Source organism: Helicobacter pylori (assembly GCF_014496965.1).
GTDB classification, from domain to species: domain Bacteria; phylum Campylobacterota; class Campylobacteria; order Campylobacterales; family Helicobacteraceae; genus Helicobacter; species Helicobacter pylori_CZ.
The window spans coordinates 1-45,565 of sequence record NZ_JACTCR010000017.1 but is presented as its reverse complement, the minus strand read 5'-3'; the positions used below and the strand labels follow the sequence as shown (position 1 = coordinate 45,565).

The following is a 45,565-nucleotide window of genomic DNA, read 5'->3' as shown; positions in this document are numbered from 1 at the left end:
CTTTTAAGTTTGGATTTTTTCAAAAACGCCAATGAGATCGATAGCAGTTTGAGAAATTCTATTGAGTGGCTTAAGAGCGCCGGCGAGAGCTTAAAAACTAAAATGAAAGAATACGAAAACTTTTTTAACGATTTCAATACGAGCATGCATGCCAACGAGCAAGAAGTAACGAACACCTTAAACGCTAACAGCGAAAACATTAAAAGCGAGATTAAAAAGCTAGAAAATCAAATGATAGAAACCGCTACCAGGCTTTTAACGAGCTATCAACTCTTTTTAAACCAAGCCAGAGATAACGCTAACAACCAAATCACCGAAAACAAGACCCAAAGCCTTGAAGCCCTAAACCAAGCTAAAACGAACGCTAACAACCAAATCACCGAAAACAAAACCGAAAGCCTTGAAGCCCTAAACCAAGCTAAAACGAACGCTAATAACCAAATCACCGAAAACAAGACCCAAAGCCTTGAAGCCATAAACCAAGCTAAAACGAACGCTAACAACGAAATCAACACCAACCAAACCCAAGCGATAACTAACATTAACGAAGCGAAAACGAACGCCAACAACGAAATCAACACCAACAAGCAAGAAGTTTTAAACCACATCAAAGAAGAAAAACAACAAGCCACAAGCGAGATCACGGAAGCGAAAAAGACCGATCATTATCAAAACATTGATTTTTTTGAGTTTGAATAAGGCTTGTTAAAAACCACTATAATACCCCTAAAAAATGCGAGTTTAAAGATGCCTTTATTTGATTTAAAAAGCCCTTATCCACCAGCAGGCGATCAGCCCCAAGCCATAGAAGCTTTAACGAAAAGCTTAAAAAATAACAACCATTATCAAACTCTAGTGGGCGTTACAGGGAGCGGTAAGACTTACACGATGGCCAATATCATCGCTCAAACCAATAAACCCGCTTTGATCATGAGCCATAATAAGACCTTATGCGCGCAGCTTTATAGCGAGTTTAAGGCGTTTTTCCCGCATAATAGGGTGGAGTATTTTATCTCCCACTTTGATTACTACCAACCTGAAAGCTATATCCCTAGGAGGGATTTATTCATTGAAAAAGACAGCTCTATTAACGATGATTTGGAGCGTTTGAGATTGAGCGCGACCACTTCGCTTTTAGGTTATGATGATGTGATCGTGATAGCGAGCGTTTCGGCTAATTATGGTTTGGGTAACCCTGAAGAATATCTAAAAGTCATGGAAAAAATCAAAGTGGGCGAGAAGCGTGCTTACAAGAGCTTTTTATTAAAGCTAGTGGAAATGGGTTATAGCCGTAATGAAGTGGTGTTTGATAGAGGGAGCTTTAGAGCGACGGGGGAATGCGTGGATATTTTCCCCGCTTATAATGACGCTGAATTCATTAGAATTGAATTTTTTGGCGATGAGATAGAAAGGATTGCTGTTTTTGATGTTTTAGAAAAAAATGAAATCAAGCGCTTGGATTCTGTCATGCTTTATGCGGCCAGTCAGTTTGCCGTAGGGAGTGAGAGGTTGAATTTAGCCATTAAAAGCATTGAAGATGAACTCGCTTTGAGATTGAAATTTTTTAAAGAGCAGGATAAAATGCTTGAATACAACCGCCTCAAACAACGCACCGAGCATGATTTAGAAATGATTAGCGCGACGGGTGTGTGTAAGGGCATTGAAAATTACGCGCGCCATTTTACGGGTAAAGCCCCTAACGAAACGCCTTTTTGCTTGTTTGATTATTTAGGGATATTTGAGCGGGAGTTTTTAGTCATTGTAGATGAAAGCCATGTGAGTTTGCCGCAATTTGGGGGGATGTATGCAGGGGATATGAGCAGGAAAAGCGTTTTAGTAGAATACGGCTTTAGATTGCCCAGTGCTTTAGACAACCGCCCTTTAAAGTTTGATGAATTTATCCATAAAAATTGCCAGTTCCTTTTTGTGTCCGCTACGCCCAATAAGCTAGAATTAGAGCTTTCTCAAAAGAATGTCGCTGAGCAAATCATTCGCCCTACCGGGCTTTTAGACCCCAAATTTGAAGTGCGAGACAGCGATAAGCAAGTCCAGGATTTATTTGATGAGATCAAGTCAGTGGTGGCCAGAGGTGAAAGGGTGCTCATCACCACGCTCACTAAAAAAATGGCAGAAGAATTGTGTAAATATTATGCTGAATGGGGCTTGAAGGTGCGTTACATGCATAGCGAAATTGATGCGATTGAAAGGAATCACATCATCCGCTCTTTAAGGCTTAAAGAATTTGATGTTTTAATAGGGATCAATCTTTTAAGAGAGGGGTTGGATTTGCCTGAAGTTTCTTTAGTAGCGATCATGGATGCGGATAAAGAGGGGTTTTTAAGGAGTGAAACAAGCCTCATTCAAACCATGGGGCGAGCCGCTAGAAACGCTAATGGTAAGGTTTTATTATACGCTAAAAAGATCACTCAAAGCATGCAAAAAGCCTTTGAGATCACGAGTTACAGGCGCGCCAAGCAAGAAGAGTTTAACAAGCTTCATAACATCACCCCCAAAACCGTTACTCGAGCTTTAGAAGAGGAGTTGAAATTAAGAGACGATGAGATTAAAATCGCTAAAGCTTTAAAAAAGGACAAAATGCCTAAAAGCGAAAGGGAAAAAATCATTAAAGAATTGGATAAAAAAATGCGAGAGCGTGCGAAAAATTTGGATTTTGAAGAAGCGATGCGTTTGAGAGACGAAATCGCTCAATTAAGAACGCTTTAAAAACTATCGCTTAAAAACTGCACTTTAAAAACTATAAGTGTAGTTGAAATAAATTGAATAATTGCGCCTGAAATCAACTTGATACAACAAGCTGTTGATCCCATATTCTAAAAATCGTAAAACTTTTAAGACATTTTCACTATTATTGCTAATGTTATTCATGGAATAATAATGGTTAAAATAATAAGTAGGGATTTTAATCCCAAAGCCAAATTGGTTATGTTCATTCCCTAAACGAACCCCTAAATCCACCAAAAACTGGAAGCCGTTTAAATTCACTTTCCCGCCAAAAGTGTTTTGAAGAAGCGCTTGATACAATAACGCATCGCTCACTTTATCATACACTCCAGCAAAAGCGATCCCCAGATTAAACCCGGCAAAAAACTTATCCCCATTATAGGCGTTAAGCAATAAATCCATATAAGTGCCGTAAGTGGAAATGATGATAGATTGCGATTCTTGAGAGCCATAAAGAGAAGCGCTCAAATCATAAAACAGCCCCCACCTGAAGCCAAACCATTTCGTCTCTTCATGCTTACCCACCCATTTATAGCCCACTTGAACGCCAAGGCCATTAGACACATACGAATTTTTAAAAACAGGGCTTAGACTATCGCTGAAAATAATCTGACTTTTATTAAATCGTTGGGATAAATTCAAGTTGCTAGAGTTGTGCTGAATGCTCCCTAACTGATACCCAAGCCCCAGATAAAACGCCGATCTATCCGCATAGCGTTTGATAGGCGAAACCACCTTTTTATTAAAAAAAGTGTAATCCCCTTTAGTCAAAACATCTTTAAAGCTCTCTGCATTAAGCGCGTAAAAAAGCCCTAAAATTAAGTATAACGCTCGTTTCAAAAAAGCCCTTTGATTGAAATTTTAATTTTTTACAAATTGGTTTTAAACTTTATTGTATCGTTTTAAACTTTATTAAACTCGTTTTCTTAAGGGGATAGGGGGTATTTTGAAATAATTCCCCTAAAACCCCAAAAAAACCCCCTAACCTTTCAAGAGCGTTTTTTTAAGAGGTTATCGTTTGATTAAAATCAAGCTTTTTTATTATATTTATTCTAAAAACGCTTTGAGTTTTTTTAAATTCTGCAATCAATAATCCATAAGAACAAAGCCAAAAAATTTTAGGCTAAAAACGCGCCTTATCCAAACACCCTTTTAAAAATCGCCCCCACATTTTTAGTGTAATAGCTGTAATCAAAACATGCTCTGATTTCGCTCTCATTCAAATATTTTTTCAAGCGTTCATCGTTAAGTAGGGCGTTTAAAAATAAATTTTCATCAGCGTTTTTAAAAGCGCCTTGTTGCAAAACCTCCCATATTTTCATCGCATTTTCTTGCACGATTAGATAGCTTTCTTCTCGGCTCAAACCTTTTTTAGGCAATTCCAATAACACCCGTTGCGAAAAGACTAGCCCCCCACTCAAAGCTAAATTTTTAAGCATGTTTTTAGGATAAACCACCAGATTTTCAATCACGCTATTCAAGCGGCTGAGCATGAAATCGCTAGTGATAAACAGATCAGGCAGCGCAAAACGCTCCACAGAGCTATGGCTCATGTCCCTTTCATGCCATAAGGCGACATTTTCTAGCATAGGGGTAGTAAAAGAGCGAATCACCCTGCAAAGCCCGGTGATATTCTCGCTCAATATGGGGTTTCTTTTATGAGGCATTGCAGAGCTTCCTTTTTGCCCTGTTGAAAAAGCTTCTTCCACTTCATAGACTTCACTGCGTTGCAAATGGCGGATATTGACAGCGATTTTTTCACAACTGCTCGCCAAAAGAGCCAGATCGCATGCAAGCCTGGCGTAGCGGTCTCTTTGAATGACTTGATTGCTGATATTGGCGGTTTTTAAGCCTAAAAATCCGCACGCTAATTCTTCTAATTCTAAAGGGGCGTGCGCGAAATTCCCCATAGCCCCACTGATCGCTCCCACGCTGATAAATTCCATCGTTAAATCTAAGGCTTTTAAATGCCGTTTGATTTCATCAGCAAAAAGGGCTAACACTAAGCCAAAAGTAATGGGTTCGCCAAACACCCCATGGCTTCTGCCTACCATTAGCGTGTCTTGATGCTCTAAAGCCCTGTTTTTAAGGGTTTCATAGAGGTTTTTAACGCCTTTTTGAATGAGTTTTAAGCTTTTGGTCATCAATAACGCCATAGCCGTATCAATGCAATCGCTAGAAGTGATCCCGTAATGAAAAAAGCGGGATTCTTCGCCCAAGCTTTCAGCCACGCAAGTAGTGAAAGCGATTAAATCATGCTTAGTGGTTTTTTCAATTTCTTTGATGCGCTCAAGATTGAATGCCGCTTTTAAGCAGATTTTTTCACAATCGCTATCTTGGATTTGCCCAAGCTTGTTCCACGCCCTAACGACAGCTTTTTCCACTTCCAAATAAGTTTCAAATTTGGTTTGCTCATTCCATAGGGCTTTCATTTCTTCATTCGCGTAGCGTTCTAACACCGACAATCCTTAAATCAAAATGGGATCATGTTACTTTAAAGGGGTTTAAAGAATCAAGGGGCAAAATCGCACAAGGCGCAAAAAGCCCCTTGATTTCAAATTAAGGGTTATACTTTAGCTTCTTCTCTGCGTTGCAAGTATTCCCAACGCTCATTCACATCTTTTTGCAATTCTTCAATGATGTGTTCGTTTTCCTTTTTGAAAAGGTGTTTGAAACGCTTTTGAGCCGCTAAATAATCCCTTACAGGAATGATATTTCTTGGGCGGTAAGTGATTTTCAATTCCCTGCCATTAAAGACTTCAAACAAGGGGAACATCAAGCTATCCACAGCCATATCCGCTAATTCAATGGTCTTATTGGAATCAAATTTCCATTCAGTCGTGCATGGGCTAAGAGCGTTGATAAAGCAAGGCCCTTCAGTGTCTAGCGCGGTCTTAATCTTTTTATTCATGTCTTTCCATTTATTAGGCGAGAGTTGCGCCACATAAGGGACCCCATGGCTTGCCATGATATTGACGATGTCTTTTTTCTTTTCTTTTTTGCCAAAGCTAACCGATCCTGCTGGCGTGGTAGAAGTGCTAGCCCCTAATGGCGTAGATCCGCTTCTTTGACCGCCGGTATTGGCGTAGTTTTCATTATCCAAGCAGATGTAAGTCATGTCATGCCCTCTTTCCATGCAACCGCTGATGAATTGAAAACCAATATCATAACTAGCCCCATCGCCTCCAAACGCCACGAATTTTGGCTTTTGACCTTGATAGCGGCCCTTATTCACTAAAGCCTTATACATCGCTTCCACCCCCGAAATAGCGGTAGAGCCGTTTTCAAAACCGATATGAATCCAAGGCACATCCCATGAAGTGTGCGGGTACACAGCCGAGCATACTTCTAAACAACCGGTAGAATTGCCTAAAACAATAGGCCCATCTACAGCGTTTAAAACTTCGCGCACAATGATGCCATGCCCACAACCTGGACAAAGCAAGTGCGAGCCTTGAAATTTCTCAGCGCTTTGGCTAAAACCTTTGAGTGTTTTGACTTCTTTTACCATGATATTTCCTTTTTAAAAAAAGCTCATTTTGGGGCCACGCAAGCCTACGAATTGTTGGGTAGGGTGCGTGAGCGTGCCTTTAAGAGCGTCTTCATTGATTTCTTCAAAAATCTCGCATAAATGCACGATCGTCATATCCCTTTCGCCTAAACCATAAATGTAGTTAGACACCACGGGGTGTTTAGTCCCTTGGGTTTGATACACCGCACTCGTTACTTCATTAAACATCGCCCCCATAGCGCCCGCTGGAGAGCTTTTATCCAAAATCGCTAAAGCTTTAAGGTTTTTCAAATCCTGCCCCAATCTTTCATAGGGGAAGGGGCGTAAGGAATGGATAGTGGCCACGCCAGCCTTAATGCCTTTTTTACGCATTTCTTTAGCCGCTACGATAGCGGATTCATAAGTAGTGCCTAACGCAAAGATAGCGATTTCAGCGTCTTCTAGCTGGAAAGTTTTAGTCAAATGGTATTGCCTGCCTGTGAGTTTAGCGAAATCATTAAACACTTCTTCAATCACAGAAGACGCGCTCATAATAGCATGGTGGAGTTGGGCTTTATGCTCATAATGCCATTCTTCTTCAGCTTGCGCGCCATAGCTTACCGGTTTATCAAAATCTAAAAGGGAATGTTTGGTTTGGTATTCGCCTACGAATTGATAAGCCACTGCATCGCTCAAAGGGCGGACATTCTGCACGGTGTGCGAGCATAAAAAGCCATCTTGATTGACGATAGTAGGCACGCGCACCTTTTGATGCTCTGCGATTCTAAACGCCATTAAGGTGAAATCATAAGCTTCTTGAGGGTTGCATGTGCATAAACTTACCCAGCCAGAATCCCTGCTTAAATACATATCAGAGTGATCGCCATGGATATTTAAAGGGGCTGCTAGAGCGCGATTGACCAAATTCAAAACGATAGGCAAACGCATGCCAGAAGCCTGGTATAAAACCTCTACCATTAACGCCAAACCTTGAGAGCTAGTCGCAGTGCTGACCCTCCCACCAGCAGCGGCCGCTCCCACGCATGCACTCATGGCGGCATGCTCAGATTCCACTAAAACGAATTCGCCATCAACATAGCCATTATCCTTAAACGATCCATAATTTTGCACAATAGGCGTTGAAGGGGTGATAGGATAGGCTGCGATGACATCAATTTGAGCCTGTCTCAGGGCGTTAGAGCTAGCGGTATTGCCATCCCACACTTCTATCTCTTGCAATTCGATACTTTTTGCCATATTTTTTCCTTATGATTTTTTCTTTTCTTGTTTTTGCGGCCATTGAGTGAGAGCGGTGGCAGGCTCAATTTGTTCTTCAAACATCCATAGGGATTTAGGGTTAGTGGGGCAGACATCCACGCACACGCCACAGCCCTTACAATGAGAATAATCCACGCCCTTTAATTTGCCCTCTCTTGAAAGAATGGCAGCGTCTGGGCAATAAACCCAACAATTAAAGCAATTGATACAAATATTATTGTTATGCACAGGCTTAGCCACGCGCCAATGAGCCACTGAAGTGGTGAAGTAACTCTGTTCGGTATAATGGCGCTCATCATTGTGTTTTTCCATTTCGCTTTGCGCGTTCTTTTCAAAAGGGAAGAGCACCGCTCCCATTTCAAATTCATTCCAATCTTTCATCTTTAATCCTTAATGTTATTGAACTTCTTCATAAGCTCTTTGGATAGCGAGCATGTTAGCGTCAATGACTTCTTGCGTGAGTTTTTTGCCTAAAACTTTTTTAAAAGCTTCTTTAAAAGCCCCAATTTCAAGCATGCCAGACACCTTCATCAACGCCCCTAACATGGGCGTGTTAGGGATAGGGCGTTTTAAGGTTTCCATAGAGATTTTTAAACAATCCACCAAAAACACCTTACGGGTTTTTAATTCAGGTTTTTTTTCAAACAATTCTTCTTTGCTGAGATAACTAGTGATGATATAGGTCGTGTCTTCTTTTTCATTGGCGAAAATGTTTTCAATAAAAACCAAACCAGGGTCAATCACCAGCACATAATCAGGCTGCATGAAGCGTTCATGGTTTAAAATAGGCTCATCATCAACGCGGTTATAAGCCATCATAGCGGCTCCCCTTTTAGCTGAACCATAAGAAGCGAACGCTTGCACTTCTTTGCCTGTTTTTGAAATCACATCAGCTAGCCCTTTAGCGCCGGTGATAGCGCCCTGACCAGCTCGCGCATGCCATCTAATTTGAAACATGGTAATATGTCTCCTTAATATCGTATAAAATAAAATGAATTTAGCCTAAATTATACAAGAAAAACTGTTAATGTGTCTTATAACAATATCTTTTTAGGAATTTTGATAGGAAAATGGGGGCATACCCATAAGAATTATGGCTATTTTATGGCTATTTATTCTAAAAAGATAGGCGTTCTTAATAAAAACCACTAATATTTATTTTAAACTTTGTTATTATTAGGGCGTGATTTAACTTTAGTTTGTATGGGGCAAGTGTGGGGTAGGATAACATAAAGGAATTGGGTTATGAATAAAACAACAATTAAAATATTAATGGGCATGGCGTTATTATCATCGCTCCAAGCCGCAGAGGCAGAGCTTGATGAAAAATCAAAAAAACCTAAATTTGCGGATAGGAATACGTTTTATTTAGGGGTTGGGTATCAGCTTAGTGCGATCAACACGTCTTTTAGCACCAGTTCTATAGATAAATCGTATTTCATGACCGGTAATGGCTTTGGCGTGGTGTTAGGGGGGAAATTTGTGGCTAAAACGCAAGCTGTAGAGCATGTGGGTTTCCGTTACGGGTTGTTTTATGATCAGACCTTTTCTTCTCACAAATCCTATATTTCTACCTATGGTTTAGAATTTAGTGGTTTGTGGGACGCTTTCAATTCACCAAAGATGTTTTTAGGGTTAGAGTTTGGCTTAGGCATCGCTGGGGCGACTTACATGCCAGGAGGGGCTATGCATGGGATTATCGCTCAAAATTTAGGCAAAGAAAATTCGCTTTTCCAATTGCTTGTGAAAGTGGGTTTTCGTTTTGGCTTTTTCCACAATGAAATCACTTTCGGGTTGAAATTCCCTTTCATTCCTAACAAAAGAATGGAAATTATTGATGGCTTGAGTGCGACTACTTTATGGCACCGCTTACCGGTAGCTTATTTCAATTATATCTATAATTTTTAGGTATAGTTATTTAGAGGTTTTAGATTTGACAAAATCAATTAACTCTCGTGTGTCTATGGTTAGGGTTAAGAATTGCTGATAAGTAGTGATCCACTTGCCCCCTTTCCCATACAAATGATACCCATCGCCCCCACCTAAAAAGTTAAAAAACGCATCCGCTCGCACGCTCACCCATTTATTTTTATAGACATAATAAAGCCCTATCATGTCAAAATTAGGGGCTCTATACCATGGCAAGCCGGTATAAAGGGATTGGCCATAAGTAGCGTAAAAATGCATTTGGGGTTTGTTGGAAAAATAGTATCTGTTAAAAATCCCAAAGCCTTTGTATTGCGCTTGAGCGTAAAATTCTCCCCCAAAGCTGTTATAAAATCGGGCGTTTTTGCACTCGCTAGCGTAACGCACGCAATAATGGGTTTGAGACGACTGCGTGCCAAAGGTCATAAAAATATTATCCATATAAGGCATGAGATTTTTAAAATCCGCTTTTAAATAAGCATGGTAATAAACCCTGTCTAAAATGGTAGGGTTAGAGTATTTCCCTATTTCTCCGCCTTGTGGGTTATTTTTTTGACTGAAATAGGGGTAGCCATTAGGCCATTGTGGGGTTGCATCGCCTGGTTTTAAGTAAGAATTACCGCCGTAAGGGTAATTATCTCCCATGCTATGATGGCTGGCGTTATGAAAAATGACAAGCTGTCCCCCCAAACCTAAATACCCTTTAAGAAACTGAAATTCTGAAGAAACAAAATACAAGAATTGATCAAAATCGTAATTTTTCTTTTTGGGCTGGTTGTTCCAGTTACGCCCCCCATACCAATCCACAACGCCCTCAAACCACCCATTCCACCAGCGATTAGGGTCATAAGCCGGTTTGAATTGGAACGCTCCTCCCCTAAAAGTGGGGTCTATAAACCAAAAAAGTTTTTTAAAAGCGCTTAAAGGGTAATGCCCTATTTGATAGCTTCGTGGCACAATGCCTAAAAAAAATCTCAAATTTTTCCCTATGTATTGGTAATACATTGTAACCCCCCATGAATAAGGGAAATAACTATAATGCGTGTGTAAATTTTGAATGAACCACGCTCCAAACATCAAGGCCTGTCTTTTGTCTAATTGGACGCCGATTTGAGGCATGAGACGACCTTGCATTTTGGTTAGGCTATTCCAATAGGGGTTATTTGGAGGGGAAGCCAGATTGAAATTAAAGCTCATAAACTTCAAGTCATAGACAAAACTAGCCGCTTTCATTAAAGGCGCTATTAAAAAACCTGAAAACAATAATGCGCAAAGAGATTTTTTTAAGAAAATCAAACTAAAACACAGCCCCTTTCATCAACGCCTTTAAAAATGGTGGCAAAAATAAGGTAAAATTTTAAATTAATTTGCTTTAAAAACAGCATAAAAACCAAAAAACAGAACCCTTTCAAGTTCTGTTTTTTTTTTTTTTTGGATAAAATAGCTTTAAAAAGGGGTGTTTCATTTTTTATGACTTCAGCTTCAAGCCATTCTTTTAAAGAACAAGATTTTCATATTCCTATCGCTTTCGCTTTTGATAAGAATTACCTTATTCCTGCGGGTGCGTGTCTTTATTCCTTGCTAGAAAGCATCGCTAAGGCTAATAAAAAAATCCATTACACCCTACACGCTTTAGTGGTAGGCTTGAATGAAGAAGATAAAGCAAAGCTTAACCAAATCACAGAGCCTTTTAAAGAATTTGCTACTTTAGAAGTGAGAGATATTGAACCTTTTTTAGACGCTATCCCTAACCCTTTTGATGAGGATTTCACCAAGCGTTTTTCTAAAATGGTGTTAGTGAAGTATTTTCTAGCGGATTTATTCCCTAAATATTCTAAAATGGTGTGGAGCGATGTGGACGTTATCTTTTGCAATGAATTTAGCACTGATTTCTTAAGTATTAAAGAAAATGATGAGAATTATTTTTATGGGGTTTTAGAAGTTGAAAAGCACCACATGATGGAAGGGTTTTTGTTTTGCAATTTAGATTACCAGCGCAAGAAAAATTTCACCTTAAGAATGCATGATCTTTTAAAGGGGAATGAGGCTAAAGGGGAGTTGGATTTTACGAAATGGTGTTGGCCTAACATGAAGGCTTTAGGGATTGAATATTGCGTTTTCCCTTATTATTACACCATTAAAGATTTTTCTAACGCATACTTAAACGAGAATTATAAGAAAACCATTTTAGAGGCACGAGAAAACCCTACCATTATCCACTATGACGCTTGGTGGGGGGCGGTGAAGCCTTGGGACTATCCTTTTGGTTTAAAAGCGGATTTATGGCTGAACGCTTTGGCTAAAACCCCTTTTATGAGCGATTACACTAAAAAAATGCACACCAATGAGAGCTTTTATACCACAAAAATGGCTGAGCAGCATTATTTTTCTTCAGTAAAATCTTCAAAAGAAATTCTTTTCAAAACCCCGTATTTGTTTTTCAAATCGTATCTGTTTGTTGTGTTTAAAGAAAGGAAAATCCATTCAAGAGTTTTTGAATTAATTTGTGGTTTAGTGAAAAAATTTTTCAATAAGCTTATTTATTTTGGGTTTTTGATGCCTAAAGCGTTAGTTAAAAGGGCGGTTAGTAAGATCCTTAGAGTTTTAGGGCTTCATGGGATTGTTAAAAAAATCTTAATCAAACTCAAACTCTTGAAAAAGGGCTAGAGTAAAGGGGTTAAAACCTTTCTTTAAATTAATTTGCTTTAAAAACAGCATAAAAACCAAAAAACAGAACCCTTTCAAGTTCTGTTTTTTTTTTTTTTTGGATAAAATAGCTTTAAAAAGGGGTGTTTCATTTTTTATGACTTCAGCTTCAAGCCATTCTTTTAAAGAACAAGATTTTCATATTCCTATCGCTTTCGCTTTTGATAAGAATTACCTTATTCCTGCGGGTGCGTGTCTTTATTCCTTGCTAGAAAGCATCGCTAAGGCTAATAAAAAAATCCATTACACCCTACACGCTTTAGTGGTAGGCTTGAATGAAGAAGATAAAGCAAAGCTTAACCAAATCACAGAGCCTTTTAAAGAATTTGCTACTTTAGAAGTGAGAGATATTGAACCTTTTTTAGACGCTATCCCTAACCCTTTTGATGAGGATTTCACCAAGCGTTTTTCTAAAATGGTGTTAGTGAAGTATTTTCTAGCGGATTTATTCCCTAAATATTCTAAAATGGTGTGGAGCGATGTGGACGTTATCTTTTGCAATGAATTTAGCGCTGATTTCTTAAGTATTAAAGAAAATGATGAGAATTATTTTTATGGGGTTTATGACAAAATATACCCGTATGAAGGCTTTTTTTATTGCAACTTAACTTACCAGCGAAAAAATCAATTTTGTAAAAAAATATTAGAGATTATACGCACGCAAAAAATAGATAAAGAACCGCAATTAACAGAATTTTGTCGTTCAAAGATTGCGCCATTAAAAATAGAGTATTGCATTTTCCCACACTATTATAGACTTTCTAAAGAGCATTTAAAGGGCGTGGTCAATGCAATTTATCATGACACTATTAAACAAGCCCTAAGAGAACCTATCGTTATACAATATGACTCTCATCCTTATTTTCAAATCAAGCCTTGGACATATCCTTTTGGTTTAAAAGCGGATTTATGGCTGAACGCTTTGGCTAAAACCCCCTTTATGAGCGATTGGTCTTATTTGATCACAGGGGGTGGGGGGATAGGTGGAGAAAAATGGCATTACTACCATGGCATTGCCGCTTATCATTACTACTTTCCTTTATGGAAAGCAGAAGAACAGATCGCCCATGACGCTCTTAAGACATTTTTAAAACATTATTTTTTGCACATTCATGAGATTCCCCAAAACGCAAGGCGAAGACTATTCAAATACTGCATCCTCATACCACTTAAGAGTCTTGTGGGTAAGACTTTGCGATTCTTAAAACTCCATGCACTAGTGAAAAAAATCCTAATCCAACTCAAGCTCTTAAAAAAGAACTAGAGCCAAAACTTTTAATCAAACGATTTTTTCATGTCAATCACATAGCGGAATTTCGCTTTCCCATGGGTTAGGTTGTGATAAGCGGTGTCAATATCCTTGCCTAAAATCAAATCCACTTCAGGGTAAATATTGTGTTTGATAGAAAAATCCATCATCTCTTGGGTTTCTTTAATGCCCCCAATCAATGAGCCATAAACCTTGCGATTGCCCAAATGGATAAATTCAAAAACATTGAGTGCTGGAGCGACTTCTACAGGAGGGAGTCCCACAAGGGCTAATTCGCCGCTATAAGTTAAGAGCTTGAGGTAGTCTTTTAAATCATAATGGGTAGGAATGGTTGAAATGATAAAATCCAATTCCTCTTTGCATTGCTTAGGGTCCGTGTAGAAATGTTTAACCCCCATGCTTAAAGCGTCCTGCTTTTTGTGATCGTTTCTTGCAAAAACGCTCACTTCAGCCCCCATAGCCACAGCGTATTTGACCGCCATGCTTCCTAGCCCGCCAAACCCAGCGACGCCCACTTTTGTGCCTTTAGTAACCTTAGAAAATTTTAAGGGCGAATAAGTGGTGATGCCTGCGCACAATAACGGGGCTACTTTTTCTAAAGGAGCGTTTTTATCCACGCTAATCACATAGTTTTCATCCACGACAATATTATTAGAGTATCCGCCCATGTGGGGTTCATTGTCATGGAAATAATCCAAACAATCATAAGTGAATACCGTTTTGTGGTTGGCGCAAAATTGCTCTTGGTGTTCTTTACAAGGCTTACATGTCTTGCATGAATTGACAAAACAGCCCACGCCTACCACATCGCCAACCTTAAATTTCTTAACTTCCTTACCCACTTCTTTGATGACCCCAGCAATTTCATGCCCAGGAACCATGGGATAAATGCCTTCTTTCCATTCGCTATAAGCGCTATGAATATCGCTATGGCAAATCCCTGCATAAAGAATGTCAATCAGCACATCTTTAGGGCCTACAGCATGACGGCTAAAGTCATGGGGTTTGAAATGCCCGTCTTTAGAAAAAATAGCAAAACCTTTAGATGGAACTCTCATTAAAACTCCTTGTTTCATTAAAATACCGCTATTGTATCGTTTTTGTGGTTTGCTTATGTTTCTATAGGTTTAACTAATTTGATAGTTATTGGTTATATGGTAGCGTTGTTTGGCGCGCTTAAACGCACCCCTTGCGCTAATCGCTTTTATCTTAAAGCGCTACTATTTGCTAAATTCTATCATGCAGTAAATAATTTTCTAACGCAATGCCCGCCCCATCAAGTCCGGGAGTTTTTTTCATCACGACATGCACAGGGATAGAAGCTAAAAACGCTCCCATGCGCCCCTTCGTTTCAAAACGCACTCTAAAGGGCGAAGTTTTAAAATAATCAATGAATCGTGGGATAATTCCCCCACACAAATACACGCCCCCTCTAGCCCCCAAAGTGAGAGCCACATCAGCAGCGAGCGTGCCTAGCATGGAGCAAAAAGTGTCCAAGGTCAATCGGCATATAGGGTAATCCCCATTCAAAGCGCGTTCGCTAATGATTTGTGGGGTTAATTCAGCCTTGCTCAATTTCGCTACTTTTTCTAAGCCTTTGCGTTTGGATAAAGCTTCATAAATCAGCACCAAGCCGCTACCGCTCAAAAACCTTTCCGCGCTCACATGGTTGAATTTAGAGCGGGCGTATTGCCACACTAAAATTTCTAAATCATCAAAAGGGGCAAAGCTCACATGCCCCCCTTCACCGGGCAAGACTTTCAAAGAGCCATCGCTGTTTTGGATAAGAGTGCTTACCCCAAGCCCGGTTCCTGGCCCTAAAATCGCTTTAGGGGCGTTGATCTCGCACTTAATCCCGCCTATTTGGGCCAGATCGTTTTCTTGCATCGCACTAATGGCATAGGCTTGCGCGACAAAATCATTGATGACAAGCAGTTTTTTTAAATTCAAACATTGCCGTGTCGTTTCAATAGAAAAAGTCCAGTGGTTGTTAGTCATTTGGACAAAATCCCCCATGATGGGCGTAGCCACAGCAAAAGAGCCATAAATAGGGCGCAGTTTAAGGCTTTCTTTGCATTTAGAAAGGTAAAATCGCACCGCATCGCTCAAGCTTTCAAAATCTTCGCACCTCAAGACTTCAACGCATTCAATCTGTCGTGGGGCGACTTCCAAACCAAAACGCGCATTTGTGCCGCCAATATCGGCTAAGAGTCTTGGGTAAGTTTCAGTTTTTGGCATAAAACACCTCCGTGGTAACTTTTTTAGAATGTAAAATCCGGGCAATTGGCAGAGAATAGGGGGCGGTTTCTTTTAAAGCCTTTTCTAAAACCTCCCTTTTTTCTACCCCACTAATGCTTAAGAAAAGTTTTTCGCAATTTTCTAAGGCGTTAACAGACATGCTCAAGCGCTCATAAGGAGCGTTAATTGGCTTAGTCAAAACGATATTTTCTTTTTCTTCGTTTAAAAAAGCGCTCGTTTCAGGAAAAAGGCTAGCCGTATGCCCGTCAGTCCCCATGCCCAAAATGGCTAAATGGGGCTGTTTGAAATACTGGTTAGCAAAATGAAAAAGCGCGTTTGTATCGCCAGAAATCTTTTTGGGCAAAAGCGGGATGAAAGAAGCTTTTAAGGCGTTATTTTGCAACAAGTAGTCGTGCAATAATTTGGTGTTGCTATCCTTGTGGCTTGTGTCTATAATGCGTTCATCCACTAAACTGACTAAACACGCATGCCATTTGAGATCTAAAACGCTCAATTTTTGCAACAAACCAATGGGTGAACGGCCTCCAGAAAAAGCGATAGAAACTTGATGGTGCTTTTTTAAGGCGGTGTTAAAAAATTCTTTAAAACGCTCTGTTAAAGCCTTGTGGCAATCTTTCAAATTTTCAAATTCAAACAATTGATAACCCATGAAATCCCTTTCATTGATAGAGTGGTTTTAAAAATTCTGATTCGTTTAGGTTATGGCTTTCATAGGAATATAAGGGCGTGGCGTTATTCATAAAACCTTCTATGAGCGTGTCAATAAAAACCCATGACGCTTCCAATTCCAACTGGTGGGCGAAATTATTGTGGTTATTTTGTATCGCATCATAGAGCAATTTAGCGTAGGGCTGCAAAAATTCTTGTTTGTGGTGGGTTTCTAAAATAAGGGGGTTTTGATGATCTTGTAGGGTGAGGGTGATTTTATCTTGAGAGAGGAAAAATTCTAGCGTATTGATTGCATTAAAATGGATTTTTGCGCTCGCTTGGTTGCGGGGCATTTTTTTAGCGTGTTTAAGGTAGAAAGGCACGCCTTTAAATTTAGGCGTATCCAAAAAGGCTTTAATAGCGACAAAAGTTTCTGTTTGGCTCTCTTTATGGACCTTATTTTCATCTCTATAGCCTTGATATTGGGCGCGGATCACTTGTTTTTTAAAGTCTTTAGGGGGTTGTAAGGTTTTTAAAACTTTGATTTTTTCTTTCCTCAAATCCTTTAAATCGTTGGGTAAATCTGTAGCGATAAGGGATAAAACTTGCAAGAGATGGTTTTGAACCATATCCCTTAAAGCCCCGATTTTATCGTAAAATTCGCCCCTTTCTTCCACCCCTAAAGTCTCATACACGCAGATTTCAACCGCGCTGATTTGATTCCATAAAATATTTAAGATAGGGTTATTTAAGCGCAATTCAAGGATATTTTGAACGCCCTTTTTCCCTAAATAATGATCGATTCTAAAGATTTGTTCTTCTTTAAAAAAAGCGCTAATGCTTTGGAAAATCTCCTTACAAGTCTTTAAATCATGCCCTAAAGGCTTTTCTAAAATCAAGCGCGTATTGGCGTGATTGAGTGCATTTTTGGCGAGATGTTGGGCGGTCGTTGCAAAAAAACTAGGGGAGATAGAAAAGTAGAAAATCAAGGGTTTATTTTTTGTAGCGATTTTACTCAATTCTTCAAAGTCTTTAGGGTTATCCAAACGAACGCAAAAATAACTGATATGGGTTAAAAATTCCTCACCCTTTTCTCTTGAATGCAGTTGTGTCTTTTCGCAAAGAAGCGCTAAAAATTCTTCATTGGATAGCTCCTTACGCCCAGATGCGATAATCTTAGAATCTTTTTTAAAACCATAATGGGTATAAATTTCATAGAGCGAAACAAAGAGCTTTCGCATGGCTAAATCCCCAGTCGCACCAAAAAGAACCAAATCAAAATCTAACATCAATAACCCTTTTAGAGTGTTTTTGAGTTATTATTATATATTAAATCTTAATTGAAGGGGTGTTCATGCCTAAGCATTCTTTAGAACAAATCAAAGAAAAAATTACAGAGCGTAGCAAAAAAACCAGAGAGCTTTATTTAGAAAATATCTTTAACCCCAAAAACCAGCCCAAGATTGAGAGTTTGGGTTGCGCGAATATTGCGCATGTTACAGCGAGCATGCCAGAGCATTTAAAAATGCCTTTAGGTTCGCATAAAAGAAAGCATTTTGCGATTATCACGGCTTATAATGACATGCTTTCAGCCCACCAACCTTTTAAAAATTACCCTGATTGGATTAAAAAAGAATTGCAAGAGCATAACGCTTATGCGAGCGTCGCTAGTGGGGTGCCAGCGATGTGTGATGGTATCACGCAGGGTTATGAGGGCATGGAATTGAGCTTGTTTAGTAGAGATGTGATCGCATTAAGCACCGCCGTAGGGTTAAGCCATAATGTTTTTGACGGGGCGTTTTTTTTAGGCGTGTGCGATAAAATCGTGCCAGGCTTGCTCATAGGAGCGTTAAGCTTTGGGAATTTAGCGAGCGTGTTTGTGCCAAGCGGGCCTATGGTGAGCGGGATAGAAAATTACAAAAAAGCCAAAGCGCGCCAAGATTTTGCAATGGGAAAGATCAACAGAGAAGAGCTTTTAAAAGTGGAAATGCAAAGCTATCATGACGTGGGCACTTGCACTTTTTATGGCACGGCTAATTCCAATCAAATGATGATGGAGTTTATGGGGTTGCATGTGGCTAATTCTAGTTTTATCAACCCTAACAACCCCTTACGAAAGGTTTTGGTAGAAGAGAGCGCTAAAAGATTAGCGAGCGGGAAAGTCCTGCCTTTAGCCAAACTCATTGATGAAAAAAGCATTCTTAACGCTCTTATAGGCTTAATGGCAACAGGGGGTTCTACTAACCACACTTTGCATTTGATCGCTATCGCTAGATCTTGTGGGGTGATTCTCAGTTGGGACGATTTTGACGCCGTTTCTAACCTCATACCCCTTTTAGCTAAAGTCTATCCTAACGGATCAGCGGATGTGAACGCTTTTGAAGCGTGTGGGGGCTTAGCGTTTGTGATCAAAGAATTGCTAAAAGAGGGGCTTTTATTTGAGGACACTCATACGATTATGGATACAGAAACGCAAAAAGGCATGCAAAATTACACCAAAACCCCCTTTTTAGAAAACGGCCACTTGGTGTATAAAGACGCTGTTAGTCATAGCCTGAATACGGACATTTTACGCCCTGTTAGTGAGCCTTTTGCCGCTAATGGGGGGCTTAAAATTTTAAAAGGTAATTTGGGGCGGGCCGTGATTAAAATCTCAGCCATTAAAGATGAGCATAGGAAAGTCAAGGCCAGAGCGATTGTTTTTAAAACCCAAAGCGAATTTTTAGAACGCTTTAAAAATAAAGAATTAGAAAGGGATTTTGTCGCTGTCTTGCCTTTCCAAGGGCCCAAGTCTAACGGCATGCCAGAATTGCACAAACTCACCACGAATTTAGGGGCTTTACAGGATATGGGCTATAAGGTCGCGCTGGTTACGGATGGGCGCATGAGCGGGGCGAGCGGGAAAGTGCCTAGCGCGATCCATTTAAGCCCTGAGGGAGCGTTAAACGGGGCGATCATTAAGATTAAAGATGGCGATTGGATAGAATTAGACGCTCCTAATAACGCTTTGAACGTGCTTGAAAAGGATTTTGAAAATAGAGGGATCAACCCTTTGTTTTTAGAAACCTTAGAAAATTTAGAAAAGCCGAGTTTTGGGTTGGGTAGGGAATTGTTTACAAGCTTGAGATTGAATGTCAATACCGCTGAAGAGGGCGGCATGAGTTTTGGCATAAAGGTATAAAAATATAAAGGAGATAAAATGCAAGATAAAATAATAGAGATTTTACAAATCAGCCCCATTGTCCCTGTGGTAGTGATTGAGAATATAAAAGACGCTGTGCCTTTAGCGCAAAGCCTGATAGAGGGGGGTATTCCAATCATAGAAGTAACTTTGCGCTCCAGTTGTGCTTTAGAAGCCATAGAGCTTATCGCTAAGAATGTGCCAAAAATGCGCGTGGGTGCTGGCACGATACTCAATCTCACTCAATTAGAGCAGGCTCAAAATAGGGGGGCAGAGTTTTTGATTAGCCCGGGTCTTACGATAAAGCTTTTAGAACACGCAAAGAAAAAAGACATGCCTTTAATACCTGGGGTTTCTAGCAGCAGTGAAGTCATGCAGGCTTTAGAATTGGGCTATAACGCCTTGAAATTTTTCCCGGCAGAGTATTGCGGGGGCGTTAAGCTTTTAAACGCTTTTAACGGCCCTTTTAAAGGAGTGAAATTTTGCCCCACTGGGGGGGTTAGCGTGGATAACATGCGTTCTTATTTGGCTTTAGAAAACGTTGTGTGCGTGGGGGGGAGCTGGCTCACCCCTAAAGATTTAATTCAAAACAAAGAGTGGGATAAAATCACAGAAATTTGCAAGCGGGCGTTAGCTTTAAGATAACAAAGAGATCATGGCGTTTTGTATTTGCTTAATAACACTATAATAAAATTTTTAATAAGGAGATACATCATGTTAGAAAATGTCAAAAAATCCCTTTTTAGGGTTTTGTGTTTGGGTGCGTTGTGTTTAGGGGGGCTAATGGCAGAGCAAGACCCTAAAGAGCTTGTCGGTTTGGGGGCAAAGAGCTACAAAGAGCAGGATTTCACTCAGGCTAAGAAATATTTTGAAAAAGCTTGCGATCTGAAAGAAAATAGCGGGTGTTTTAATTTAGGGGTGCTTTATTATCAAGGGCATGGGGTGGAAAAAAACTTGAAAAAAGCCGCTTCCTTTTACGCTAAAGCTTGCGATTTAAATTACAGTAATGGGTGTCATTTGCTAGGGAATTTATATTATAGCGGGCAAGGCGTGTCCCAAAACACCAACAAAGCCTTGCAATACTACTCTAAAGCGTGCGATTTGAAATACGCTGAAGGGTGCGCGAGCTTAGGGGGGATCTATCATGATGGTAAAGTGGTAACTAGGGATTTTAAAAAAGCGGTGGAGTATTTCACTAAAGCGTGCGATTTGAACGATGGCGATGGTTGCACGATATTAGGGAGCTTGTATGATGCAGGCAGAGGCACGCCTAAGGATTTGAAAAAGGCGCTCGCTTCGTATGACAAAGCTTGCGATTTAAAAGACAGCCCAGGGTGCTTTAACGCAGGGAACATGTATCATCATGGCGAAGGCGCGGCGAAGAATTTTAAAGAGGCTCTCGCTCGTTATTCTAAGGCATGCGAGTTGGAAAATGGCGGAGGGTGTTTCAATTTAGGGGCCATGCAATACAATGGCGAAGGTATAGCAAGAAATGAAAAGCAAGCCATAGAAAACTTTAAAAAAGGCTGTAAATTAGGCGCTAAAGGGGCATGCGATATTCTCAAACAGCTCAAAATCAAAGTTTAGTTTGAATAAGGCTTGATCAGTGGCTTTTGTTTGATTGGTTTTTATGCTTTTTAAGATTTTGATGAACGCATAGACCCCACAAGCTAATCTTTCTGGCTATAATAAAATTTTGAATAGGAGAAGTGTCATGCTAAAAAATGTCAAAAAAGCCCTTTTTAGGGTCTTATGTTTGGGTGCATTGTGTTTAGGGGGGGTTAATGGCAGAGCCAAATGCTAAAAAGCTTGTTGATTTGGGTAGAAATAGTTACAGTAAGCAAGATTTCACTCAAGCTAAGAAATATTTTGAAAAAGCTTGCGATTTGAAAGATGGTGTGGGGTGTTTTAATTTAGGGGTGCTTTATGATAATGGGCATGGAGTGGGAAAGGATTTGAAAAAGGCCGCTCAGCTTTACTTTAAAGCATGCGAATTGAATGATGGTTCTGGATGCTTTAATGCGGGGAATATATATCGTCGTGGCGATGGCGTAGCGAAGAATTTTAAAGAGGCTCTCGCTCGTTATTCTAAGGCATGCGAATTGAATGATGGTGATGGGTGTTCTGCTTAGGATTGATGCAATACGATGGCATAGGCATAGCAAAAGATAAAGAGCAAGCGATAGAAAACTTTAGAAAGAGTTGCAAATTAGGAGATGAAAAGGTATGCGATTTTCTCAACCATTTAAAATAAAAGTTTAGCCCTAACAAAGCTAGGCTAAACGGCTTTCGTTTAGCTGATTTCAATCTTTCTTATTGTTTTATTTTTTGTTTTATCGTTTTAAATTTTATTTTATGGTAAAACTCATTTTTAAAGGGGATAGGGGGTATTTTGAAATAACTCTCTCCTGCAAACTAAAAACCCCACAGCCCCTATAAGATCGCTTCAAAAAACTATTGCTTGGCTAGCGTCAAGCTCTTTTATGGTTTGTTTAAAAAACGCTTTTTAGTATTTTTTAGATTTTAAGATCAATATTTAACCAAAACAAAGCCTTTATTTTTAAACCCCTTAAGGGTTTTTATGGGTGGGTAGGGGAGCGAAAGTTTGGCTTGTGGGCATGATTTCTATGCGGTTGATATTGACATGCGAGGGTTGTTCGTAAATCCATAGCACGATGTTAGCAATATCTTGTGGCTTAAGGTAAAGGGTATTTTCATAGACGGATTGGGCTTTGATTTTATCGCCCTTAAAACGCACCATGCTGAATTCGGTTTCGCCGCACAAACCAGGTTCAACATTACTCACTCTAATGTTAGTGCCAGCCAAATCCGCTCGCAAGTTTAAAGAAAATTGTTTCACAAACGCCTTGCTCGCTCCATAGACATTCCCTCCAGGATAGGCGTAAGTGCCAGCGATAGAACCAAGATTGATGATAGTCCCTTGGTCATGCTCTATCATAGAGGGCAAGATCAAACGAGTGAGATGCAACAACCCCTTGATATTCGTGTCTATCATGATTTCCCAGTCGTCTAACTCGCATTCATAAGCCTTGTTCAAGCCTAGCGCTAAGCCGGCGTTATTGATTAAAGCGTCAATGCGATCCGTCATGGAAAAAATAGCCTCTATCGCCCGCTTAGTTTCAAGCTTGTTTTGAAGATCAAAACACAGGGGAATGAAATGTTTGGGGTAAGCGAGCTGCAATTCTTGCAAATTCTTTTTTCGCCTCCCTGTGCCAAAAACCACATGGTTTTTTTGTAAAAACGCCTTAGCGATTTCTAACCCAAACCCTGAAGTCGCCCCGCTAACTAAAATGTGCGCCATTTCTGTCCTTTAAAATTTTAAAAAAGCCCCTTAAGCCCTTTTTCAAGCTTTTCTTTGAGCTTATCATCTTTAAGCAAATGATCTAAACCTTTTTTAAGGGTGTCATTTTTTAAGATTTCTTTCAAGCCTTGTTGTAGGTTTTGTTGGATGGCTTTTTCGTTTAAAATGAGGGAAAATTTTGGCTGGTGCATGTTACCTTGAAGTTTCATTTTAAAGATGAATTTTAAAATTTCTGCATCCATGAGCATGTCCATTTGTTTGGTGCTTAAATCCAACAAGCCGTTATGGATTTTCAATTGGGTTTTGGGGCTTTTTAAACTCAAATCAGAGAGCAGGCGTTGCTGGTTGATTTGGCTTACCAGATTGGCATCGTGATAAATTTCTTTAGTAATATCAAAACGAGAAATGGAATAGAGGAAATCGCTGAATGCATTTTTGAGGAATCTTGCGTTTTTGAGATTGGCTTTCAATACGCCTTGCTTAGCGATAAGGTCATAATCCAAGTTAGCGTCTGCAATGGATTGGAAAAATTTAGGGTAATGGAATAATTCTAAGGCTTTTAAAGTGGAAATATTGGAAAAACGGGCTTTCAAATCTTTATTTAAAAGCGTGAAGTCTAGCGCACCGTCTAGTAAATTTGAATGGCCATTGACTTTTAAGAGTTTGGGGCTTTGCTCTATAGCACCTTTTAAAGTCAAGCTCCCTTTTAGGGGGTGGTTGATCATGTTTTGGAGTTTGGCTAGATGGGGTATTTCTAAAGTGTAGGGGGCGTTGAGTTTTAAAGTAGGGAAAGAATATTCGCTTTTTAGGGCTGTGAAATTAACTAAAGGGCTAGTTAGGGTGGTATCGCTGATGGCTTTGTTTTCTTTAAAATCGCTTGAGTGCGAGAGGTTGAAAACGAGCGTGTCTTTAAGGTTTAAATGAAAGATTTGATTGATTAGGGCGTTATTGATTAAAGCGTTATTAGCTGTTAGGATCAAATGCCCTTCTAAGGGCTTTAGAGAGTTAAAATCCGCTTGTAAGGACACTTTTGCGTTCGCATAAGCGGGGCGGTTGATTAAATAAAGCAAAGCTTCTAAATTGGCGTCTTTTGCGTTCAAACTTAAGTGAGAAAGCTTGAAATCATCTAAAAGGGCGTTGTAGGCAGTGTGGGATTGAGCCGCATTAGAGACGCCTTGAATCACAAGGGCTTTTCTATGCCCTTTAATGTTCCCAGAAGTAACAATAGCCCCCCTTAAAGGGTAGGGTATCAAATCCTTGAAAGAGCGTAAATTTTTAATATCTATATGGTAATCCAAATTTACGCTTTGCGTTAAAAGTGAAAAATCCCCCTTAAGAATGAGCGTGGAATCGTCGTTGGCTTGAGCTTTAAAATCCAAAGAGTTGAATCTCAATTTAAAGGTTTTAACGCTCAAATAACGCTCGTTCGGGTTGATTTTTTTCTCTATATACGAAGCGATGATTTTATTCCCCCATTCTGTAAAAAGGATAAGATAGGCCGTTAAAAGGCCGATTAAAAGAAGCGCGAGTATGGTATAAAGAAATTTTTTCATGTTTGTTTGTCCTTGAAATAAATTGAATGGAATATATTAGCTTGTTTTGTCATGGTTTCTAATATTTTTTAAAGCCTTAACGGAAGGCTTGAATTGAGATAATAAAGAATTGAGCGCTCAAAACCCACAATTTAGTAACAACACGCTTACAATCATTGAAAAACCCAAAACCCTAAAATTTTAAGCCCCCTAGAACAAATATAAGCCGATAAAGCCGCCAAAGATAGAAAGCGAAAGATTACAAAGCAAAAGAGATTTTGTGCAATATAAAGAACAAAGCAAACAAAAATCTAAAAAACTCAATCCAACTTGATCTTTGAATTTTAATTAAAAAGACTTGCGGTGTTAAAAAGGATAATCTAATCGCTCAAGAATTTCCTAAACAAACATGATTAACACGATTGATGAAAAGAGTTGTATCAAAAAAGAGGAATACAATGGTGGAGAATAGCGGGATCGAACCGCTGACCTCCTGCGTGCAAAGCAGGCGCTCTCCCAGCTGAGCTAATTCCCCAAAGGTTGTAAAAATGGTGGGCTTAGGAGGAGTTGAACCTCCGACCTCACCCTTATCAGGGGTGCGCTCTAACCACCTGAGCTATAAGCCCTTTAAAGCCAATAAAGATGAAATTATAGGTTAAACTTTCTTAAAAAATCCTTAAATAATAAATGGGATTAAGATGTTATAATACTCGTTATTTTTTCATTTCAAAAGGGGTTTTTATGGCATTATTATTCACAGGGGCGTGCGGGTATATAGGATCGCATACCGCAAGGGCGTTTTTAGAAAAAACCAAAGAAAACATCGTCATTGTAGATGATCTCAGCACCGGTTTTTTAGAGCATCTCAAAGCGTTAGAGCATTATTACCCTAATAGGGTTGTGTTTGTTCAAGCCAATTTGAATGAAACGCAAAAATTGGATGCATTTTTGAATAAGCAGCAGCTAAAAGATCCCATTGAAGCCATCTTGCACTTTGGGGCTAAAATCTCAGTAGAAGAATCCACGCGCTTGCCTTTAGAATACTACACCAACAACACGCTCAACACTTTAGAGCTTGTCAAACTTTGTTTAAAGCATGCAATCAAGCGTTTTATTTTTTCTTCTACGGCCGTGGTTTATGGCGAGTCTGATTTTAGCTTGAATGAAGAAAGCCCCTTAAACCCCATTAATCCTTATGGAGCGTCTAAAATGATGAGCGAAAGGATTTTGTTAGACACTTCTAAAGTAGCGGATTTCAATTGCGTTATCTTGCGCTATTTCAATGTGGCTGGGGCATGCATGCACAATGATTATACCACCCCCTACACTTTAGGCCAACGCACGCTCAACGCCACACATTTAATCAAAATCGCATGCGAATGCGCGGTGGGGAAAAGGAAAAAAATGGGGATTTTTGGCACTAACTACCCCACAAGAGATGGCACTTGCATTAGGGACTATATCCATGTAGATGATTTGGCTAACGCGCATTTAGCGAGCTATCAAACCCTTTTAGAAAAAAATAAGAGCGAGATCTATAATGTCGGCTACAATCAAGGCCATAGCGTGAAAGAAGTGGTAGAAAAGGTTAAAGAAATCTCAAACAACGATTTTTTAGTGGAAATTTTAGACAAACGACAGGGCGATCCAGCAAGCCTTATTGCCAATAACGCTAAAATCTTACAAAACACCCCTTTCAAACCCCTTTATAACAACCTAGACACTATTATCAAAAGCGCTCTAGATTGGGAAGAACACCTTTTGAGATTTCAATAATACACCCTGTGCAAATACAAGCCATTAGCCATTATGGGCGTTCTTATAGTGGCTTTGATGTTGTGGATTTGCGCTTGAATTTCAGCGAGCGTGATTTTTTCTAAGGAGTATTGAACGCACGCTTGAATGATCAAACGCACGCTAGAGCGCAAAAACGCATCGCCAATGATTTTAAACACCACGCACTCATGCCCTATGATAAAGGTTTTATAAGCAAAAGCGTTAAAAATAGCGCGTTTAGGATTGGTTGTAGCCCCGCCTTCTTTTTTAAACATGGAAAAATCATGCTTGCCTGTGAATTGCTTTAAAGCGGTGTTTAATGCATCCAGTGATCCATAATCCCCACAAGCGATATAAGGCGCTAAAAAAGGCGTTTTTAAATTCTTCGTTAAAAGGTAACGATACGCTCTTTTTTGAGCGTCAAAACGCGCATGGAAGTTTTTTTCTTCTAGCTTTTTTAAGACAACATGCGGGGCGAGTTTAGGGGCTAGATGATAAAATAATTTAGCGGCATTCCAGTGTTTTGGAGCGTAAAAAGACAAAACTTGGTTGTTGGCATGCACGCCTTTATCCGTGCGCCCGGCTGCGATTACAACGCTTTTAATCCCTAGTGCATTTAAAGCGTTCTCTATCTTATCTTGAACGCCGAGTTTGTTAGGCTGTTTGGCATAGCCTAAAAAATACGCCCCATCATAAGCGATAGTAGCCTTAAAACAACGCATTTAATAACGCTTTAAAATGAATTTTCTAAACAACAAATAAGAGACAAACGCCCAAATAAAGGGGAAGAAAAAGGTCATTAAAAACAAATCCGTAGAAATCACATGCACCATTAAAAAATAAACCCCAACTGCTCCAAGGACATAAAAATAACTCCAATTCGTTTTGAATCGTGGGTTGGCGATGCCAAATAAGGGGATTAAAAACACGCTCGCTAAAGGGAACAATGAAACTAAAATCGCTTGAGAAAAACGGCGTTTTTGATTTTTATTAGCGTTTTTACCAAAGGCTTTTTTCCAATAACCCAAATAATCCGTGCCTTGCAAATAGGCCGCATCATTAGAATTGAAAGACTTGAGCTTGTTGCGCAAATGCAATTCTTCAAAATCAACCTTACGCATTTTATCGCCTTGAGTGAAATACGCATGCCCGTTATACAAATTCAATTCAAACACGCCGTTTTGATTGTTGATATTGCCTTTTTGAGCCAGAATAAAGCTTTCTTGAGAGAGGCTTTTATTAGAAAAAAGCACCAAATTATCATAGGAATTGTTTTCAGTCTTATCCACATACACGAGCCAATCGCCTAATTTTTGCCCGAATTCACCCGCTCTGATGTTAATGTCAATCTTGTCCTTTTTTTGACGCAAAAACCCGTAATAAGCGCTCTTAGAGGTGGGGATTAAAATGAGGGAAAACGCTAATAAAATCGCGCTCACTAACAAACTTAAAGGCACAAACGCTTTAGTCATTTTTTTAGGCGAAACCCCTAAAGAGAAAAAGACTAACAATTCATGGTCATAGCTAAGCCTTGAAAGCCCTAAAGCGCAAGCCGCAAAAAAAGTGATCGGCAAAATAAAAAAAATGGTTCCTGGCAAGGAATACAAAAAGAGTTGCACCAGATCCAAAAAGCTCACCTTAATCACGAGCGTTACGCTTGCAATACTGATTAATAACACAATGGAAGAGATAAAAAACAGCACTAAAAAGAAGGAGAAAAAGACCTGCGAAACCGCCATGAAAAGATAGTGTTTAACCATGCTTTAATCTTTTTTCACTCTTTATTGCACCCCATCTACAACAGGCACAAACAAGCATTTTTCTAACACTTTTTGGACGCGCAAAGCGTTATTTTGTTTCACAAATCGTTTGATCACTTGCTCGTTGTTTTCTTGAATGGGCGCAACTAATATCCCGCCTTCTTCAAGCTGATCAATAAGCGCTTGGGGGATATTTTTAGCGCAAGCAGAGAATAAAATCCTATCATAGGGGGCGTATCGCTCCCAGCCCTTATTCCCATCAGCGAATTTGACATGAACATTGTCTAAACCGAGAGTTTTAAGGCGCAAACGCGCTTCTATATACAGGCTTTCAATCCTTTCAATGCTGAAAACGCGCCTGAAAATTTGAGACAGCACCGCCGCTTGATAGCCGCTCCCGCAGCCAATTTCTAGCACGCTATCCACATGATCGATTTCTAAATATTGCGTCATTTTGGCCACGGTTAGGGGCGAAGAAATGTATTGTTGCGCTTGCATAGAAAGCGCGTTTAAAGTGTAGGCAAAATGCTTGAAAGGGGCTGGCACAAAAACCTCCCTTTCAATGCTCTCCATAGCTTTTCTCACTTTAGGGTGTAAATTGAAACGCTTATGGATTTCTTCACACATCAAATGGTTTTTGATACTATTCAAACAAGCCCCTTAAAAGTCATCAAAACTCACGCTCCCTTTAGCGTAATTGCTCACCCTAGCTTCAAAGAAATTGGAGCGTTGCTCATTGAAACTTGAAAAGCTCTCTACCCATTTAATGGGGTGCTGGACGCCATAAACTTTAGCGATACCCACCTTACTCAAACGGCTATCTGCCAAAAACTGGATGTATTGCTCAATCAGGCTTGAAGTTAGCCCTAAAATCTTGCCTTGCGTGATATAATCCCCCCATGAGGCTTCAATTTCTACCGCTTTTTTAAACATCTCTATGACCTCATTAATCAATTGCGGCGTGAATAGATCCGCTCTTTCATTCCTTAAAGCGTTGATCATGTTTTGGAATAAAATCAAATGCGTTACCTCATCTCTTTGGATAAAACGAATCATTTGCGCTGATCCTAGCATTTTACCGCTCCTAGCCAGCGTGTAAAAATAGCTAAACCCGCTATAAAAATAAATCCCCTCTAAAATCTGGTTAGCAAAAAGCGCTTTGAGGATGTTTTCTTCTGTGGGGTTTTTGGCTAATTCCATATACACTTGCGCGATATAATCGTTCTTGCTTTTTAATTGCATATCGTTACGCCACATGTCATAAATTTCTTCAGTATTCGCGCTAATGCTTTCTACCATCACCGCATACGCATGGCTGTGTAAGGCTTCTTCATAAGCTTGGCGCACCAAACACAAATTGATTTCGGGACTGGTGATGAAGGGATTGACATTGTCAATTAAATTATTGGTTTGCAAGCTATCCATAAAAATGAGTTGCGCTAAAGCTCTGTCATAACCGATCTTTTCTTCTGCGCTTAATTTCAAATAATCCCTTTTGTCATCGTTCATGCTCACTTCTTCAGCAAACCAAGTGTTAGCGAGCATCGTTTTCCACAAATGATCCGCCCATTGATACTTGATCTTATTCAAATCAAACATGCTTGTAGGATTGCCCCCAAAAATCTTTCTTTCATTCACACTTTCTGTAGAATCGGGGTTGTAAATTTTCTTGCGTGAAACTTCCATTGTGTTCCTTAATTTCCTTAAAACTATCTAATGATATAGTCTTGTTAGAATACCTTAAAAGAATTTAAAACCCCCTAAAAGCCAGAAAAAACTCTAAATTTATAAAAAACTTCAATTTTTCAGTATTTTTAAAGGATTAAAAAGCTAAAATACTGCTTCTTTATTTTCTACTTCTTAGCATGCGATGGCGTGCGGTGTGCGGAAGTGGCGAAATTGGTAGACGCACTAGACTTAGGATCTAGCGCCGCAAGGCATGAAGGTTCGATTCCTTTCTTCCGCACCATTCTTAATGATTAAAATTTGAAGCCCTAAATGAAACTCAATCTATTTTAAAACTCTCAAAAGTTTTTAAAACGCTATGAGCGATGTTTTGAACGCTCTCTAAATTTAAATTCGCATGACAAGGTAAGGAAATTTCAGCGCGATAAAAATCCTCTGCGCTTTTTAATGGGGCTGTGTTAAAGAGCTGTTGATACAATTGGTATTGATAAATAGGCTTGTAATGCACTTGGGCTAAAATGCCAAGCTTGTGCAAACTTTCTAAAATGAGTTTTTTGCATGTAAAAAATTTTTGGCGCATTAAAATAGGGTAAAGGTGGTTAGAGCTTTGGTGTTTTAACAAGGGGTGTAAAGGGGTGAAATAAGGGTTATCTTTAAAAATCCTGTCATAGGTTAGAGCGGCTTCTTCTCTTTTTTGCATTAAAAGGGGGGCTTTTTTAAGCTGGCTCAAACCCAAAGCGCTTTGGATTTCATTCAAACGGAAATTATACCCTACGCTTTTGACTTCGCCTTCAAAAAAATCTTTTTTGAGCATGCCATGAGAGCGAAACGATTTCATTTTTTCATATAATTCGCTATCGTTAGTAACGACCGCTCCCCCCTCAGCCGTAGTGATAGGCTTAATGGCATGGAAACTGAACACGCTCGCTAACGCAAAGCCTCCTACTTTTTTGTTTTGATACTCGCTCCCTAGAGCATGCGAGCTGTCAGAAAGAAAACTCAAAGAATGCTTTTTGCAAAGCTTTTGAACGCTTTCTACTTCCACGCTTTTACCGGCATAATCCACGCTCACTATGGCTTTGGTTTTTTTAGTAATGAGCTTTTCTAGGGCCAATTCGTCTATATTGCCATCGTTTTTAACTTCGGCAAATACGGGTTTATAACCGCTCTCTAAGAGCATGTTAGCCGTCGCTACAAAGCTTATAGGGGTGGTGATTATTTCATTACGATCAGCACTAAATTCGCTAAAACTCCTATAAAGCGTTAAAAGGGCTGAAGTCGCGCTATTAAACGCTAACGCATGCTTAACGCCCAAAAACTCGCACAAAGCTTCTTCAAATAACAGAGAGCGTTTGCCTTGCGTGAGCTGTTTGGAATTTAAAACCTCTAAAACAGCCTTTTTATCTTCTTCGTCTAAACAAGGCTCGCTATAAGCAAACTCTTTCAAGCGAGCAAGTCTTGCAAGCGAGATGGGGTGATCTTGCTTGTGTCATGGACATCTTGGAATTTTTGAGCGTTCAGTCTTGTTTTATCTAAGGTGTTGTATTCCTTGTTTAAATGATTCGTTTCAGCGAGCTGTTTTTTCCACTGGTGCAAAGAATTTTGAATGCTTTCTTTCTCACTTTCTAATGATTTGGAAAATTTTTCCAAAGCTTTCGTGTCATCAATATCAATATTGTTAGGGAGTTTCAAACTATCATTGCCTGATTTTTGATTGAAAGAATCAATCGCTTTATCTAAACGGCTTTTGAAACGCTCAAAATCGCTTCGATCTTTTTCATTATTATGAGCGTAAGCTTTAGAAATCCCCACCAATTCTTTAGCGTCTTTATCCATGCCCTTTAAGCTTTTAAGACGGCTTTCTAAATCCCCTATGGCTAGGTTATCCTGCTTGGCTTGTTTGGCTAATTTGATTTTTTCATCACTCTCTGAAAGATTTTGAATTTCCTTATTTTCTTCTTTTCTTGTGCGCGAACTAACCCTTTGGGTGTGGTAATCCCTCGTCATCAAAGACGGGTTATAATGATTTGAAATCTTAGACATCCTATCCTCCACTTCATTGGTTTTTCTTAAAGACAAGATAAGCAAACTCTATTCCTAAAAACATTTTGATCCACTCAATTCTATCTAAAAATATTAATCTAACCCTAAAACCCTTTCTAACTCTTTGATGAGATTTGTAATTTCTTTCAATTCTTTAAGATTGAGAGTGAGCTTATAATTGACTTGATTATCAGGATTCATTGGCACCAATTGCTTTTTAAACTCATTTTGTTTCATAAAGTATTTTCTTTCTTTATGAATGTAATTGATTTCATCCTTTTTAAAAATTCTATAAAGCAATTGGTCTTCGCACACTCCTAAGCAAATCAAAAAATCATAGTTGTATCGTGGGTTTATACCATTGAACTGAAAAAGTGTTGTTAGTTCTGCCTTTTCGCGCTGTTTTAACTTCAAAGGATACACCGCTTTTTGTCATAATATCGTATTCATCATGAATAATGCCATCATTGATCACTTCATCTATAGCGTTAAGCACACTTTTTAAAAACTCTTCACCAATCTGCCCTATAGCGTTGGCTTCAAAATCTCTAATTTTTGAAAAAATAGCGTTGTAATCTTGTCCTAAATTCAATTCTTCATGTTTTTTTTCAATAATTTTTAAAAAAGTTTGTTCTAAGTCCATCAATTATCCTTTAAACTATCCAAATGATCGTATAAGGCTTGAAAAATATGGCTTTTTCCTAAATGATAGCAAGAATTAGTCGCTAAACTTGCGTATTTTGTCCAATCAATCTCTTTGAATAGTTTTTTTAATTTAGTGTTTAAAGCCTTGTTGGCGCTAGTAAATACCACAGCAATACCAGATTTATACTTAACTTCCTCAAAGTTTTCTACAATTTGTGTGCTTTTATAAAAAGTTGATGAAATGTAAAAAGACGCTTTTTGATTAAAAATCCACTCTTTACCGCATTCTCTGTTTTTAGCTAATGAAACTGTGAAAACCTTGATATACTCGCCAAAGGGTTCTTTATGGCGATTCTTATACCAAGAAAATTCACTTTTTTTGTTTTGATACTTTTTGCTCCAAATTTGAAACACGCAATGCACATCCACTTCTTTATTTTTAAAATCTATAAACGCATTTTTTTCTAAGCGTTCGCTATAAAGCAGATTTAAACCTTTCACACGATACTTAATAGAGCCCTTTCCTTGACTTTCAAAGAACATGGGTAGGATAAAACACACAAAATCACAATTTCTAGCATGGTTGATAAATTCTAACGCCATAACCCCACGATGCCCAAAAGGAGGGTTGCCCAAGCAAATCACTTTTTGATGCGTAGGCAATTTATAATTTAAAAAATCGCATTGAATAAATCCATCTCTTTTGGGTTCAATGTCTATACCAATGCGTCTATTTTTAGGAAACAAGTCATAAAACACCCCATCGCCTGCACTTGGCTCTAAAAAAATAAAGTCATCTAGATTTTCGTATTTTTTAATAACTTCACAAGCTTTTTGAAAGCATTTTAAAGCCACACTAGGCTTAGTGAAATACTGATCTAAAACATTGCTAGAATTTTCTTTCATCTCATTGCCATTGACATAGCGTTTAGGGGTAACTTCTTTGAACAAGGTTTGCATGAAAAAACTTTACTATAAAATCATAAAATTTAACGCTGATTTTTTCCGATCGTTTAAAATCCTTAAATCATGCTTAAGAAAATCCTTAAAACTTAAAAATTTTCTTCTAAATACTTCGTGTGGATTTTTGCTTGCCTGAAATCCGCATTTTCAAGCATTTCAAGGTGGAAAGACTTTCAGCCTCCATACCAATTTCTGGGTAGGATAAGCGTGGGGTTTTCAACCACATTGTCCGTGTCTAATGGATGCGGGAGCTCATCGCAATAGCCCAAGATGTGTTTTACCCGATCCTTTCTGATGAAAGTGCATTCTATGACTTCAACGATACCTACCCCATTGTGATGGTGAGGGGCACAACAATTATTGGGGTGCAAATGCACGCAATAATGCGTTTTTAAAATCTTATTCATAGCGATCTGGATCACTTCAAAATAGTTGTTATCCCACAAATATTTCAGCCGATGAATCTCTAGAGCAATGATTCTGAAGCGATCCAATAACGAATCGCTCGCATTGATGAGAGCGAGGTATTCGCCCCCTTCAATGTCCATTTGTAACATTAAATCCCCTTCGCCCACTTGAGAGTTATTGACCCAAGTGTCCAAAGTGATGAAGTCTTTGTCGTTGGAACAACCGATGAATTTTTTGATAAAGGAGTAGTTTTCTTTGGGGATATTCAATATCGGCTCATTGACCGATTTGTCTGCCATATATATATATATATATATCGTTAGGGTTTGTGGGCTTGCAATGGCGGTAAAAATCTTCTTCAAATGCGCTCACGCCTCCCACGCCTGGCGAGAAAAGCGCTTTGATCCCTTCAAAATCATTGGGTATCAAATAACCCCCATCATGCTTGTCTCCCCAACGCACCAGCTCATGCTCGGTTTTGATGGGGTGTAAGCTCTTGATGAACCCCTCTACCTTCTCTTTAGGGGTTTCAACAAACAATTCATTGATAGACATTACCCTTTCAGCTCGCCAAAGAATGGAATTGACTTGATTGGCTATAGAGTTGATTTGCTCTTTAAGTATCCCTAAAGTTTCAACATTAGAACGAACTTGCTCTTTAATCACTCCCAAGTTTTCAACATTACGATACGCGTTTAAAAACCGATTGGGTAACAAACCCTTAAGAACCCTTTTAATCACTTGCTTCATTAAAATCTCCTTGCAATTAAGTTTAAAAATTTTCTTCTAAATACTTCGTGTGGATTTTTGCTTGCCTGAAATCCGCATTTTCAAGCATTTCAAGGTGGAAAGGAATGGTTGTTTTAATGCCTTCTACCTTAAATTCCTTTAAAGCCCTTTTCATCTTAGCGATCGCTCTTTCTCTGTTTTCCCCCCACACAATGAGCTTGCCAATCATAGAATCATAGTGCGTAGGCACGACATAATTAGCATGCGCGTGCGAATCAAGGCGCACATTCACCCCACCAGGGGCGATCCATTCGGTGATTTTACCTGGGCTTGGGTAGAATTTTTTAGGATCTTCTGCAGTGATTCGGCATTCTATCGCATGCCCTTTGAGAGAAAAGCTTTCTTGCTTGGGCAATTTTTCGCCTTGAGCGATTTTAATCATCCATTCAATGAGGTTTAACCCGCTCACCATTTCGCTAATGGTGTGTTCCACTTGCAAACGAGTGTTCATCTCCATGAAATAAAAATCTTTCATGTTAGAATCGAGCAAAAATTCAAAAGTCCCCGCCCCCACATAGCCGATGTATTTAGCGGCCTTGATCGCTGTTTCTAGCAAACGCTTACGAATGCCCTCTTCTAAAACCACTGCCGGGGTTTCTTCAATGAGCTTTTGCTGGCGTCTTTGCACCGAGCAATCCCTTTCGCCCACATGAATGACATTACCATGCTTATCGGCTAGAATTTGGACTTCAATGTGCTTAGGCTTGTTGATGAACTTTTCTAAATACACGCTCCCATCGCCAAACGCGCTCAAAGCTTCCGTTTCTGCGGCTAAATAAAGGTTTTTTAATTTGGATTTATCTTCTACGACACGCATCCCCCTTCCGCCCCCACCAGCGGCCGCTTTAATGATGACAGGGTAGCCGATTTTATCAGCGATTTCTTCAGCTTCTTGATAGCTTTTAAGCAACCCTTCACTACCCTCAATCACAGGCATGCCGGCTTCTTTCATCACGCTTTTGGCTTTGGATTTATCGCTCATTAAGGCCATGACTTTCGCGCTCGGGCCAATAAATTCCAAAGAATGGTGCGAGCAAATCTCTACAAAATTCTGGTTTTCACTTAAAAACCCATACCCGGGGAAAATCGCATCCGCTTCAAACAATTCCGCCGCACTAATGATCGCAGGGATATTCAAGTAACTTTCGCTGGATTTTGCCCCCCCTATACACACTTTTGCGTTAGCCGTATTGAGATAGTGGGCGTCCTTATCAGCGATAGAATAAATGGCTATGGATTCTTTACCCATTTCTTGAATGGTTTGGATCGCTCTTAAAGCGATCTCGCCTCTATTGGCAATCAAAATGCGCGAAAGCTCTTTTTTTTCCACCTTTTTGTTTTCTTTATTCATGGATTTTAAAGCTTTTCAACTTTGATGAGTTTCGTGCCGTATTCTACCGGCTGAGCGTCTCCCACTTCAATAGAAACCACCTTACAAGGGTATTCCACTTCAATTTCATTCATGATTTTCATCGCTTCCACAATGCCAATAATTTGCCCTTTTTTAAGCGTATCGCCCGCTTTGACATAAGGCTCAGCCCCAGGGGAAGGCGCATGATAAAAAGTGCCTACCATAGGCGAAAGCACGAAATCTTCTTTTTTATCCACAATAGGGGTGCATACCATAGGCACAGGGGTTTGAGTGTTTGGCATGCTCGCTTCTACCATGATGGGGGCTTGGATGGGGGCTGAAGAACGGGCTGAATTTAGCGCGTTTTTATGCTTCGTATAAGCGGATTCTTTATCCAAAACCAATTCAAAATGCTCATGCTTTAATTTCAAATGCCCTAAATCAGAAGCTTTAAATTCTTTGATCAACTCTTCAATTTCAGAAAGGTTCATAACGATCTATTCCTTAATATTATTTTAAAATATGCCACAAACACATCATCTTACTAACCATAAGCGTTTTTAGCAAAAAATTATTGTTATAATAACATAATTATTAACAAACTTTAAAGGCTTTGTGCGTATGGGATTAAAAGCGGATTCTTGGATTAAAAAAATGAGTTTAGAGCATGGCATGATTAGCCCTTTTTGCGAAAAGCAAGTCGGTAAGAATGTGATCAGCTATGGTTTGAGCAGTTACGGGTATGATATTAGAGTGGGGAGTGAGTTCATGCTCTTTGATAACAAAAACGCTTTAATTGACCCTAAAAACTTTGACCCTAACAACGCAACCAAAATTGATGCGAGTAAAGAAGGGTATTTTATCTTGCCCGCTAACGCGTTCGCCCTAGCCCATACGATAGAGTATTTTAAAATGCCTAAAGACACCTTAGCGATTTGTTTAGGCAAAAGCACTTACGCTAGGTGCGGGATCATTGTGAATGTTACGCCTTTTGAGCCGGAATTTGAAGGCTATATCACGATTGAAATTTCTAACACCACCAACTTACCGGCTAAAGTCTATGCCAATGAGGGGATCGCACAAGTGGTGTTTTTACAAGGCGATGAAGTGTGCGAGCAAAGCTATAAAGACAGGGGCGGTAAGTATCAAGGGCAAGTGGGCATCACTTTGCCTAAAATTTTGAAGTGATTTGAAGAAAGATAAAAGCATTTATCCTTTGGGTGTTGTTTATTTTTTAATACAAACAATACCGCAATTTCTTAAAAATGTATTATAATACGAAACTTCAGTTTTATTGAGTTACAGACTCTTTGAGAACAAAACGCTAAACCATTTTAGGAAATTTAGGAAAATACCATGCTAAAACTCGTTAGCAGAACGATTTGTTTATCCTTAATCGGCTTATTCAACCCTTTAGAAGCCTTTCAAAAACACCAAAAAGACGGCTTTTTTGTAGAAGCCGGGTTTGAAACCGGGCTATTAGAAGGCGCGCAAACTAAAGAACAAGCAATAACCCAAAACACCCAAAACACTCAAAAAATCTATGAAAACCCCCTAACCCACCCCCAAACTAAAGAACAACCCAAAGAACAAAACAAAAGCGATACAGCCACCCCACAAAGCGTCTATGGGAGATACTACATCCTCCAAAACACCATTTTAGAAAAAGCGACTGAGCTATTCACAGCGGCTAATATCAATGGCAACGGCTTAACTTTTTATTCTCAAAGCCCTGTGTATGTGATGGCATACAACAAGGAAAATGCCGAGTTTGAAGGCTATGGCAATAACAGCGTGGTTGTGATACAAAACTTCCTGCCCTACAATTTAAACAATATTGAGCTGAGTTATACAGACGCTCAAGGTAAGGTGGTTAATTTAGGTGTGATAGAGACTATCCCTAAAGATTCTCAAATCATTCTGCCTGCAAGCTTGTTTAATAATTTTTCAAACGATTCATTATTCAACTCTGATGGCCTCCAACAACTCCAAACCACTACCACCCCCTTTTCTGATGCTAACACGCAAAGTTTGTTTGAAAAGCTCAGTCAAATCACGACCAATCTTCAAATGACTTATGAGAATACAGACCCCTTTTCTAGCGGCAACAACGATCCTAATGGCCCTCTCGCTTCTCCTAAACCTCATTATGAATGCCCTGGTTATAAAAAGAGCTGTCAAGTCGCTTCGGTGTCTTTCACCCCACAAACCGCAGAAGAATTGACCAATTTAATGTTAGACATGATTGCGGTGTTTGATTCTAAATCTTGGGAAGAAGCCGTTTTGAACGCCCCTTTCCAATTTTCTAACAGCCCATCAGAGTGCGGCATTGATTACCCCAAATGCGTGAATCCCTTTAATAACGGGCTTGTTGATCCTAAAGATGAAAAATACGCGCTAACCCCAGAAGAAGTTATCAATAGTTATAGAGTCGCCAATGAGCTTACGGTGAATCTCTTGAATGCGGCTAAGGGGTTTTTAGGGCTAGGATCCCAACTGGGTAGCGCTAATGCCCCAGGTGATAATGGCTTCAATCAAGGTGTTTTAGGGATAGCGCCTTTTGCCTTAGATCCTGAAAAATTGTTCGGTAAAAATTTGAATAAAGTGGCTATTTTGGAATTAAGAGACATTATCCATGAGTATGGCCATACTTTAGGCTATACGCATAATGGGAACATGACTTATCAAAGGGTGCGTTTATGCCAAGAAGGAAACGGGCCAGAGGTGCGCTGTGAGGGCGGGCATGAAGTGGAGAAAAACGGCAAAGAAGAGCTAGAATTCAGTAACGGGCATGAAGTGCGAGACCATGATGGTTACGACTATGATGTGTGTTCTCGTTTTGGTGGCAAAAATCAGCCCGCTTTCCCTAGCAATTACCCCAATTCCATTTATACGAATTGCGCTCAAGTCCCCGCTGGGCTTATAGGCGTTACCACCGCTGTCTGGCAACAGCTCATCAATCAAAACGCTCTGCCCATTAATTTCGCTAATTTGAGCAGCCAAGCCAACTATTTAGACGCCAGTTTGAACGCGCAAAATTTTGCAACCTCTATGGTCAGCGCGATCGCGCAAAATTTTTCCACCACTTCCACCACCACTTACCGCTCTTCAAGTAAGAATTTTAGAAGCCCTATTTTAGGGGTTAATGTTAAAATAGGCTACCAACATTATTTCAATGACTATATAGGGTTAGCCTATTACGGCATCATCAAATACAACTACGCTCAAGCTAACGATGAAAAAATCCAGCAATTAAGCTATGGTGGGGGAATGGATGTGTTATTTGATTTCATCACCACTTATGCTAATAAAAAGCAAGGCAATCCCACTAAAAAAGTTTTTGCTTCCTCTTTTGGGGTGTTTGGGGGGTTAAGGGGATTATACAATAGCTACTATGTTTTCAATCAAGTCAAAGGAAGCGGTAATTTAGATACAGTTACTGGGTTTAATTACCGCTACAAGCATTCTAAATATTCCATAGGCATTAGCGTTCCTTTAATCCAAAGCGGTATTAAAATCGCTTCTAATAATGGCATCTATGCGAACTCTGTTGTTGTGAATGAAGGGGGCAGCCATTTTAAGGTGTTTTTTAATTACGGGTGGGTATTTTAAATTTTAAAACTTTGCTTTACTTGAAGTTTTTTAGCAAAAAGTTAAGTTTTTAGAATTTGTTTTTAAAACTTTTGCAATGCCCCCTAAATTTGCGCAATACTCGCTACAAACACGCATGCGCTCTCAGATTTTAGCACCATATCTAATGGGATGCGATAAATTTCACGCTCTTTAAAATACCCTTTTTCTTGTTCGCTAAAGCCCCCTTCAGGTCCTATGATAACGCCCTTTTCAAAATTCGTGCTTGCGGGCAAGATTTCGCCGTTAAAATCCAAAACGCTCGCTTTTGGGTAGGCGTTTAACATTTCTTTGGTGTTTGAAAACGCTTCCAATTCCATTAAAGCGCTACGACCGCATTGCTCGCAAGAATGGATCAGAATCTTTTGGAAGCGCTCTAATTTGGCGCTGTCTATTTTTTCATTACGCTGGCTAAAATCCGCATAGAATAAACTCAACTTGCTCACGCCTAACTGGTTTAAAAAGGGTAGGATTTTTTCAATGCTTTTGATTTCAATCACGCTTAAGATCAAATGCGTTTTTTTATTAGCCATAACCTCTAATGGTTGCACACCCACTAGCCTTAAAAGGGCGTGTTTTTTAGTGATTTCTGCATGCTCATAGGTGTATAAAAAGCCGTCTTTTAAATTCCTTAAATCCAAACGACTCGCGCTTTTGATACGCCTTGATCGGTATAAATGCGTATAACTCTCGCCTTCTATTTTTAAAACAGGCTCTTTGGCTAAAGGGTGGTAGACAAAACGCATTCAAAGGCCCATTAACACAACAATAAGAATCGTTTCTAAAAAATACAGGATTTTAGCCTTTTTAATATACGCTTCCATCCTTTCTTTTTTAGTGATAGCGAATTTCACGCTTTTATGGCGTTTGATTTCTGCTATCAGCATCAACAACAACCCTAAAAGCATAACAACAGCGCTAAAAGAAAATTCAAATTGTTGCATCGCCCAAATAAAAATCCCGCTCAAAAGAGCGATGCTTAAAAGAATGTAAATCGCTGGCATGACAAGATAGATTTTTTTGTTCAATTGGATGAAATTCTTTTCTTTAAAAAGGGTGTAAAGATTGATCATAAAGGCTAGGGCGAGCAAAGCGGCAAAAAAGGCATGGACAAGCAAGGATTGAGCCATCACAGAAGAATCTTGTGTATTTAATGCTTGCAAACTCATCTCTAACATTAACTTCTTTCTAACGATTTATTTTTTATTAATCGTTTTATTTTAGCATGTGCTAATGAATTTGATCAATGAAAAGCTTAATAATTTAGAAAATAACGCCGCAAAATCCCCCAAAGAAGCAGTCGTTCTTTTGAATATGGGAGGGCCTAACAGCCTTTATGAAGTGGGGGTGTTTTTAAAAAACATGTTTGATGACCCCTTTATCCTTACCATTAAGAATAATTTCATGCGTAAAATGGTGGGTAAAATGATCGTCAATAGCCGCATAGAAAAATCCAAAAAAATCTATGAAAAATTAGGAGGCAAATCCCCTTTAACGCCTATCACATTCGCCCTTACAGAGCGTTTGAACGAATTGGATCCTACTCGTTTTTACACTTATGCGATGCGTTATACCCCCCCTTATGCGTCTATGGTCTTGCAAGATTTAGCCTTAAAAGAAATAGAAAGCCTGGTGTTTTTTTCCATGTATCCGCAATATTCTAGCACCACCACCCTTTCTAGTTTCAATGACGCTTTTAACGCCCTAAAATCTTTAGAAACTTTCCGCCCCAAGGTGCGAGTGATAGAGCGCTTTTATACTGACAAAAAGCTTAATGAAATCATTTTAAACGCGATTTTAAGCGCCCTAAACAACCGCAAAAGCCAGGATTTTGTCTTAATCTTTTCCGTCCATGGCTTGCCTAAAAGCATTGTTGATGCCGGCGATACTTACCAGCAAGAATGCGAACACCATGTGAGTTTGTTGAAAGAGTTGATGCAACAAAAAAATATCCCTTTTAAAGAAGTTTTACTCTCTTATCAATCCAAGCTAGGGCCTATGAAATGGCTAGAGCCAAGCACTGAAGAGCTGATAGAAAAGCACCGCAAATCTAATATTATCATTTATCCTTTAGCTTTCACGATTGATAATTCTGAAACGCTTTATGAATTAGACATGCAATACCGCTTAATGGCAGAGCGCTTGGCGGTTAAAGAATATTTAGTTTGCCCATGCTTAAACGATTCCATAGAGTTTGCAAAATTTATCATTGAATTAGTGAAAAACCTTAAAAGTGAGTGAAATCTGCATAAAAAAGCGATTATTATAGTAAAATACCGGGTTTTCAAATCTATTAAACAATAAAGGTTATTACATGTTTTCACTTTCTTATGTTTCCAAGAAATTTTTAAGCGTGTTGCTATTGATTTCGTTGTTTTTAAGCGCTTGCAAATCCAACAATAAAGACAAATTGGATGAAAATCTTTTAAGCTCCGGCGCTCAAAGCTCCAAAGAATTGAACGATGAGCGAGACAATATAGACAAAAAGAGTTACGCTGGTTTAGAAGATGTTTTTTTAGACAACAAGTCCATTAGCCCTAATGATAAATACATGCTTTTAGTTTTTGGGCGCAATGGCTGCTCCTATTGTGAAAGGCTTAAAAAAGATCTCAAAAATGTCAAAGAATTGCACGACTATATTAAAGATCATTTTAGCGCTTACTATGTCAATATCAGCTATTCTAAAGAGCATAATTTTAAAGTCGGCGATAAGGATAAAAATGATGAAAAAGAAATCAAAATGTCCACCGAAGAATTAGCGCAAATTTATGCCGTCCAATCCACCCCTACGATCGTTTTATCCGATAAAACCGGCAAAACCATCTATGAATTGCCCGGCTATATGCCTTCTGTGCAATTTTTAGCCGTGTTAGAATTTATCGGCGATGGGAAGTATCAAGACACGAAAAACGATGAGGATCTCACTAAAAAATTAAAGGCTTACATCAAGTATAAAACCAACCTTTCTAAGAGCAAGTCCAGCTAGAGAATGAGAATGAAAAACCTTAAGAGCTTGCTCTCTTTTTTGTTCGCTTCTTTTTGGGTCGCTATCCCTTTAATTGCGTTCTACGCTTGCGCGTGCGCAATAGCCACTTTTATAGAAAACGATTACGGCACGAGCGCGAGTAAGGCTATCGTGTATAACACCCCTTGGTTTAATTTCTTGCATGCGTATTTATTGGTGGTTTTAATAGGCACATTCATCAATTCTAAAGCTTTAGAGCGCAAAAGGTATGCGAGCCTTTTTTTCCACAGCTCCTTGATTTTCATCATTTTAGGGGCAGCGATCACGCGTTTTTTTGGCGTGGAAGGCCTTATGCATGTGCGAGAAAATAGCGCGCAAAGCTCTTTTGAAAGCGCGGACACTTACCTTAATATCACCCTAAATGATGAAAAAAAACTTTCTTTAAAAACGCCTTTAACCTTTTATTATTCCAAACGATTAAAACCCATTCATGCCACTTTAGATCACAAGCCTTTGATTTTAGAACCTTTAGAGATCTACAAACAAAACGCCATTAAAAAAGATGACGCTACCATTTTAGTGTTGAAAGCGACTTATAACGGCGTGAGCCGCAAATTCAATCTCATTAAAACCAATAGGAATGAAGGCGTAGAAGAAAGCGAGATGTTTAAAGACGATAAGCTCTCTTTAAGTTTTGGATCCGCTTACATTGAATTACCCTTTCAAATTAAACTGAAGCGTTTTGAATTAGAGCGCTACGCTGGCTCTATGAGCCCTTCATCTTACGCTTCAGAAGTGGAAGTGTTGAAATTGGATAACACCTTAATCAAACCTTATAGGATTTTTATGAACCATGTTTTAGATTATGAAGGCTATCGCTTTTTCCAATCTTCTTATGACATGGATGAAAAAGGCACGATCCTTTCTGTCAATAAAGATCCGGGTAAAATCCCCACTTATTTAGGGTATGCGATGCTTATTTTGGGGGCTTTGTGGTTGCTTTTGGATAAAAACGGGCGTTTTTTAAAGCTTTCACGCTTTTTAAAATCCCAACAAGCCGCTAGTTTCTTACTCGCTTTAATTCTAATCAGCCCCTTTACTTCTTCGTTCGCCAATGAAGGCCAAATTGACATGCATGGGGGCAAAAGCACTCCAATAGAACGACAAAGCGTAGAAAATCCCGCCAATAAAGAAGATTCTAAAAGCGCGATTTTAGATCGTTTGAAACGTTTAAGAGAGTATTCCAAAGACCATTTAAAAGCCTTTCAAAGGCTTCAAGTCCAGGATTTTGACGGGCGTATCAAACCCCTTGATACCATTAGCATTGAATACGTCCATAAGATTTTAAGAAAAGATGATTTTCAAGGGCTAAACGCCATGCAAGTGCTTTTAGGGATCATGTTTTTCCCCAATGATTGGCGTAGCGTTAAGATGATTTACACTTCTAATAAAGCCTTAAGGAAGCTTATTGGCACGCCTTTAGACGAAAGCCGTATCGCTTTTAGAGATGTTTTTGATAGCCGTGGGTATAAATTAAAAAATCTGGTTGAAGAAGCCAATCAAAAATCCCCCAATGCGCGCAACGAGTTGGATAAAGACGCGCTAAAAGTAGATGAGCGAATCAACTTAGTCTATACGCTTTTTAGCGCTCAATTTTTACGCATTTTCCCTAGCGATAAAACCACCGCTTGGCTCTCGCCCATTGAAGCGATCAACAGCCCCAATAAAGAAATTTCAAGCGTGGCAACGGAGTTTTTAAAAAATATTTTTAGCGGGTTTGATGACGCTTTGAAAACCAACCAATGGGATAAAGTAGAAAAAACCCTAAAAGATTTAAGCGTCTATCAGCAAGAGCATGCCAAAAACCTCTATCTATCTTCTTCAAAAGTGGATTCTGAAATTTTTTTAAACCACACCAATTTTTTTAACAGCCTGACCTTGCCTTATATCTTTCTAGGGTTATTGCTTTTTATCGTTGTGATCACCTCTTTGGTTAAAAACACGACTCCAAATATTTGGCTCACTAAAATCCTTTATATGGCTATCTTGCTTTGCACGATCGCTCATTCTGTGGGGTTAATCTTGCGTTGGTATGTGAGCGGGCATTCGCCTTGGAGCAACGCTTATGAATCCATGCTTTATATCGCATGGGCTTCTGTTATCGCAGGGTTTGTTTTACGATCCAAACTCGCGCTATCGGCTTCTAGCTTTTTAGCCGGTATCGCGCTCTTTGTGGCTCATTTAGGCTTTATGGATCCTCAAATCGGCCCTTTAGTGCCGGTGTTAAAATCCTATTGGCTCAATATCCATGTCTCTGTCATCACCGCTAGTTATGGCTTTTTGGGCTTGTGTTTTGTGCTAGGGATTTTAAGTTTGGTTTTGTTTATTTTGCGTAAACAAGGGCGTTTCAATTTGGACAAAACCATTCTCTCCATTAGCGCTATCAATGAAATGAGTATGATTTTAGGCCTGTTCATGCTCACAGCCGGGAATTTTTTAGGCGGGGTGTGGGCGAATGAATCTTGGGGGCGCTATTGGGGGTGGGACCCTAAAGAAACTTGGGCGTTGATTTCTATTTGCGTTTATGCTTTAATCTTGCATTTGCGTTTTTTAGGCTCTCAAAATTGGCCCTTTATTTTAGCGAGCAGCAGCGCGCTAGGGTTTTATTCGGTTTTAATGACTTATTTTGGCGTGAATTACTACCTTTCTGGCTTGCACAGCTATGCCGCAGGCGATCCTTTGCCGATCCCTACTTTTTTATACTTTTTGGTAGCGATACCTTTTATCCTTGTGATCTTGGCGTATTTCAAACGCCATTTGAGTTTGCCTAAATTGGTTTAAAAGATAAAGATGTTCCAACCCTTACTAGACGCCTTTATAGAAAGCGCTCCAATTAAAAAAAAATTACCTCTAAATCCCCCCCCCCCCCCCTAAAAATCGCTGTGGCGAATTGGTGGGGAGGCGCTGAAGAATTTAAAAAGAGCGCTCTGTATTTCATCTTAAGCCAACGCTACAAAATCACCCTCCACCAAAACCCTAACGAATTTTCAGATCTCGTCTTTGGCAGTCCCCTTGGATCAGCCAGAAAAATCCTATCCTATCAAAACACTAAACGAGTGTTTTACACCGGTGAAAATGAAGTCCCTAATTTCAACCTCTTTGATTACGCCATAGGCTTTGATGAATTGGACTTTA

At 39.4% G+C, this 45,565-nt stretch carries 41 protein-coding genes, 3 tRNA genes and 3 pseudogenes; 17 read left to right on the top strand and 30 right to left on the bottom strand.

What is annotated here, in order from left to right:
• Positions 1-699, top strand: a 699-nt coding sequence (locus H7O61_RS06525; protein WP_187875495.1) for an ATP synthase subunit B family protein, incomplete at its 5' end; no start/stop codon positions are given.
• A 48-nt stretch (positions 700-747) separates the two neighbouring features.
• On the top strand, positions 748-2,724 hold the full coding sequence (gene uvrB / locus H7O61_RS06520) for an excinuclease ABC subunit UvrB (protein WP_001892447.1): 1,977 nt from the start codon (positions 748-750) through the stop codon (positions 2,722-2,724).
• A gap of 24 nt (positions 2,725-2,748) precedes the next feature.
• Here the strand turns inward: uvrB and H7O61_RS06515 are convergent, their stop codons facing one another.
• From H7O61_RS06515 to H7O61_RS06490, 6 genes are all read right to left on the bottom strand, one after another.
• Positions 2,749-3,582, bottom strand: coding sequence for an outer membrane protein (locus H7O61_RS06515; protein WP_079295195.1), 834 nt, complete (start codon positions 3,580-3,582; stop codon positions 2,749-2,751).
• A 296-nt stretch (positions 3,583-3,878) separates the two neighbouring features.
• Positions 3,879-5,201 (bottom strand): adenylosuccinate lyase, encoded by a 1,323-nt coding sequence (purB, locus tag H7O61_RS06510; protein WP_079339652.1) that lies wholly within the window; start codon positions 5,199-5,201, stop codon positions 3,879-3,881.
• Between the two features lie 107 nt (positions 5,202-5,308).
• Complete coding sequence (locus tag H7O61_RS06505; RefSeq protein ID WP_000238143.1) at positions 5,309-6,253, bottom strand: thiamine pyrophosphate-dependent enzyme; 945 nt, start codon at positions 6,251-6,253, stop codon at positions 5,309-5,311.
• Between the two features lie 12 nt (positions 6,254-6,265).
• Complete coding sequence (locus H7O61_RS06500) at positions 6,266-7,489, bottom strand: 2-oxoacid:ferredoxin oxidoreductase subunit alpha (RefSeq protein ID WP_001927588.1); 1,224 nt, start codon at positions 7,487-7,489, stop codon at positions 6,266-6,268.
• Positions 7,490-7,498: 9 nt separating this feature from the next.
• On the bottom strand, positions 7,499-7,891 hold the full coding sequence (locus H7O61_RS06495; protein ID WP_000656174.1) for a 4Fe-4S dicluster-binding protein: 393 nt from the start codon (positions 7,889-7,891) through the stop codon (positions 7,499-7,501).
• Between the two features lie 15 nt (positions 7,892-7,906).
• Positions 7,907-8,467, bottom strand: a complete 561-nt coding sequence (locus tag H7O61_RS06490; protein ID WP_000486470.1) for a pyruvate flavodoxin oxidoreductase subunit gamma — start codon at positions 8,465-8,467, stop codon at positions 7,907-7,909.
• A 288-nt stretch (positions 8,468-8,755) separates the two neighbouring features.
• Here H7O61_RS06490 and H7O61_RS06485 point away from each other — a divergent pair, with 288 nt between their 5' ends.
• On the top strand, positions 8,756-9,418 hold the full coding sequence (locus H7O61_RS06485) for an outer membrane protein (protein ID WP_187875494.1): 663 nt from the start codon (positions 8,756-8,758) through the stop codon (positions 9,416-9,418).
• A 6-nt stretch (positions 9,419-9,424) separates the two neighbouring features.
• On the opposite strand, the gene H7O61_RS06480 is transcribed toward H7O61_RS06485, so the two are convergent.
• Positions 9,425-10,732 (bottom strand): hypothetical protein, encoded by a 1,308-nt coding sequence (locus H7O61_RS06480; protein WP_187875493.1) that lies wholly within the window; start codon positions 10,730-10,732, stop codon positions 9,425-9,427.
• Between the two features lie 174 nt (positions 10,733-10,906).
• Here H7O61_RS06480 and H7O61_RS06475 point away from each other — a divergent pair, with 174 nt between their 5' ends.
• Positions 10,907-12,103, top strand: a complete 1,197-nt coding sequence (locus H7O61_RS06475; RefSeq protein WP_187875492.1) for a glycosyltransferase family 8 protein — start codon at positions 10,907-10,909, stop codon at positions 12,101-12,103.
• Between the two features lie 136 nt (positions 12,104-12,239).
• A complete protein-coding gene (locus H7O61_RS06470; RefSeq protein WP_079295215.1) occupies positions 12,240-13,406 on the top strand; it encodes a glycosyltransferase in 1,167 nt (388 codons plus the stop codon).
• 11 nt (positions 13,407-13,417) lie between these two features.
• Here H7O61_RS06470 and H7O61_RS06465 read toward each other — a convergent pair whose 3' ends face one another.
• From H7O61_RS06465 to H7O61_RS06450, 4 genes are all read right to left on the bottom strand, one after another.
• Complete coding sequence (locus H7O61_RS06465) at positions 13,418-14,470, bottom strand: NAD(P)-dependent alcohol dehydrogenase (protein ID WP_001265785.1); 1,053 nt, start codon at positions 14,468-14,470, stop codon at positions 13,418-13,420.
• 169 nt (positions 14,471-14,639) lie between these two features.
• Positions 14,640-15,650, bottom strand: coding sequence for a glucokinase (locus tag H7O61_RS06460; protein ID WP_001126921.1), 1,011 nt, complete (start codon positions 15,648-15,650; stop codon positions 14,640-14,642).
• Positions 15,637-16,320, bottom strand: a complete 684-nt coding sequence (gene pgl / locus H7O61_RS06455; RefSeq protein WP_187875491.1) for a 6-phosphogluconolactonase — start codon at positions 16,318-16,320, stop codon at positions 15,637-15,639. Before pgl ends, H7O61_RS06460 begins: the two co-directional genes overlap by 14 nt.
• Positions 16,321-16,330: 10 nt before the next feature.
• Positions 16,331-17,608: a glucose-6-phosphate dehydrogenase gene (locus tag H7O61_RS06450; protein ID WP_187875490.1), complete on the bottom strand. Its 1,278-nt coding sequence runs from the start codon at positions 17,606-17,608 to the stop codon at positions 16,331-16,333.
• A gap of 65 nt (positions 17,609-17,673) precedes the next feature.
• Between H7O61_RS06450 and edd the strand changes: the two genes are divergently transcribed.
• From edd to H7O61_RS06430, 4 genes and pseudogenes are all read left to right on the top strand, one after another.
• A complete protein-coding gene (edd, locus tag H7O61_RS06445) occupies positions 17,674-19,500 on the top strand; it encodes a phosphogluconate dehydratase (protein ID WP_187875489.1) in 1,827 nt (608 codons plus the stop codon).
• 18 nt (positions 19,501-19,518) lie between these two features.
• Complete coding sequence (locus tag H7O61_RS06440) at positions 19,519-20,145, top strand: bifunctional 4-hydroxy-2-oxoglutarate aldolase/2-dehydro-3-deoxy-phosphogluconate aldolase (protein ID WP_001929300.1); 627 nt, start codon at positions 19,519-19,521, stop codon at positions 20,143-20,145.
• A gap of 69 nt (positions 20,146-20,214) precedes the next feature.
• Positions 20,215-21,087, top strand: coding sequence for a Sel1-like repeat protein HcpC (gene hcpC, locus H7O61_RS06435; RefSeq protein ID WP_000892763.1), 873 nt, complete (start codon positions 20,215-20,217; stop codon positions 21,085-21,087).
• A gap of 127 nt (positions 21,088-21,214) precedes the next feature.
• Positions 21,215-21,754: pseudogene (locus H7O61_RS06430) on the top strand (tetratricopeptide repeat protein).
• A 315-nt stretch (positions 21,755-22,069) separates the two neighbouring features.
• Here H7O61_RS06430 and H7O61_RS06425 read toward each other — a convergent pair.
• The 4 genes from H7O61_RS06425 to H7O61_RS06410 all read right to left on the bottom strand — a co-directional run bounded on the left by H7O61_RS06425 (position 22,070) and on the right by H7O61_RS06410 (position 24,980).
• Complete coding sequence (locus H7O61_RS06425; RefSeq protein WP_187875488.1) at positions 22,070-22,822, bottom strand: SDR family oxidoreductase; 753 nt, start codon at positions 22,820-22,822, stop codon at positions 22,070-22,072.
• 17 nt (positions 22,823-22,839) lie between these two features.
• Positions 22,840-24,375 (bottom strand): hypothetical protein, encoded by a 1,536-nt coding sequence (locus H7O61_RS06420; RefSeq protein WP_187875487.1) that lies wholly within the window; start codon positions 24,373-24,375, stop codon positions 22,840-22,842.
• 438 nt (positions 24,376-24,813) lie between these two features.
• Positions 24,814-24,889 (bottom strand) — tRNA-Ala (locus H7O61_RS06415).
• A 14-nt stretch (positions 24,890-24,903) separates the two neighbouring features.
• Positions 24,904-24,980: transfer RNA gene (locus H7O61_RS06410), tRNA-Ile, on the bottom strand.
• 115 nt (positions 24,981-25,095) lie between these two features.
• On the opposite strand from H7O61_RS06410, the gene galE reads away from it, so the two are divergent.
• Complete coding sequence (galE, locus tag H7O61_RS06405; RefSeq protein ID WP_187875486.1) at positions 25,096-26,130, top strand: UDP-glucose 4-epimerase GalE; 1,035 nt, start codon at positions 25,096-25,098, stop codon at positions 26,128-26,130.
• On the opposite strand, the gene truA is transcribed toward galE, so the two are convergent.
• Genes truA through H7O61_RS06385 form a run of 4 tightly spaced genes read right to left on the bottom strand, consistent with a single transcriptional unit; the run spans position 26,124 to position 29,576 of the window.
• Positions 26,124-26,852, bottom strand: coding sequence for a tRNA pseudouridine(38-40) synthase TruA (gene truA / locus H7O61_RS06400; protein WP_187875485.1), 729 nt, complete (start codon positions 26,850-26,852; stop codon positions 26,124-26,126). The two genes, galE and truA, sit on opposite strands and share 7 nt — an antisense overlap.
• Positions 26,853-27,890 carry an LptF/LptG family permease gene (locus H7O61_RS06395; protein WP_120920940.1) on the bottom strand — a complete coding sequence of 346 codons (1,038 nt, stop codon included), beginning with the start codon at positions 27,888-27,890 and terminating at the stop codon, positions 26,853-26,855. It abuts the gene before it with no gap.
• A gap of 21 nt (positions 27,891-27,911) precedes the next feature.
• Positions 27,912-28,541 carry a protein-L-isoaspartate O-methyltransferase gene (pcm, locus tag H7O61_RS06390; protein ID WP_001084556.1) on the bottom strand — a complete coding sequence of 210 codons (630 nt, stop codon included), beginning with the start codon at positions 28,539-28,541 and terminating at the stop codon, positions 27,912-27,914.
• A 9-nt stretch (positions 28,542-28,550) separates the two neighbouring features.
• Positions 28,551-29,576: a ribonucleotide-diphosphate reductase subunit beta gene (locus H7O61_RS06385; protein ID WP_021173574.1), complete on the bottom strand. Its 1,026-nt coding sequence runs from the start codon at positions 29,574-29,576 to the stop codon at positions 28,551-28,553.
• Between the two features lie 198 nt (positions 29,577-29,774).
• Here H7O61_RS06385 and H7O61_RS06380 point away from each other — a divergent pair.
• Positions 29,775-29,859: transfer RNA gene (locus H7O61_RS06380), tRNA-Leu, on the top strand.
• A gap of 36 nt (positions 29,860-29,895) precedes the next feature.
• Here the strand turns inward: H7O61_RS06380 and pseC are convergent.
• From pseC to accB, 9 genes and pseudogenes are all read right to left on the bottom strand, one after another.
• Positions 29,896-31,023: a UDP-4-amino-4,6-dideoxy-N-acetyl-beta-L-altrosamine transaminase gene (gene pseC, locus H7O61_RS06375; RefSeq protein ID WP_187875484.1), complete on the bottom strand. Its 1,128-nt coding sequence runs from the start codon at positions 31,021-31,023 to the stop codon at positions 29,896-29,898.
• The gene (locus H7O61_RS06370) at positions 31,020-31,619 is read right to left on the bottom strand and encodes a Laminin subunit alpha-2 precursor (protein ID WP_187875496.1); all 600 of its coding nucleotides are present in this window, start codon (positions 31,617-31,619) and stop codon (positions 31,020-31,022) included. The genes pseC and H7O61_RS06370 overlap by 4 nt, the downstream gene beginning before the upstream one ends.
• Positions 31,620-31,712: 93 nt before the next feature.
• A complete protein-coding gene (locus H7O61_RS08085; protein ID WP_308811595.1) occupies positions 31,713-31,919 on the bottom strand; it encodes a type II restriction endonuclease in 207 nt (68 codons plus the stop codon).
• Positions 31,920-31,953: 34 nt separating this feature from the next.
• Positions 31,954-32,262: a type II restriction endonuclease gene (locus tag H7O61_RS08080; RefSeq protein WP_331459592.1), complete on the bottom strand. Its 309-nt coding sequence runs from the start codon at positions 32,260-32,262 to the stop codon at positions 31,954-31,956.
• The gene (locus H7O61_RS06360; RefSeq protein ID WP_001193919.1) at positions 32,262-33,224 is read right to left on the bottom strand and encodes a type II restriction endonuclease; all 963 of its coding nucleotides are present in this window, start codon (positions 33,222-33,224) and stop codon (positions 32,262-32,264) included. The genes H7O61_RS08080 and H7O61_RS06360 overlap by 1 nt, the downstream gene beginning before the upstream one ends.
• 176 nt (positions 33,225-33,400) lie before the next feature.
• Positions 33,401-33,934 (bottom strand): FkbM family methyltransferase, encoded by a 534-nt coding sequence (locus H7O61_RS06355; protein WP_187875483.1) that lies wholly within the window; start codon positions 33,932-33,934, stop codon positions 33,401-33,403.
• Positions 33,901-34,385: pseudogene (locus tag H7O61_RS06350) on the bottom strand (hypothetical protein). Before H7O61_RS06350 ends, H7O61_RS06355 begins: the two are co-directional and overlap by 34 nt.
• 22 nt (positions 34,386-34,407) lie before the next feature.
• Positions 34,408-35,775, bottom strand: a complete 1,368-nt coding sequence (locus H7O61_RS06345; protein WP_187875481.1) for an acetyl-CoA carboxylase biotin carboxylase subunit — start codon at positions 35,773-35,775, stop codon at positions 34,408-34,410.
• Between the two features lie 5 nt (positions 35,776-35,780).
• Positions 35,781-36,266, bottom strand: coding sequence for an acetyl-CoA carboxylase biotin carboxyl carrier protein (gene accB, locus H7O61_RS06340; RefSeq protein WP_187875480.1), 486 nt, complete (start codon positions 36,264-36,266; stop codon positions 35,781-35,783).
• Positions 36,267-36,396: 130 nt separating this feature from the next.
• On the opposite strand from accB, the gene dcd reads away from it, so the two are divergent.
• Positions 36,397-36,963 (top strand): dCTP deaminase, encoded by a 567-nt coding sequence (gene dcd / locus H7O61_RS06335; protein ID WP_000523107.1) that lies wholly within the window; start codon positions 36,397-36,399, stop codon positions 36,961-36,963.
• 168 nt (positions 36,964-37,131) lie between these two features.
• The gene (locus H7O61_RS06330; protein ID WP_187875479.1) at positions 37,132-39,387 is read left to right on the top strand and encodes a porin family protein; all 2,256 of its coding nucleotides are present in this window, start codon (positions 37,132-37,134) and stop codon (positions 39,385-39,387) included.
• 83 nt (positions 39,388-39,470) lie between these two features.
• On the opposite strand, the gene H7O61_RS06325 is transcribed toward H7O61_RS06330, so the two are convergent.
• Together H7O61_RS06325 and H7O61_RS06320 are read right to left on the bottom strand one after the other, a co-directional pair.
• Entirely contained in the window at positions 39,471-40,151 is a 681-nt protein-coding gene (locus tag H7O61_RS06325; protein WP_187875478.1) for a 16S rRNA (uracil(1498)-N(3))-methyltransferase, read from the bottom strand.
• Positions 40,152-40,583, bottom strand: coding sequence for a hypothetical protein (locus H7O61_RS06320; protein WP_000892137.1), 432 nt, complete (start codon positions 40,581-40,583; stop codon positions 40,152-40,154).
• 55 nt (positions 40,584-40,638) lie between these two features.
• Here H7O61_RS06320 and hemH point away from each other — a divergent pair, with 55 nt between their 5' ends.
• From hemH to H7O61_RS06300, 4 genes and pseudogenes are all read left to right on the top strand, one after another.
• Complete coding sequence (hemH, locus tag H7O61_RS06315) at positions 40,639-41,646, top strand: ferrochelatase (protein WP_187875477.1); 1,008 nt, start codon at positions 40,639-40,641, stop codon at positions 41,644-41,646.
• A gap of 73 nt (positions 41,647-41,719) precedes the next feature.
• Positions 41,720-42,391: a SoxW family protein gene (locus H7O61_RS06310; RefSeq protein WP_078262011.1), complete on the top strand. Its 672-nt coding sequence runs from the start codon at positions 41,720-41,722 to the stop codon at positions 42,389-42,391.
• Between the two features lie 9 nt (positions 42,392-42,400).
• Complete coding sequence (locus tag H7O61_RS06305) at positions 42,401-45,211, top strand: cytochrome c biogenesis protein (protein ID WP_187875476.1); 2,811 nt, start codon at positions 42,401-42,403, stop codon at positions 45,209-45,211.
• Between the two features lie 9 nt (positions 45,212-45,220).
• Positions 45,221-45,565 (top strand): annotated as a pseudogene (locus H7O61_RS06300) (glycosyltransferase family 10 domain-containing protein); the annotation flags it as partial.

Coding starts and splice junctions, on each gene's coding strand:
- H7O61_RS06425 (WP_187875488.1), bottom strand. CDS start 22,822: ATGGCGCACATTTTAGTTAGCGGGGCGACTTCAGGGTTTGGGTTAGAA.
- H7O61_RS06485 (WP_187875494.1), top strand. CDS start 8,756: ATGAATAAAACAACAATTAAAATATTAATGGGCATGGCGTTATTATCA.
- H7O61_RS06475 (WP_187875492.1), top strand. CDS start 10,907: ATGACTTCAGCTTCAAGCCATTCTTTTAAAGAACAAGATTTTCATATT.
- H7O61_RS06325 (WP_187875478.1), bottom strand. CDS start 40,151: ATGCGTTTTGTCTACCACCCTTTAGCCAAAGAGCCTGTTTTAAAAATA.
- H7O61_RS06360 (WP_001193919.1), bottom strand. CDS start 33,224: ATGCAAACCTTGTTCAAAGAAGTTACCCCTAAACGCTATGTCAATGGC.
- pgl (WP_187875491.1), bottom strand. CDS start 16,320: ATGGGTTATCAATTGTTTGAATTTGAAAATTTGAAAGATTGCCACAAG.
- H7O61_RS06440 (WP_001929300.1), top strand. CDS start 19,519: ATGCAAGATAAAATAATAGAGATTTTACAAATCAGCCCCATTGTCCCT.
- H7O61_RS06505 (WP_000238143.1), bottom strand. CDS start 6,253: ATGGTAAAAGAAGTCAAAACACTCAAAGGTTTTAGCCAAAGCGCTGAG.
- H7O61_RS06450 (WP_187875490.1), bottom strand. CDS start 17,608: ATGTTAGATTTTGATTTGGTTCTTTTTGGTGCGACTGGGGATTTAGCC.
- truA (WP_187875485.1), bottom strand. CDS start 26,852: ATGCGTTGTTTTAAGGCTACTATCGCTTATGATGGGGCGTATTTTTTA.
- accB (WP_187875480.1), bottom strand. CDS start 36,266: ATGAACCTTTCTGAAATTGAAGAGTTGATCAAAGAATTTAAAGCTTCT.
- H7O61_RS06385 (WP_021173574.1), bottom strand. CDS start 29,576: ATGGAAGTTTCACGCAAGAAAATTTACAACCCCGATTCTACAGAAAGT.
- H7O61_RS06310 (WP_078262011.1), top strand. CDS start 41,720: ATGTTTTCACTTTCTTATGTTTCCAAGAAATTTTTAAGCGTGTTGCTA.
- uvrB (WP_001892447.1), top strand. CDS start 748: ATGCCTTTATTTGATTTAAAAAGCCCTTATCCACCAGCAGGCGATCAG.
- H7O61_RS08080 (WP_331459592.1), bottom strand. CDS start 32,262: ATGGACTTAGAACAAACTTTTTTAAAAATTATTGAAAAAAAACATGAA.
- H7O61_RS06355 (WP_187875483.1), bottom strand. CDS start 33,934: ATGGCAGACAAATCGGTCAATGAGCCGATATTGAATATCCCCAAAGAA.
- H7O61_RS06470 (WP_079295215.1), top strand. CDS start 12,240: ATGACTTCAGCTTCAAGCCATTCTTTTAAAGAACAAGATTTTCATATT.
- edd (WP_187875489.1), top strand. CDS start 17,674: ATGCCTAAGCATTCTTTAGAACAAATCAAAGAAAAAATTACAGAGCGT.
- hemH (WP_187875477.1), top strand. CDS start 40,639: ATGAATTTGATCAATGAAAAGCTTAATAATTTAGAAAATAACGCCGCA.
- H7O61_RS06370 (WP_187875496.1), bottom strand. CDS start 31,619: ATGTCTAAGATTTCAAATCATTATAACCCGTCTTTGATGACGAGGGAT.
- hcpC (WP_000892763.1), top strand. CDS start 20,215: ATGTTAGAAAATGTCAAAAAATCCCTTTTTAGGGTTTTGTGTTTGGGT.
- dcd (WP_000523107.1), top strand. CDS start 36,397: ATGGGATTAAAAGCGGATTCTTGGATTAAAAAAATGAGTTTAGAGCAT.
- H7O61_RS06305 (WP_187875476.1), top strand. CDS start 42,401: ATGAAAAACCTTAAGAGCTTGCTCTCTTTTTTGTTCGCTTCTTTTTGG.
- H7O61_RS06330 (WP_187875479.1), top strand. CDS start 37,132: ATGCTAAAACTCGTTAGCAGAACGATTTGTTTATCCTTAATCGGCTTA.
- H7O61_RS06320 (WP_000892137.1), bottom strand. CDS start 40,583: ATGTTAGAGATGAGTTTGCAAGCATTAAATACACAAGATTCTTCTGTG.
- H7O61_RS06495 (WP_000656174.1), bottom strand. CDS start 7,891: ATGAAAGATTGGAATGAATTTGAAATGGGAGCGGTGCTCTTCCCTTTT.
- H7O61_RS06490 (WP_000486470.1), bottom strand. CDS start 8,467: ATGTTTCAAATTAGATGGCATGCGCGAGCTGGTCAGGGCGCTATCACC.
- H7O61_RS06460 (WP_001126921.1), bottom strand. CDS start 15,650: ATGCCAAAAACTGAAACTTACCCAAGACTCTTAGCCGATATTGGCGGC.
- galE (WP_187875486.1), top strand. CDS start 25,096: ATGGCATTATTATTCACAGGGGCGTGCGGGTATATAGGATCGCATACC.
- H7O61_RS06465 (WP_001265785.1), bottom strand. CDS start 14,470: ATGAGAGTTCCATCTAAAGGTTTTGCTATTTTTTCTAAAGACGGGCAT.
- H7O61_RS06420 (WP_187875487.1), bottom strand. CDS start 24,375: ATGAAAAAATTTCTTTATACCATACTCGCGCTTCTTTTAATCGGCCTT.
- H7O61_RS06345 (WP_187875481.1), bottom strand. CDS start 35,775: ATGAATAAAGAAAACAAAAAGGTGGAAAAAAAAGAGCTTTCGCGCATT.
- H7O61_RS06395 (WP_120920940.1), bottom strand. CDS start 27,890: ATGGTTAAACACTATCTTTTCATGGCGGTTTCGCAGGTCTTTTTCTCC.
- H7O61_RS06500 (WP_001927588.1), bottom strand. CDS start 7,489: ATGGCAAAAAGTATCGAATTGCAAGAGATAGAAGTGTGGGATGGCAAT.